General features: G+C 65.8%; 58 protein-coding genes (1 of these 58 only partly in view). 33 read left to right on the top strand and 25 right to left on the bottom strand.

Annotation, left to right across the window (positions count from 1 at the left end; all coding sequences use genetic code 11):
- From prpD to HWX32_RS08585, 4 genes are all read left to right on the top strand, one after another.
- On the top strand, positions 1 to 412 hold the 3' portion of the coding sequence (gene prpD / locus HWX32_RS08600; protein WP_175935546.1) for a 2-methylcitrate dehydratase PrpD. The gene continues 1100 nt to the left of window position 1, outside the view; 412 of the gene's 1512 nt are visible here — the last part of the coding sequence; its start codon lies beyond the left edge, outside the window; its stop codon occupies positions 410 to 412.
- Positions 412 to 1359, top strand: coding sequence for a methylisocitrate lyase (gene prpB, locus HWX32_RS08595; protein WP_075468211.1), 948 nt, complete (start codon positions 412 to 414; stop codon positions 1357 to 1359). Before prpD ends, prpB begins: the two co-directional genes overlap by 1 nt.
- Positions 1360 to 1398: 39 nt before the next feature.
- The gene (locus tag HWX32_RS08590) at positions 1399 to 2544 is read left to right on the top strand and encodes a bifunctional 2-methylcitrate synthase/citrate synthase (protein WP_075468222.1); all 1146 of its coding nucleotides are present in this window, start codon (positions 1399 to 1401) and stop codon (positions 2542 to 2544) included.
- Positions 2545 to 2690: 146 nt separating this feature from the next.
- Positions 2691 to 6119 (top strand): pyruvate carboxylase, encoded by a 3429-nt coding sequence (locus HWX32_RS08585; protein WP_175935545.1) that lies wholly within the window; start codon positions 2691 to 2693, stop codon positions 6117 to 6119.
- Here the strand turns inward: HWX32_RS08585 and HWX32_RS08580 are convergent, their stop codons facing one another.
- Complete coding sequence (locus HWX32_RS08580; protein ID WP_175935544.1) at positions 6120 to 6617, bottom strand: GNAT family N-acetyltransferase; 498 nt, start codon at positions 6615 to 6617, stop codon at positions 6120 to 6122. It lies immediately after the preceding gene.
- A 24-nt stretch (positions 6618 to 6641) separates the two neighbouring features.
- Here HWX32_RS08580 and HWX32_RS08575 point away from each other — a divergent pair, with 24 nt between their 5' ends.
- On the top strand, positions 6642 to 7565 hold the full coding sequence (locus HWX32_RS08575; RefSeq protein ID WP_075468228.1) for a hypothetical protein: 924 nt from the start codon (positions 6642 to 6644) through the stop codon (positions 7563 to 7565).
- Here HWX32_RS08575 and HWX32_RS08570 read toward each other — a convergent pair.
- Entirely contained in the window at positions 7549 to 9387 is a 1839-nt protein-coding gene (locus tag HWX32_RS08570) for an acetyl/propionyl/methylcrotonyl-CoA carboxylase subunit alpha (protein WP_303049147.1), read from the bottom strand. The genes HWX32_RS08575 and HWX32_RS08570 overlap by 17 nt on opposite strands.
- 133 nt (positions 9388 to 9520) lie before the next feature.
- Complete coding sequence (locus tag HWX32_RS08565) at positions 9521 to 10399, bottom strand: sulfurtransferase (protein ID WP_075468234.1); 879 nt, start codon at positions 10397 to 10399, stop codon at positions 9521 to 9523.
- Between the two features lie 279 nt (positions 10400 to 10678).
- On the opposite strand from HWX32_RS08565, the gene HWX32_RS08560 reads away from it, so the two are divergent.
- Positions 10679 to 11740, top strand: a complete 1062-nt coding sequence (locus tag HWX32_RS08560) for a Cj0069 family protein (RefSeq protein WP_175935543.1) — start codon at positions 10679 to 10681, stop codon at positions 11738 to 11740.
- A gap of 63 nt (positions 11741 to 11803) precedes the next feature.
- On the opposite strand, the gene HWX32_RS08555 is transcribed toward HWX32_RS08560, so the two are convergent.
- The 6 genes from HWX32_RS08555 to HWX32_RS08530 form a co-directional block, all read right to left on the bottom strand.
- Positions 11804 to 12562, bottom strand: a complete 759-nt coding sequence (locus HWX32_RS08555; RefSeq protein ID WP_175935542.1) for a hypothetical protein — start codon at positions 12560 to 12562, stop codon at positions 11804 to 11806.
- 80 nt (positions 12563 to 12642) lie between these two features.
- Entirely contained in the window at positions 12643 to 13503 is an 861-nt protein-coding gene (locus tag HWX32_RS08550) for a hypothetical protein (protein WP_175935541.1), read from the bottom strand.
- 69 nt (positions 13504 to 13572) lie between these two features.
- Positions 13573 to 14169 carry a nucleoside triphosphate pyrophosphatase gene (locus HWX32_RS08545; protein ID WP_175935540.1) on the bottom strand — a complete coding sequence of 199 codons (597 nt, stop codon included), beginning with the start codon at positions 14167 to 14169 and terminating at the stop codon, positions 13573 to 13575.
- The gene (locus HWX32_RS08540) at positions 14169 to 14387 is read right to left on the bottom strand and encodes an acyl-CoA carboxylase subunit epsilon (RefSeq protein ID WP_175935539.1); all 219 of its coding nucleotides are present in this window, start codon (positions 14385 to 14387) and stop codon (positions 14169 to 14171) included. The genes HWX32_RS08545 and HWX32_RS08540 overlap by 1 nt, the downstream gene beginning before the upstream one ends.
- Positions 14388 to 14400: 13 nt before the next feature.
- Positions 14401 to 15963 (bottom strand): acyl-CoA carboxylase subunit beta, encoded by a 1563-nt coding sequence (locus HWX32_RS08535; protein ID WP_175935538.1) that lies wholly within the window; start codon positions 15961 to 15963, stop codon positions 14401 to 14403.
- Positions 15964 to 16040: 77 nt separating this feature from the next.
- Positions 16041 to 16601 carry a CAP domain-containing protein gene (locus tag HWX32_RS08530; protein WP_175935537.1) on the bottom strand — a complete coding sequence of 187 codons (561 nt, stop codon included), beginning with the start codon at positions 16599 to 16601 and terminating at the stop codon, positions 16041 to 16043.
- Positions 16602 to 16744: 143 nt separating this feature from the next.
- Between HWX32_RS08530 and HWX32_RS08525 the strand changes: the two genes are divergently transcribed.
- Both HWX32_RS08525 and HWX32_RS08520 read left to right on the top strand, forming a co-directional pair.
- Complete coding sequence (locus HWX32_RS08525) at positions 16745 to 17473, top strand: biotin--[acetyl-CoA-carboxylase] ligase (protein WP_075468252.1); 729 nt, start codon at positions 16745 to 16747, stop codon at positions 17471 to 17473.
- Positions 17474 to 17525: 52 nt separating this feature from the next.
- The gene (locus HWX32_RS08520; RefSeq protein WP_175935536.1) at positions 17526 to 17978 is read left to right on the top strand and encodes a hypothetical protein; all 453 of its coding nucleotides are present in this window, start codon (positions 17526 to 17528) and stop codon (positions 17976 to 17978) included.
- Positions 17979 to 17987: 9 nt separating this feature from the next.
- Here HWX32_RS08520 and budA read toward each other — a convergent pair whose 3' ends face one another.
- On the bottom strand, positions 17988 to 18716 hold the full coding sequence (gene budA, locus HWX32_RS08515) for an acetolactate decarboxylase (RefSeq protein ID WP_075468257.1): 729 nt from the start codon (positions 18714 to 18716) through the stop codon (positions 17988 to 17990).
- A gap of 32 nt (positions 18717 to 18748) precedes the next feature.
- Between budA and HWX32_RS08510 the strand changes: the two genes are divergently transcribed.
- From HWX32_RS08510 to HWX32_RS08500, 3 genes are read left to right on the top strand one after another with little or no spacing between them, the layout of a single operon-like run.
- A complete protein-coding gene (locus HWX32_RS08510) occupies positions 18749 to 19930 on the top strand; it encodes a 5-(carboxyamino)imidazole ribonucleotide synthase (RefSeq protein ID WP_303049146.1) in 1182 nt (393 codons plus the stop codon).
- Between the two features lie 4 nt (positions 19931 to 19934).
- The gene (purE, locus tag HWX32_RS08505; protein ID WP_075468263.1) at positions 19935 to 20435 is read left to right on the top strand and encodes a 5-(carboxyamino)imidazole ribonucleotide mutase; all 501 of its coding nucleotides are present in this window, start codon (positions 19935 to 19937) and stop codon (positions 20433 to 20435) included.
- On the top strand, positions 20428 to 20895 hold the full coding sequence (locus HWX32_RS08500) for a YdcF family protein (protein WP_075468266.1): 468 nt from the start codon (positions 20428 to 20430) through the stop codon (positions 20893 to 20895). Before purE ends, HWX32_RS08500 begins: the two co-directional genes overlap by 8 nt.
- Here HWX32_RS08500 and HWX32_RS08495 read toward each other — a convergent pair.
- Genes HWX32_RS08495 through HWX32_RS08485 form a run of 3 tightly spaced genes read right to left on the bottom strand, consistent with a single transcriptional unit; the run spans position 20842 to position 22357 of the window.
- Entirely contained in the window at positions 20842 to 21891 is a 1050-nt protein-coding gene (locus HWX32_RS08495; RefSeq protein WP_175935535.1) for a DUF418 domain-containing protein, read from the bottom strand. The two genes, HWX32_RS08500 and HWX32_RS08495, sit on opposite strands and share 54 nt — an antisense overlap.
- Positions 21892 to 21908: 17 nt before the next feature.
- Positions 21909 to 22103 (bottom strand): hypothetical protein, encoded by a 195-nt coding sequence (locus HWX32_RS08490; RefSeq protein ID WP_175935534.1) that lies wholly within the window; start codon positions 22101 to 22103, stop codon positions 21909 to 21911.
- Positions 22103 to 22357 (bottom strand): hypothetical protein, encoded by a 255-nt coding sequence (locus tag HWX32_RS08485; RefSeq protein ID WP_175935533.1) that lies wholly within the window; start codon positions 22355 to 22357, stop codon positions 22103 to 22105. The genes HWX32_RS08490 and HWX32_RS08485 overlap by 1 nt, the downstream gene beginning before the upstream one ends.
- Positions 22358 to 22530: 173 nt before the next feature.
- On the opposite strand from HWX32_RS08485, the gene HWX32_RS08480 reads away from it, so the two are divergent.
- Complete coding sequence (locus HWX32_RS08480) at positions 22531 to 23604, top strand: HNH endonuclease signature motif containing protein (RefSeq protein ID WP_075468278.1); 1074 nt, start codon at positions 22531 to 22533, stop codon at positions 23602 to 23604.
- On the opposite strand, the gene HWX32_RS08475 is transcribed toward HWX32_RS08480, so the two are convergent.
- From HWX32_RS08475 to HWX32_RS08455, 5 genes are all read right to left on the bottom strand, one after another.
- On the bottom strand, positions 23601 to 24422 hold the full coding sequence (locus tag HWX32_RS08475) for a carbohydrate ABC transporter permease (RefSeq protein WP_075468281.1): 822 nt from the start codon (positions 24420 to 24422) through the stop codon (positions 23601 to 23603). The two genes, HWX32_RS08480 and HWX32_RS08475, sit on opposite strands and share 4 nt — an antisense overlap.
- On the bottom strand, positions 24419 to 25399 hold the full coding sequence (locus HWX32_RS08470; protein WP_175935532.1) for a carbohydrate ABC transporter permease: 981 nt from the start codon (positions 25397 to 25399) through the stop codon (positions 24419 to 24421). The genes HWX32_RS08475 and HWX32_RS08470 overlap by 4 nt, the downstream gene beginning before the upstream one ends.
- A 69-nt stretch (positions 25400 to 25468) precedes the next feature.
- A complete protein-coding gene (locus HWX32_RS08465) occupies positions 25469 to 26767 on the bottom strand; it encodes an ABC transporter substrate-binding protein (RefSeq protein ID WP_175935856.1) in 1299 nt (432 codons plus the stop codon).
- A 100-nt stretch (positions 26768 to 26867) separates the two neighbouring features.
- Positions 26868 to 27566, bottom strand: coding sequence for a TIGR03089 family protein (locus HWX32_RS08460; protein ID WP_175935531.1), 699 nt, complete (start codon positions 27564 to 27566; stop codon positions 26868 to 26870).
- 10 nt (positions 27567 to 27576) lie between these two features.
- The gene (locus HWX32_RS08455) at positions 27577 to 29172 is read right to left on the bottom strand and encodes an AbgT family transporter (protein WP_082259825.1); all 1596 of its coding nucleotides are present in this window, start codon (positions 29170 to 29172) and stop codon (positions 27577 to 27579) included.
- Between the two features lie 172 nt (positions 29173 to 29344).
- On the opposite strand from HWX32_RS08455, the gene HWX32_RS08450 reads away from it, so the two are divergent.
- Positions 29345 to 30679, top strand: coding sequence for a M20 family metallopeptidase (locus tag HWX32_RS08450; protein WP_254868363.1), 1335 nt, complete (start codon positions 29345 to 29347; stop codon positions 30677 to 30679).
- Here the strand turns inward: HWX32_RS08450 and HWX32_RS08445 are convergent.
- Positions 30676 to 32250, bottom strand: a complete 1575-nt coding sequence (locus HWX32_RS08445; RefSeq protein WP_175935530.1) for an LCP family protein — start codon at positions 32248 to 32250, stop codon at positions 30676 to 30678. The genes HWX32_RS08450 and HWX32_RS08445 overlap by 4 nt on opposite strands.
- 83 nt (positions 32251 to 32333) lie before the next feature.
- Between HWX32_RS08445 and HWX32_RS08440 the strand changes: the two genes are divergently transcribed.
- From HWX32_RS08440 to HWX32_RS08430, 3 genes are all read left to right on the top strand, one after another.
- On the top strand, positions 32334 to 33239 hold the full coding sequence (locus HWX32_RS08440; RefSeq protein ID WP_175935529.1) for a glycosyltransferase family 2 protein: 906 nt from the start codon (positions 32334 to 32336) through the stop codon (positions 33237 to 33239).
- A gap of 22 nt (positions 33240 to 33261) precedes the next feature.
- Positions 33262 to 34359, top strand: a complete 1098-nt coding sequence (locus HWX32_RS08435; protein WP_075469024.1) for a sugar phosphate nucleotidyltransferase — start codon at positions 33262 to 33264, stop codon at positions 34357 to 34359.
- Between the two features lie 324 nt (positions 34360 to 34683).
- On the top strand, positions 34684 to 34932 hold the full coding sequence (locus tag HWX32_RS08430; RefSeq protein ID WP_171194374.1) for a WhiB family transcriptional regulator: 249 nt from the start codon (positions 34684 to 34686) through the stop codon (positions 34930 to 34932).
- Between the two features lies 1 nt (position 34933).
- Here the strand turns inward: HWX32_RS08430 and HWX32_RS08425 are convergent, their stop codons facing one another.
- On the bottom strand, positions 34934 to 35416 hold the full coding sequence (locus HWX32_RS08425; RefSeq protein ID WP_075469022.1) for a metallopeptidase family protein: 483 nt from the start codon (positions 35414 to 35416) through the stop codon (positions 34934 to 34936).
- 93 nt (positions 35417 to 35509) lie between these two features.
- On the opposite strand from HWX32_RS08425, the gene HWX32_RS08420 reads away from it, so the two are divergent.
- The 4 genes from HWX32_RS08420 to manA are packed head-to-tail and all read left to right on the top strand — an operon-like array spanning position 35510 to position 39665.
- Positions 35510 to 36010 (top strand): DUF3499 domain-containing protein, encoded by a 501-nt coding sequence (locus tag HWX32_RS08420; protein ID WP_082259916.1) that lies wholly within the window; start codon positions 35510 to 35512, stop codon positions 36008 to 36010.
- Between the two features lie 49 nt (positions 36011 to 36059).
- Positions 36060 to 37427, top strand: coding sequence for a phosphomannomutase/phosphoglucomutase (locus HWX32_RS08415; RefSeq protein ID WP_175935528.1), 1368 nt, complete (start codon positions 36060 to 36062; stop codon positions 37425 to 37427).
- A gap of 11 nt (positions 37428 to 37438) precedes the next feature.
- Positions 37439 to 38449, top strand: a complete 1011-nt coding sequence (locus HWX32_RS08410; protein WP_175935527.1) for a hypothetical protein — start codon at positions 37439 to 37441, stop codon at positions 38447 to 38449.
- A 31-nt stretch (positions 38450 to 38480) separates the two neighbouring features.
- On the top strand, positions 38481 to 39665 hold the full coding sequence (manA, locus tag HWX32_RS08405) for a mannose-6-phosphate isomerase, class I (RefSeq protein WP_175935526.1): 1185 nt from the start codon (positions 38481 to 38483) through the stop codon (positions 39663 to 39665).
- Here the strand turns inward: manA and HWX32_RS08400 are convergent.
- A complete protein-coding gene (locus HWX32_RS08400) occupies positions 39655 to 40509 on the bottom strand; it encodes a hypothetical protein (RefSeq protein WP_075469018.1) in 855 nt (284 codons plus the stop codon). The genes manA and HWX32_RS08400 overlap by 11 nt on opposite strands.
- Before the next feature lie 212 nt (positions 40510 to 40721).
- Here HWX32_RS08400 and HWX32_RS08395 point away from each other — a divergent pair, with 212 nt between their 5' ends.
- The 8 genes from HWX32_RS08395 (at position 40722) to secA (ending at position 49836) form a co-directional block, all read left to right on the top strand.
- On the top strand, positions 40722 to 41075 hold the full coding sequence (locus HWX32_RS08395) for a hypothetical protein (protein WP_075469017.1): 354 nt from the start codon (positions 40722 to 40724) through the stop codon (positions 41073 to 41075).
- Positions 41076 to 41080: 5 nt separating this feature from the next.
- Positions 41081 to 41704, top strand: coding sequence for a dTMP kinase (locus HWX32_RS08390; protein WP_075469016.1), 624 nt, complete (start codon positions 41081 to 41083; stop codon positions 41702 to 41704).
- A gap of 22 nt (positions 41705 to 41726) precedes the next feature.
- Entirely contained in the window at positions 41727 to 42413 is a 687-nt protein-coding gene (gene mtrA / locus HWX32_RS08385; protein ID WP_175935525.1) for an MtrAB system response regulator MtrA, read from the top strand.
- Positions 42414 to 42417: 4 nt separating this feature from the next.
- Entirely contained in the window at positions 42418 to 44019 is a 1602-nt protein-coding gene (mtrB, locus tag HWX32_RS08380; RefSeq protein WP_303049155.1) for an MtrAB system histidine kinase MtrB, read from the top strand.
- Positions 44006 to 45706, top strand: coding sequence for an MtrAB system accessory lipoprotein LpqB (lpqB, locus tag HWX32_RS08375; RefSeq protein WP_175935524.1), 1701 nt, complete (start codon positions 44006 to 44008; stop codon positions 45704 to 45706). Before mtrB ends, lpqB begins: the two co-directional genes overlap by 14 nt.
- Before the next feature lie 7 nt (positions 45707 to 45713).
- A complete protein-coding gene (locus HWX32_RS08370) occupies positions 45714 to 46340 on the top strand; it encodes a ComF family protein (protein WP_217702903.1) in 627 nt (208 codons plus the stop codon).
- Positions 46341 to 46441: 101 nt separating this feature from the next.
- Complete coding sequence (gene raiA / locus HWX32_RS08365; RefSeq protein WP_175935523.1) at positions 46442 to 47143, top strand: ribosome-associated translation inhibitor RaiA; 702 nt, start codon at positions 46442 to 46444, stop codon at positions 47141 to 47143.
- 122 nt (positions 47144 to 47265) lie between these two features.
- Positions 47266 to 49836 (top strand): preprotein translocase subunit SecA, encoded by a 2571-nt coding sequence (secA, locus tag HWX32_RS08360; protein WP_075469011.1) that lies wholly within the window; start codon positions 47266 to 47268, stop codon positions 49834 to 49836.
- On the opposite strand, the gene HWX32_RS08355 is transcribed toward secA, so the two are convergent.
- Positions 49833 to 50105, bottom strand: coding sequence for a hypothetical protein (locus HWX32_RS08355; protein ID WP_175935522.1), 273 nt, complete (start codon positions 50103 to 50105; stop codon positions 49833 to 49835). The genes secA and HWX32_RS08355 overlap by 4 nt on opposite strands.
- 264 nt (positions 50106 to 50369) lie before the next feature.
- On the opposite strand from HWX32_RS08355, the gene HWX32_RS08350 reads away from it, so the two are divergent.
- Positions 50370 to 50783: an HAD family hydrolase gene (locus tag HWX32_RS08350; RefSeq protein ID WP_175935521.1), complete on the top strand. Its 414-nt coding sequence runs from the start codon at positions 50370 to 50372 to the stop codon at positions 50781 to 50783.
- Entirely contained in the window at positions 50783 to 51277 is a 495-nt protein-coding gene (locus HWX32_RS08345) for a hypothetical protein (protein WP_175935520.1), read from the top strand. Before HWX32_RS08350 ends, HWX32_RS08345 begins: the two co-directional genes overlap by 1 nt.
- Here the strand turns inward: HWX32_RS08345 and rsgA are convergent.
- Both rsgA and aroA read right to left on the bottom strand, forming a co-directional pair.
- Complete coding sequence (rsgA, locus tag HWX32_RS08340; protein ID WP_175935519.1) at positions 51251 to 52273, bottom strand: ribosome small subunit-dependent GTPase A; 1023 nt, start codon at positions 52271 to 52273, stop codon at positions 51251 to 51253. The two genes, HWX32_RS08345 and rsgA, sit on opposite strands and share 27 nt — an antisense overlap.
- Positions 52273 to 53541 carry a 3-phosphoshikimate 1-carboxyvinyltransferase gene (aroA, locus tag HWX32_RS11265; protein ID WP_175935518.1) on the bottom strand — a complete coding sequence of 423 codons (1269 nt, stop codon included), beginning with the start codon at positions 53539 to 53541 and terminating at the stop codon, positions 52273 to 52275. The genes rsgA and aroA overlap by 1 nt, the downstream gene beginning before the upstream one ends.
- 18 nt (positions 53542 to 53559) lie before the next feature.
- On the opposite strand from aroA, the gene HWX32_RS08330 reads away from it, so the two are divergent.
- Positions 53560 to 54225 carry an SOS response-associated peptidase gene (locus HWX32_RS08330; protein WP_175935517.1) on the top strand — a complete coding sequence of 222 codons (666 nt, stop codon included), beginning with the start codon at positions 53560 to 53562 and terminating at the stop codon, positions 54223 to 54225.
- Here HWX32_RS08330 and ybaK read toward each other — a convergent pair.
- On the bottom strand, positions 54212 to 54676 hold the full coding sequence (gene ybaK, locus HWX32_RS08325) for a Cys-tRNA(Pro) deacylase (RefSeq protein ID WP_175935516.1): 465 nt from the start codon (positions 54674 to 54676) through the stop codon (positions 54212 to 54214). The two genes, HWX32_RS08330 and ybaK, sit on opposite strands and share 14 nt — an antisense overlap.
- A gap of 34 nt (positions 54677 to 54710) precedes the next feature.
- Here ybaK and HWX32_RS08320 point away from each other — a divergent pair, with 34 nt between their 5' ends.
- On the top strand, positions 54711 to 55307 hold the full coding sequence (locus HWX32_RS08320; protein ID WP_121509101.1) for a sigma-70 family RNA polymerase sigma factor: 597 nt from the start codon (positions 54711 to 54713) through the stop codon (positions 55305 to 55307).
- Positions 55307 to 55585 (top strand): hypothetical protein, encoded by a 279-nt coding sequence (locus tag HWX32_RS08315; protein ID WP_075469002.1) that lies wholly within the window; start codon positions 55307 to 55309, stop codon positions 55583 to 55585. The genes HWX32_RS08320 and HWX32_RS08315 overlap by 1 nt, the downstream gene beginning before the upstream one ends.
- Positions 55586 to 56271: the final 686 nt, after the last annotated feature.

The raw sequence follows: 56271 nt of genomic DNA, 5'->3' as shown, positions 1-56271 counted from the left end.
CCACATCGACTCCTACGCGCCGGAGCGCGCGAACCGCCCGGAGACCGTGGAGCTGTGGCACAAGATCTCCACGGTTGAGGACGAGGAGTGGACCCGCCGCTACCACTCGCCCGATCCGAAGGAAAAGGCGTTCGGCGCCAAGGCCGTCATCACCTTCACCGATGGCACCGTGATCGAGGACGAAATGGCAGTTGCCGACGCAAACCCGCTGGGTGCGCGCCCGTTCGAGCGCGACAACTACATCCAAAAGTTCCGCACCCTGGCCGAGGGCATTGTTGACCAGGAGGAGCAGGACCGCTTCCTCGCGGCTGTACAGGACCTGGAGAACCTCACCGACCTGTCCGAGTTGAACGTCCGCGTCAACGCGCAGACCGTTGAGAACGCTCCGGAAATCCCGGGAGGCATCTTCTAATGTTCGCACCCGACAAAACCCCGAACGAACGCCGCAGGGCACTGCGCGAATCGCTGACCAGCGACACCATCACCAAGCTGCCCGGCGCGTTTAACCCGCTCACCGCGCGCCTGATCGAGGACATCAGCCGTGAATCGGCTGATGGGTTTGAGGGAGTGTACGTCTCCGGCGCGGTGCTGGCCAACGATTTGGGCCTGCCGGACATCGGCCTGACCACACTGACCGAGGTCGCGGCGCGCGGCGGCCAGATTGCCCGCGCGACGAATTTGCCAGTGCTTATCGACGCTGACACGGGCTTTGGCGAACCCATGTCCGCAGCCCGCACCGTAGCCGAGTTTGAGGCCGCCGGTCTCGCCGCGCTGCACTTGGAGGACCAGGTGAACCCGAAGCGCTGCGGCCACCTGGACGGTAAGGAAGTCGTGCCGCGCGATCTGATGGTCCGCCGCATCACCGCCGCGGTGCGCGAGCGCCACGACGACGACTTCGTCATCTGCGCCCGCACCGACGCCGCCGGCATCGAGGGCATCGACGAGGCCATCGAGCGCGCGAAGGCGTACGCCGACGCGGGTGCGGACCTCATCTTCACCGAGGCGCTCTACTCCGAGGCGGACTTTGAGAAGTTCCGCGCCGCCGTCGATACGCCGCTGCTCGCGAACATGACCGAGTTCGGCAAGACAGACCTCATCCCGGCCCCGCGCCTGGAGGAGCTCGGCTACAACGCCGTCATCTGGCCGGTGACTACCTTCCGCCTCGCCATGGGCCAGACCGAGGAGATGCTGCGCGATATCGCGAAAACCGGCACGCAGGAGCCGTGGCTGGACAAGATGCAGCACCGCTCCCGCCTCTACGAGCTCGTCCGCTACGACGAGTACAACCAGTTCGACCAGTCGGTGTTCACCTACTCCAAGGACACCTACTCCCAGACCTTCCAAACCGATTCACAGTAGACGCATCGCGTCTACCCGCAGAAACTCAAAGGAGACATCATGTCTGACCAGGAAATCCGCAAGGGCCTTAACGGCGTTGTCGCCGACTACACCGCAGTTTCCAAGGTGAACCCGGAGACCAACTCGCTGCTCTACCGCGGCTACCCGGTGCAGGAGCTCGCCGAGAACTGCACGTTCGAAGAAGTCGCGTACCTGCTGTGGAACGGCGAGCTGCCGAACGAGGAGCAGCTCGCGGAGTTCCGCGGCGGCTGCATGGCCAACCGCGACATCGACGAGGAACTCATCCAGATCATCAACTTCATGCCGAAGGACTGCCACCCGATGGACGTGCTGCGCACCGCAGTGTCCTACCTGGGCACGGAAGACCCGGAGAAGTTCACCCCGGATTCGGACCACCTGCGCGGCATCGGCCGCAAGCTGCTGGCAAAGCTGCCCACCATCGTGGCCACCGACATCCGCCGCCGCCAGGGTAAGGAGTACATCGCGCCGAGCAAGGAGAAGGGCTTTAGCGAGAACTTCCTCTGGATGGTCTTCGGCGACGACGAGAAGTCCCCGGCGAACATCCCGTCCGACATCGAGGCGTTCGAGAAGACCATGATCCTCTACGCCGAGCACTCCTTTAACGCCTCCACCTTCACCGCCCGCACCATCGCGTCCACGATGTCCGACGGCTGGTCCGCCATCACCGGCGCCATCGGCGCGCTGAAGGGCCCGCTGCACGGCGGCGCGAACGAGTTCGTGATGCACCACATGGAGGAGATCGGCGACCCGGCGAAGGCCGAGGAGTGGTGCCTGAACAAGCTGAAGAACAAGGAGCTCGTGATGGGCTTCGGCCACCGCGTGTACAAGAAGGGCGATTCGCGCGTGCCGACGATGGAGGCCGCCTTCAAGAAGCTCGCCGCCGAGCACCCGGAGAAGGACGCCCAGAAGTGGGTCGAAATGTACGACATCATGGCGAAGACCATGCACGACAACACCTCGATCAACATCCGCCCGAACCTGGACTTCCCGTCCGGCCCGGCCTACTACATCCTGGGTTTCGACATCGAGTTCTTCACCCCGCTGTTCGTCATGAGCCGCATCACCGGCTGGACCGCACACATCATCGAGCAGTTTGAGAACAACTCGCTGATCCGCCCGCTGTCCGCCTACAACGGCCCGGACGAGCGCCACGTGGAGAAGTAAGGTCTGCTGCTTCGCGGGCGTCGAGAGCACATTGCTTATCGACGCCCGCCTTTTCTGTTGTATTACCAAATCGCAAAAAACTCACCTGCGATGGCATAAAATACTGTCTGTTGATTTTTGCCCTTTTTCCGGAAAGGAACCCCCGCATGAACCCGGATAACCTCCCGCTCAACGACCTCCCCGCCTTCAAGAAAATCCTTGTGGCGAACCGCGGCGAGATCGCCGTCCGCGCGTTCCGCGCCGCGTTCGAAACTGGCGCGAAAACCGTCGCCGTGTACCCGCGCGAGGACCGCAACTCCTTCCACCGCCCGTTCGCGGACGAGGCGGTGCAGATCGGTGTGGAAGGTCAGCCTGTGAAGGCCTACCTGGACATCGACGAGATCATCCGCGCCGCCAAAAAGACCGGCGCCGACGCGATTTACCCAGGCTACGGCTTCCTCTCCGAGCGCGCCGATCTCGCCCGCGCCTGCCGCGACAACGGCATCAAGTTCATCGGCCCGTCCCCGGAGACGCTGGAACTCACCGGCGACAAGTCCGCCGCTGTCCAGGCCGCCGAGCGCGCCGGGCTGCCGGTGCTGAAGGACTCGGAGCCGTCGGCTGACCCGAAGGAACTTGCGGAGTTTGCGAAGGACTTCGAGTTCCCCGTCTTCGTCAAGGCTGTCGCCGGTGGTGGCGGTCGCGGCATGCGATTTATTGAGAAGCAAGAGGACGTCGAAAAGCTTGCTGCTGAAGCTTCCCGCGAGGCGGAAGCCGCCTTCGGCGACCCCCATGTCTACATCGAGCGCGCGGTGATCAAGCCGCAGCACATCGAGGTGCAGATCATGGCCGATTCCCACGGCAACGTGGTGCACCTGTTTGAGCGCGACTGCTCCGTGCAGCGCCGCCACCAGAAGGTCGTCGAGATCGCGCCCGCGCAGCACATCACCGAGGAGCAGCGCCAGCGCATCTGCCAGGACGCGGTGAATTTCTGCAAGGAGATCAACTACGAGGGTGCGGGCACCGTCGAGTTCCTCGTCGACGAGCAGGGCAACCACGTGTTCATCGAGATGAACCCGCGCGTGCAGGTGGAGCACACGGTGACCGAGGAGGTCACCGGCATCGACATCGTGAAGAACCAGATGTACATCGCCGCCGGCGCCAAGCTTGCCGACGTGCACCTGGAGCAGGACCTCATCGAGGTCAACGGCGCTGCGCTGCAATGCCGCATCACCACCGAGGACCCGGCGAACGGCTTCAGGCCCGACTCCGGCGTGGTCACCGGCTACCGCTCCCCGGGCGGCGCCGGAGTGCGCCTCGACGGCTCCGTGGCCGTGGGCACCATCATCACCCCGAACTTCGACTCGCTGCTGGTGAAGATGACCTGCCGCGGCCGCAACTTCCAGGTGGCCGTGGACCGTGCGCTGCGTGCCCTCAACGAGTTCTCCGTCACCGGCCTGTCCACCAACATCGGCTTCCTGCGCGCACTGCTTTCTGAGCCGGAGTTCCGCAACGAGCGCATCAACACCGGCTTCATCGCGGATCACCCGCACCTGCTCGAGGCGCCGGCTGCCGCGGACGACGCGGGCAAGATCCTCGAGTACCTCGCTTCCGTGACGGTGAACAAGCCGAACGGCGAGCGCCCGACGAACATCCAGCCGTCGAAGAAGCTGCCGAAGAACGACTACGGCGAGCTGCCGCGCGGCTCCCGCGACGAGCTGTTGGAACTCGGCCCGAAGAAGTGGGCCGAGAAGCTGCGCAACCAGACCGCGCTTGGTGTTACCGAGACGACGTTCCGCGACGCGCACCAGTCGCTTCTGGCCACCCGCGTCCGCACCAACACCCTGGTTGCGGCCGCGAAGCACGTCGGCCACCTCACCCCGGAGCTGACTTCGGTGGAGGCGTGGGGCGGCGCGACTTACGACGTGGGCATGCGCTTCCTCCACGAGTCGCCGTGGATGCGCCTGGACGAGCTGCGCGAGGCGATGCCGAACGTGAACATCCAGATGCTGCTGCGCGGCCGCAACACCGTGGGCTACACCCCGTACCCGGACTCGGTGACGAAGGCGTTCGTGCGTGAGGCCGCGACCTCCGGCATCGACATCTTCCGTATCTTCGACGCGCTTAACGACGTCTCCCAGATGCGCCCGGCCATCGACGCGGTGCTGGAAACCGGCACCACTGTCGCCGAGGTCGCCATGGCGTACTCCGGCAACCTGCTGGACCCGAACGAGGACCTCTACACGCTGGACTACTACCTAAACCTCGCCGATGAGATCGTCGAGGCGGGCGCCCACGTGCTGGCCATTAAAGACATGGCCGGTTTGATGCGCCCGGCGGCGGCGGCGAAGCTGGTCAGCGCGCTGCGTGAGCGCTTCGACCTGCCGGTGCACGTGCACACCCACGACACCGCAGGTGGCCAGCTGGCCACCTACCTGGCGGCCGCGAACGCGGGCGCGGACGTGGTCGACGTGGCCTCCGCGCCGCTGGCTGGCACCACCTCCCAGCCGTCCATGTCGGCGCTGGTGGCAGCGTTCGCGAACACGGAGCGTGACACCGGCATCGACCTGCAGGCCGTCTTCGACATGGAGCCGTACTGGGAGGCCGTGCGCCAGGTCTACGCCCCGTTCGAGTCCGGTATTCCGGGCCCGACCGGCCGCGTGTACAAGCACGAGATCCCCGGCGGCCAGCTGTCTAACCTGCGCACCCAGGCGAAGGCGCTGGGCCTGGAGGACCGCTTCGAGCTCATCGAGGACTACTACGCCGGTGTGAACGAAATCCTCGGCCGCCCGACGAAGGTCACCCCGTCGTCGAAGGTGGTCGGCGACCTGGCCCTGCAGCTCGTGGGGCAGGGCGTGAGCCCGGAGGAGTTCGCGGAGAACCCGCGCAAATACGACATCCCCGAGTCCGTCATCGGCTTCCTGCAGGGCGAGCTGGGCACCCCTCCGGGCGGCTGGCCGCTGCTGCGCGACAAGGCGCTGGAGGACCGCTCCGAGGTCGACCACACCGTGCAGGTGCCTGAGGAGCTTGCACCGGATCTGGAAAGCGATGAGCACACCGCCCGTCGCGCGGCGCTGGATCAGCTGCTGTTCCCGAAGCAGTACGCCGAGTACCAGGAGCACCTGCGCGCCTACGGTGTGACCGACCAGCTGGGCGACAAGGCGTTCTTCTACGGTCTGGAAGAGGGCGAGGAGACGATGATTTGGTACGGCGAGATCGACGAGAACCGCCCGCCGCTGGTGGTCAGCCTCGACGCCGTGGGCGAGCCGGACGAGAAGGGCATGCGCCAAGTTATCCTCACCGTCAACGGCCAGGTGCGCCCGATGGTGGTGCGCGACGAGTCCGCCGAGTCCTCCGTCGCCGAGGTGGAGAAGGCCGATTCTTCCAACCCGGGCCACGTCGCCGCACCGTTCGCGGGCGCCGTGACCGTCACGGTGAAGGAGGGCGACGAGGTCAAGGCTGGCGACCCGGTCGCGTCCATCGAGGCGATGAAGATGGAGGCCGCCATTTCCGCGACGAAGGACGGCGTGATCGAGCGCGTCGCCTTCACCCAGCCCACCAAGGTTGAAGGCGGCGACCTGGTGGTTGTGATCAGCTAGTTAGCCGCGCGCGAGATCGAGGGCCATGACGTTGTCGTGGCCCTCGACGTCTGTGAAGCCGAAGGTTTCGTAGCGGTGGCGCGCCCGCGGATTGTCCGGGTCGACCCACAGGGCGAGCTTCGGCGCGCCTTGGCGGCGGGCGAGGTCGGCGGCCGCGTCGAGCAGTTGCACCGCGAGCTGGTGGCCCGCGTACCGGTTCTCCACCGCGATGGCCAGCTCAGGGATGCCGGGCCCGAGGTTCGCGTTGCCCTCCTCAGGCGTGGCCCAGTAGCGCAGCCACACACCGCCTGCTGGGGTGCGGAACTGGTCGAAGGCGATCACGCCGCTTTCGCGCTCGGGGTCCCACTCGCCGACGTAGATGTCGGAGCCGTCGCGTTCCTTTTCCCCGATGGTGCCTTCCTCGTCGCCGAAGACCTCCGTGAGGTAGTTCAGGCGCCGCAGGTACGTGCGGTCTGATTCGGTCGCTTCGCGCAGGGTGAACGCAATCGGGGTATTCATGCGCACCACGGTACGCTTACCCGCATGGCAATTTCGCGTTCGCTTCCCGCCGTCGCAGCTGCCGTGGTGCTCGCGTCGGCTGTGGTCCCGGTTGTGGCCCCGGCCGCGTCGGCCGCCGCGGAGGTGGCTCAGGGTGCGGCGCTTCGCGTGGACGGGCGCTACACCTGCACGATTGGCTACAACGACGCGAAGCAGGGGTTGAGCTACACGGCGGGGCATTGCGGCAAAGCAGGAGCACGCGTATCGACGCCTGACGGTTCCGCAACCGGCACCTTCAGCCCGTCTTTGCTCTTCGGTTCCAGCGACACGGGCAACGACTGGGGCCTGGTGACATGGGACCCCGGTGTGCGTTTGGGCCCGAATCGCTTTAGCGGCGACGCGGTGGTGGACCCGGCGGACGTGTCGAAAGGGGACCGGGTGTGCTTCTACGGTTCCGCATCCGGCCGGATGCACTGCGGCGCGTACGTCGGCAGCCTGGCGAACAACGTCTACTTCGATGCCGGGGACGGCGACAAGGGCGATTCCGGCGGGCCGGTGTGGGTGCAAAACCGCGGGTTCATCGGCGTGTTCTCGGGCGCGAGCAAGATCTGGGATGACGGCGGGCTCGAGGTGAGCCTGTCGCGCGCGTCCCAGCCGATTAACGGCGACGCTGTGCGCGGGGAGCAGGAAATTGAGCTGCTCTCGGCCTACGGGCGGGTGCACACGCCGAAAGCGCACGCCGCCTACGTGCCGGGGGAAGGTGCTGCTGGCGCTGCGGCGAAGCTCACCCAGCGGGCGCAGCAGCGTTCCTCGGAGTCGTCGTCCTCAGCGATTGTGGGTAGCTCCGAAAACGCGGCGCTGCCGGTCATTGTGGCGATCGTGGTCGGGGTCGCGGTCGCGTCGATCCCGGTGCTGCTGAAGATGGCAGAGGAGTTGGCCCCGCTGTATCTGCCTACTTCAGCTCCATAAGCACAGCCGCCTTATTCACCTGGGCACCGGTCTCCACGGCAAGGCCGGTAACGGTGCCAGCCTTGTGAGCCTTGACCGGGTTTTCCATCTTCATCGCTTCCAGCACGACGAGCACGTCGCCCTCGGCCACCTCGTCGCCCTCAGCGACGTTGACCTTCACCACGGAGCCCTGCATCGGCGCCGCGACCGCGTCGCCGGAGGCGGCCACCTTGCCGGCCGCGCGACGCTTCTTCGGCTTGCGGCGAGCCGCGCCGCCTGCGACGAGTTCCTCCGGCAGCGCCACCTCGAAACGGCGGCCGTTAACTTCCACGGCGAAGATGCGGCGCTGAGGTGCGGTGGTGTCTTCTGAGTCTGCAGCGTCTGTAGCATCTGGGGCATCTGGGGCGTCTGCGACGGCCCCCTCAGGCAGGCCCGCCCACTCTTCCTCGATCCAGCGCGTGTACACGTCGAAGCCAGCTTCATGGCCCATACCGTTGCCCACGAAAGCCGGGTCGTCCAACACGGCGCGGTGGAACGGGATGACCGTCGGAATGCCGGACACCGCGTACTCGTCCAGTGCGCGGCGGGCGCGCTGGATCGCCTCCTCGCGGGTCTCGCCGTAGACGATCAGCTTCGCCAACATCGAGTCGAACTGCCCGCCGATCACCGAACCAGCCTCCACGCCGGAATCCACGCGCACACCCGGGCCCGCGGGCTCCGAGTACGCCGTGATCGTGCCCGGCGCCGGCATAAAGTTGGCGGAAGCGTCCTCGCCGTTGATGCGAAACTCGATGGCGTGGCCGCGCGGGGCCGGGTCTTCGTCGATAAGCAATTGCTCCCCGCGCGCGATGCGGAACTGCTGGCGCACCAAATCCACACCAGCGGTCACTTCGGTGACCGGGTGCTCAACCTGCAGGCGGGTATTGACCTCCAGGAAAGAAATCAGCCCGTCGGAACCCACCAAGTACTCCACCGTGCCCGCGCCGAAGTAACCCGCCTCGCGGCAAATCGCCTTCGCGGAGGCGTGGATGCGCTCGCGCTGCTCGTCGGTGAGGAAGGGGGCCGGGGCTTCCTCCACAAGCTTCTGAAAACGGCGCTGCAGCGAGCAGTCACGCGTGCCCATCACCACCACGTTGCCGTGCATGTCGGCTAGCACCTGCGCCTCGACGTGGCGCGCGCGGTCCAAGTAACGCTCCACGAAGCACTCGCCGCGGCCGAACGCAGCGGTCGCCTCGCGCGTGGCAGACTCGTACAGCTCCGGGATCTCCTCACGCGAATACGCGACCTTCATGCCGCGGCCGCCGCCGCCGAACGCAGCCTTGATCGCCACCGGCAGCCCGTGCTCGTCCGCGAACGCGAGCACCTCCTCGGCGTCCGCGACCGGATCCTTTGTGCCCGGCGCCATCGGCGCGTCCGCGGCTTCAGCGATGTGGCGGGCAGTGACCTTGTCGCCCAGCGCAGCGATCGCCTCCGGCGACGGCCCGATCCACGTTAGGCCAGCGTCAATAACCTTCTGGGCGAACTCCGCGTTCTCGGACAGGAAGCCATAGCCGGGGTGGATCGCATCCGCCCCCGACGCCTCGGCCGCCGCGATCACCTTGTCCATGTCCAAGTAGCTCTCAGCCGCAGTTGTGCCGCCGAGGGCGAACGCCTCGTCCGCCAAACGCACAAACGGCGCATCCGCGTCCGGCTCGGCGTACACCGCAACGGAGGCAATACCTTCATCCTTCGCCGCGCGGATCACGCGCACCGCGATCTCGCCACGGTTAGCCACCAAAACCTTGGTCAGGGAAGTGGGCAGGCTCGAAGCGGTTGTAGCAGTTGCCGGCTGGGTGGAAGCCACGAAGCAATCCCGTCCTTTACGTACTCGCGAACACGTCTGGTGGTATCTACCGAAGAAACATCGGATAAACGTCGCACCATGTTACCGCGCGTCCGCGCCTCACGCGTCGAACCGTCCCGTAAAACCGGCGAGGTTATTCGCCCTTCTCCACGGGTACGCGCACTAAGTTGCCCCACTCGGCCCAGGAACCGTCGTAAAGCGAAATGTCCTCAAAACCCAAAATGTGGTTCAGCACGAACCACGTGTGCGAGGAGCTCTCGCCGAGCTGGCAGTAGACCACCGTGCGCGCCGACGGGTCGAAATCGGCGTAAATCGCCTTGATGTCCTCCAGCGGGCGGAACCGCGAATTCGGAAAGACCGAACGGCCCCACGTCACGTTCACCGCGCCAGGGATGTGGCCGTAGCGCAGCGTGCGCACCCCGGGCTCGTCCGGCTCCGGCTCGATGCCGGCGAACTGGTCGGACGGGCGAGCGTCGATAAGCTGCGCAGGCTTTTCCTCCAACAACTCCGAAGCAAACGTGCGGAAGGGCGAATCCTTGCGCTCAACCACCGGATAATCCGACGCCGGGTACTCCGGCACCATAAACGACGTGTCGCGCTCCTCACCCATCCACGCGTCGCGGCCCCCGTCAAGCAGACGCACATCCGGATGCCCGAACAACTCAAACACCCACGCCGTGTACGCCGCCCACCAATTGGAACGATCGCCGTACACCACCACCGTGTCCTCGCGCGAAATGCCGCGCGAACGCATCAACTCCGCAAACGCCTCCCCGTCGATGAAGTCGCGCACCAGCGGATCATTCAAATCCGTGCGCCAATCGATGCGCACCGCCCCCGGGATGTGGCCGATGTCGTAGAGGAACGCGTCCTCGTCGCTTTCAACCACCTTCAACCCCGGCATACCGAGCCGCGCCGACAGCCACGCCGCCGACACAAACTTCTCCGGGTGCGCGTACTGCTGAAACTGCGGGTTGTCGTCGAACTCGATGCCCACCTTCGCTACCTCCATCACGCGGGAACGTCACGGTACCCTGCGCCCGCCAACGTTACCCACAATCAGCCCCTCCACGCGCGGAAACCACGGAAAAATAGCCCGTCCGGGGCTGCTAAAAGCGCGTGTGTGAGGTTCGGCACTGTCCCCGCGCTCGCCCCGCATAACTCACGTGCAACGTTTAGAGTCGAGTGAGGAACACACAGGTTACGGCCAACGTCGTTCCCGAATTTTAACCGTCGTGCGGCGCCACAATTTCCGCTGTGCCGCACGAGCGCACCTAGGAAAGGGATTGCAGTGAAAAAGGCGATTGTTGTCTTCGAGGTTGAAGGCGGCTCCGACAAGTACATCGACGGCCACCGCAAGGACACCATGCCCATCGTGAACGCGATCAAGGAGAAGGACTGGAACTCCGAGGTCGTCTACTACCGCCCCGAGTGGACCGAGGACCTGTTCAACTACGTCTCCGAGAACTTCGACGCCTACATCTCCCGCGTGAACCCGGGCAACATCCCGGGCGGCGAGAAGGGCTACTTCGACCTGCTCACCCGCCTTTCCGAGGCTGGCCTGGTCGGCATGTCCACCCCGGAGGAGATGGTCTCCTACGGCGCGAAGGACGCCCTGGTCAAGCTCAACCAGACCGACCTGGTTCCGGCAGACACCGCCGCGTACTACGACGTGGAGTCCTTCCACGAGACCTTCCCGACGTCGCTGTCTTACGGCGAGCGTGTGCTGAAGCAGAACCGCGGCTCCACCGGCTCCGGTATCTGGCGCGTGCGCCTCGCCGACGAGTCCCTGGCCGAGTCCGTCGAGCCGGGCACCGCCCTGCCGCTGGACACCAAACTGAAGTGCACCGAGGCTGTGGACAACCACACCGAAGAGCGCGAGCTCGGCGAGTTCATGGACTTCTGCGACCAGTACATCATCGGTGACAACGGCATGCTGGTGGACATGCGCTTCATGCCGCGCATCACCGAGGGTGAGATCCGCATTCTGCTGGTCGGCCCGCACCCGGTGTTCGTCGTGCACAAGAAGCCGGCCGAGGGCGGCGACGCGTTCTCCGCAACCCTGTTCTCCGGCGCGAAGTACACCTACCAGAAGCCGGAGGAGTGGCAGGAGCTCGTCGACATGTTCGCCGAGGCCCGCCCGGTCATCGCTGAGAACCTCGGCGGCGACAACATCCCGCTGATCTGGACGGCCGACTTCATGCTCGCCGACGACGACGAGACCGGCGAGGACACCTACGTCCTCGGCGAGATCAACTGCTCCTGCGTCGGCTTCACCTCCGAGCTGGACATGGGCATCCAGGAGCTCGTGGCCGAGGAGGCCATCAAGCGCGTCGAGGAGAAGCACGCGTAAGCCTTCACCCCTAGCGCTATGCCCCGGTTTGCGCCGGGGCATTTTGCTTATCGACGGCTACCGCTAGTCATACGTGCCCAACATGTACGCACTGGTACCGTCGTCCCACCTGTCGTAGAACGCGCCCTGGTCGCCTGAGACTGCGGTGACGCGGCCGCCCTCAGCTTCGAGCGTGACGTCGTAGTTGCCGGTGAACCCCTCCGCGGTGGAGCGGGTACGCTCGCTGAACCTGAAGCGCAAGGTGTCGTCGCCGTCGAGGTAGACGTCGTCAATGCGGCCAAAGATGCGCATTTCCCCGTCAGGCACGCCGTCAACGTAGATCGCGATGCCATCAGTGATGGAACCTGCTGTACCGGCCACGCCGTTGACGTCGCCAAGCTGCCCGCGAAATACGATCCAGCTGATAGGGGCGCACGGATCGTAGGCGTTCTCGATGTCGTCGATCCAGAAGTTGTAATCGCCGTTACTCACCGCCGGCATGCGCCCCGGGGCGGAGCCGTCCGGGTACATGTCGCGCGGATCCTTCGGCAGGGAGGCGCAGTCGCGCGGCCGCGGCGCCTTCGAGCTGGTCCGTTCCGGGCTCGTGGCATCCTTATCCTCGCCGAACTTGGCCTTGCCGTCGGCGTCCTCCTTGTTGCCATCCTTGCTGTCTGTGTCCTGGCCGTCTGTCTCGCTGTCGCCGGGGGCAGCGATGCTGGTGAACACCTCGGGGGCGGCGGCGGTGTCATTCCCGCCGGAGCCCGGGAGGTCGCAGGCGGCGGTGGCGAACACGAGTGGCAGGGCAAGCAGAGCGCGGGCGGCGCGGCGGCGATTGCGGAGCATGCCGGTAAGCATAGCGCCCATGCGCAGCAAAAACCCGGTTCCGCGCATCTGGTGCGGAACCGGGTGAATGGGAACGGACTTTACGCGTTCGGGGTGGAGTCCGGCTTGTCAGTCGGGTTGGAATTCTGCGGTGCGTCGAAATTCACCGCGGTCGAGCCGCCGGTGTTCTGCTGCGGTTGGCCCCACTGGCCCTGCTGTGGCTGGCCCTGCTGTGGCTGGCCCTGCTGTGGCTGGCCCCACTGCGGCTGCTGGTGCGGCTGCTGCTGGTGCTGCGGTGCCTGCGGCTGGCCCCACTGGCCCTGCTGTGGCTGGCCCCATTGCGGCTGCTGGTGCTGGTGCTGCGGTGCCTGCGGCTGCTGAAGCGGCGGCTGGTAGCCCATGTTGAACTGCGTGTTCGCGGTGGCTCCGAAACCCTGCGGCGGCGCGAACTGCTGCGGGTTGTGCATCGCCTCATCCCAGGAGGTGCCAGCGGTGGTGGCGGAGTAGATGTACTCGTTCGCCTTGTCCTTGAACTTCTCCAGAGCCGACTTGTCCAGGATGGACACGGTTGCGCTGGAGACGCCACCACCGTTGTTGGTGATGTCCAGGCTCGCAAGGATGGCGTTCAGTGCCAAAGCGGTGAACAGCAGGAAGAACAGGAAGAACACCCAGCTTTCCTGCATGCCGAAGAGGCTGAGGATGGCAAGGATGCCGAAGAGGATGAGACGGCCGGCCTTCACGGTCACGGACGCGTTGACACCGGCGACGGAACCCATGGGGATCGAGCGCTCCTCGAAGCCCAGCGGGATGATGCCGAGGATGGTGTTCGGGGTCTTCACCGCGATACGGCGGTTGGTGACAAGGAAGGTGGAGCGCAGCCAGAACAGGACGAGGTTAGGGCGGAAGGAGATGGAGTACAGGCCCTTCTCGCCGGGAGTGAGATTGATGTCGGTTTGAGCCATGCACGGGATATTAACAGCTGTCGAGCTTAAATATCTTGTTAAGGGGACCGATCCCCGCTTGGGCGCGGTCTACGCACGCCAGAACGCGGACGCTTCAAGCCCAAACGAGTAGAGCGCCTTGCGTAAAAACGGCATCGAAAGGCCAATTACGCTGGTCGGATCGCCATCAACGGAATCGATGAACCAACTGCCTAGCGCCTCGAGCGTGAACGCGCCGGCGCACTCGAGCGGCTCGCCGGAAGCCGCATAAGCATCGATGTCCGCGTCGGAGACGTCCCCGAAACGAATCGCGGTTTCGACCGGCCCGGTCACCCACGTGCCGTGGTACACGGCCGCGTGGCCGGTGACCAAGTGGGCCGTTTGGCCGCGTTGCGACTTCCACCGGCGAACCGTTTCTTCGGCGGTGTGGGGTTTGCCAAGCAGGTGCCCGTCGAGAAGCAGCATTGAATCGCAGCCCACCACCACGTCATCCGGGTAGCGCGGGGCAACCGCCTCCGCCTTCGCGCGGGCCAGGGCAGTTACGCGCTCGGAGGGGGAGACGTGGGAAAGCGAAGCGAGCAGCGCGTCCTCGTCAACGTCCGCCGGGTGGCAGACGGGATCCACGCCGCCCTGTTCAAGCAGCATGCGTCGCGACGGGGACTGCGACGCGAGCACCAGCCGCGGCATTAGAAGTACGCCGCCGAATCGAACGCGTGCGGATTGAACAGCGCCTGCGGGTGCAACGGGGATGCCTCATCGCCCCACAAGTTTCGGTCCGCCGGGACCGCCGCCTCCGCGCGCTGGCGCAGCATATCATTGAGGGCGCTGGCTAATGCGTCGAGTTCCTCGGCCGTGGGGTTGCCCTTCACCACTGAGATCTGGCTGGCTTCAATGCTTTTCATCATGGAAAAGGCCTCCTTACAGCGGAATGTTGCCGTGCTTCTTCTGCGGCGGGTAGGCCACCTTGCGCTCGAGCAGACGCAGGCCCTCCAGCACCTGTGCACGGGTGGCGCTCGGTTCGATCACCGCGTCGACCAGGCCGCGCTCCGTGGCCACGTACGGGTTCAAGTTGTCTTCGGCGTAGGCGGCTTCGTCGGTGCCGATGGCTTCGGCGGCGGTGGCGGCGTCGGCAAGCGCGATCTGCGCCGTCGGCCACGCAAAGACCAAGTCCGCGCCCAAGCCCTTCGAACCGAGCAACGTGTACGCCGGGCCGAGCGCCTTGCGGGTAACCACGGTGATCGTGCCCACCTGCGCCTCGGCAAACGCGTACGCCAGCGCGCTGGCGGCTACGACAGCACCGGCATGCTCTTCCTCCACTGCGGGCAGGAAACCGGGGCAGTCCACGAACTGCACCACCGGTAGGTTGAACGCGTCGCAGGTGCGGATGAAGCGCGCGGCCTTGCGGGCGCCGTCGCGGGTGAGACAGCCCGCGAGCACGCTCGGCTGGGTGGCCAGCACGCCCACTGCGCGGCCGCCGATGTGCGCAAAACCGGTGAGCACGCTGCCAGCGAACGTGGCGCCGAGCTCGAAGAAGTCCCCGTCGGTCACCGCGTTGATGATGTCGGCGGCGTCGTAGGGCTGGTTGTCGTCGTCCGGCATGAACGTGTCCAGGTCCGCGGTGGCGTCGGCGCCCGCGCTAGCTTCGGAGGCACCGAGCGGGGAGGCGGCGCGGTTGTTCAGCGGGAGGTAGCCCACGAGGGTACGGGCGAGATCGACGGCCTCAAGATCCGTCGCCGCCGTGAGCTGGGCCAGGCCCGTGCGGGTGGCGTGGACCTCGCGCCCACCGAGTGCCACTGCGTCCACTGCGTCCACTGTGTCCACAGCGTCCACAGCACCGTCAGCGTTCCCGTTCACCTTCGCCACAATGTCCGGGGTGGCCATGTGCAGGGCCGCGCCCTCGGCCATCACGGTCACGTCCGCGAGCGGCACCGGGGTGGCGGCCAGCGACGCCACGTCGCCAGCAACAACTGCGATCTGGGGCACCATGCCGGACGCGCGCGTAGCAGCCGCAAGGATCTGCGCCTGCATGTGCGCGGTGACGATGCCCTCCTGCCAGCGCGCGCCGACGGAATCATAGATGCCGATCAGCGGCACGCCGGTCTTGGTGGCCAGGTCGTAGATCTTCAGGATCTTCTCCGCGTATGCCTCGCCCATCCGGCCGTCGAAGATCGTCGGGTCTTGGGAGAAGACGCAGACCCTGCGGCCGTCGATAAGCCCATAGCCCGTGACCACACCGTCCGTGGAGGGCTTCGTGCGGTCCATCTTGAACGCCTCGACGCGGTGCTTAGCCAGGGCGTCCGTCTCTACGAACGAGCCTTCGTCGAGAAGCTTCTCCACGCGCTCCCGGGCGGTGGCGGCGCCCGTTGCGTGTACTGCGTCGATCGCGTCCTGACCAGCCGGCGCCTGCGCGTCGGCGAGACGGTTGCGCAGATCCTCAATGCGCCCCGCCGTGGTGGTCATGTCGGGTTTCGATGAAGTCATAGGGGGCAAGTGTAATCATTAGCCGCGGCGACGCGCACGCCGCACGCCCGCGGACACGCCCGAAGTATGGAGCGCAGTTAGTAGCGGGCGAAGTTCTGCACCGCGATCTGGCGGCCGTCGCGCGTCATGGCCACGCCGACGCCGAAGTGGGTCGCGTGCGGATCCATCATGTTCGCGCGATGCCCCGGCGACTTCGCCCAGGTGCGGATGATGTCGTCCGCGGTGGCATCCGCCCCGACACCCGCAATGTTCTCAGAGGCGCCCTTCCAGCCGCGCGGGTAGGAATCCGCGAACTTCGGACGGTGGTAGAACGCCCCATTCGCCGACAGCGTGTTCGCCCAATCCTGCGCGAGGTTGTTCAGGCGCGGCTCCACCTTCAAGGTGCTCAGGCCGTGCGCACGGCGGTAGCGGTTGGTCGCCGCCTGCAGCTCCTGCTGCGAGACGGCCCTGCGCGCCACGGGTTTCGGCGCGGGTTTCGGCGCGGGTTTCGGCGCGGGTTTGGGTGTGGCGACCACACGGGTTTGGGCCGGCTTGAGCGCGGGCTGAGGTTGCGCGACTTGGTTGCCGGCGCCGGCACCGCCGAGCGCGGCAAGAATAGTGAACACGATGGCGAGCAAGAATCCGATGAGCTGTTCCATGGGGGACACGAACCTTTCTTGGTTTCGGCCGCGGTGACGGCCGGGGGAAACTGACACTTCAGACGCTAAAACCGGAGGTTGGCGTGTGGTGGTGGGGAGGGGAGTGGTCCCCTTTAGCGTCGATAAGCAATAAGCTTTTCCCCATGACTGTGCGCGACATCCAAGCCATCCAGGACCGTGTGGCCGAGTACTGGCCCGAGGTGCGGTGGGTCGAATCCACCGGCTCCACCAACGCCGACCTGCTGCGCGACGGCGCGCCCGGCACCGTGCTCATCGCCGACGAGCAAACCAGCGGCAAAGGTCGGCTCGGACGCACCTGGGTGTCGCCGAAGGGGTCGCAGCTGGCCATGAGCATGGTCGTCGAGGTGCCCGACCCGCCGCAGCCGTTCGGCCTGTTGTCCATCGCGCCGGGCGTTGCGGTCACCGACGTTGTGCCGCAGGCGCAGCTGAAGTGGCCCAACGACGTGCAAATCGGCGGCAAGAAGATCGCGGGCATCCTCTCCGCGCTGGACCTGCCGCGGGTGGTGGTGGGCATCGGCATCAACGTGGCAATGCGTGAGGAAGACCTGCCGGTGCCCACAGCGACGGCGCTCAACCTCGAAGGCATCGACGTGGACTTCGACGATTTCGCCGCCGACATCCTGCGCGCCATGGGCATCCGCCTGCGCCAATGGGCCGAAGGCGACCCGCAACTGCTCGAGGACTACCGCGCCGTGTGCTCCACCATCGGCCGCACGGTGCGCCTCGAGCTGCGCGAGGGCGAAGAGACGGTCACCGGCACGGTTACGGGCATCAACGATGAGGGCGAAGTGCTTATCGACGGCTCCGCGTACGCCGTCGGCGATGTCCACCACCTGCGCCCGACGACGTAAGCGCACTGATTCAAACGCACCGATTCAAACGCAGCAGGTAACGTAACGGGGCATGTCGAAGGCGACGTTTCGGGTGCGCGAGGACGAAGTGGTCCTCGCTGACGTCACCGCGCCGCTTTCCGCGCTGACGTTTCCGCTGGCGGAGCTCATCGTGATCACCGGTGTGGCGTGGATGGCCGTCGGGTGGATGGACGTCACCCCGCACGTGGATCCGGCGGTGCGCAACCTCGTGGTGGCGGTGTGGGCGGTGCTTGCGCTGTGGCGTTTCATCGGGCCGCTTATCGCCGCGCGCCGCCGGCGCTTCATCGTGACGGACAAGCGCATCCTCGCCCGCGGGCGGCGCGGCGCGGTGGATTCCATCCCGCACCGCCAGATTCACTCGGCGCGCCGGGAACGCGGCGGGATTACGGTGGCGGTGTACGGCTACGAGCGGCCCATCCATTTCGAGCAGGTAGGCAAGGCGCGAGCGGTGGAGAAGGTGATCGCGGCGCAGCTCGGCCGCTAAAATTTTCGTCTAGCCCTTCACTTCTGTGGTGTGCAGCTGCTCGTCGAGGTCCTCGGGCGAAAGGCGGCCGGCCTGGAACTCGGCGGTGACCGGCAGGTGCAGCTCCATATCCGTGCCGGGGCACAGTTCGATGACGGCTTCGTCGACGGTGTAGTCGAGTACGTGGCCGCCGGAGGTGCGCGCGTCGTCGACGAAGTGCACGTGGCAGCCCGGAACACCGATGCCCTTCGCGTAGGCCGGGGTGCGGAACCCGCCGATGACGCCCTCGACGTCAGTGAAGCGGTGCTCGGCGTCCTCGTCCACGGCTTCGCTCATCGGCGGGTACGGCTTTTCCTGCTTCGTCACGGTGCGTACGACCACTTCGGAGAAGCGGCCGGTGATGCGCACGGCGTGGAAGTAGTTCGCGCTGGGTTCCATCTCGTCGATGAACTTGGACAGGTCGGCGCGCACCATGCCGCGTGGAGCGTCGGCGCTAAGCCGGGGCACGAAGTTGGTCACGACGGTAAATGGGGTGCGCTGCTCTAAGTCCGCCACGCGTGCTTTGCCGTCGGAGGTGAGTTGGTGGCACACGCCGTCGAGGATGAGCATCTCGCCGTCGAGCGCGTCGAAGGTGCCGAGGCCGAAGTTGCCTTTGGCCAGGATGTCGCCGATGGTCAGCTCGCCGTCGTAGATGCCGTCGAGGAGCGCTGTCATCAGCGAGTTTTGAAAGATCGTGTGCCGTTGGATGCCGTCAGCCATGACCGCGATGGTAGCGGGCTAGAGTGAAGGCCGTGAGTAACGCGTATGGAATGCCCGTTGTCGCCGTGATCGGCGATGGCCAGCTGGCACGAATGATGCAGACGGAAGCGATTGAGCTCGGGGTGGAAACGCACCTGCTGGCGGGTAGCAACGAGGCCTCGGCGGCGCAGGTGTTCGGCGCGGTGCGCCTCGGCGACTACACCTCGCTGGAGGATTTGCGCGCGGCGGTCGAGGGCGCCGATGCGGTCACCTTCGACCATGAGCATGTGCCGAACGAGCATGTGCAATTGCTTATCGACGAAGGCTTCCGTGCCGAACCCCGCCCCGAAGCCTTGATCTACGCCCAGGACAAGCTCAAGCAGCGTGTCCGCCTCGCCGAAGCTGGGCTGCCGGTGCCGGAGTTCGCTGCGATTGAGTCGCCGGCGGACGCGGAAGGTTTCTGGGACGAAGTGGATGGCCAGGTGTGTCTGAAGGCTACCCGCGGCGGTTATGACGGTCACGGGGTGTGGTTCCCGGCGTCGAGAAGCGAATGCTCCGAGCTGGCAGCCGACCTGCTGGAGAAGGACGTGCCGCTGATGGCCGAGCGCAAAGTCGCGTTCGACCGCGAGCTGAGCGCCATGGTGGCGCGCAACCGCTCCGGCGAGGTGCGCGCGTGGCCGGTGGTGGAGTCGCGCCAGGACGGCGGTATCTGCCGCGTCGCCATCGCGCCCGCCCCGCGCATGCCGCGCGCCATGTCCACCGAGTGCCAGGAGCTTGCCGTACGCGTCGCCGAGGGCCTCGGTGTCACCGGCGTGCTCGCCGTGGAGCTCTTCGAAGCCGACGGCGAGGTCTTCGTCAACGAGCTGGCCATGCGCCCCCACAACACCGGCCACTGGACCCAAAACGGCTGCGTGACCAGCCAGTTCGAGCAGCACGTGCGCGCCGTGCTCGATTGGCCGCTCGGCGCGACCACCATGACCGCGCCGGTGACGGTGATGGTGAACACCCTCGGCGGCGACGAGGACCCCCGGATGCCGATGCGCGAGCGCGTCGCAGCCGTGATGGAAAAGTACCCTTCCGCCAAGGTGCACCTCTACGGCAAAGACTGGCGCCCCGGCCGCAAGATGGGCCACGTCAACGTCTCCGCCGACAACCTTGAAACCGCGCTCGCCACAGCTGAAGACGCCGCGCACTACATCATCAATGCCCGCTGGCTCGGGCAGGAAGAGGGATAACTAAATGCAACCAGCAGTTGGCATCATCATGGGCTCCGACTCGGACTGGGACACCGTCGCCCCCGCAGCCGAAGTGCTCGCCGAATTCGGCATCGCCTTCGAGGTTGGCGTGGTGTCTGCGCACCGCACCCCGGACAAAATGCTCGCCTACGCCAAGGAAGCGCACACCCGCGACATCCAGGTGATCATCGCCTGCGCGGGCGGCGCCGCGCACCTGCCGGGCATGGTGGCTGCCGCGACCCCGCTGCCGGTCATCGGCATCCCGCGCGCGCTGGACACCCTCGACGGGCTGGATTCGCTGCTGTCCATCGTGCAGATGCCCGGCGGCGTGCCCGTCGCCACCGTGTCCATCGGCGGCGCGAAAAACGCTGGCCTCCTGGCGGCACGCATCCTCGGCGCGGCCGACCCGTCCGTGCAGCGCAAAATGGTGGACTACCAGGCGCGCATGGCCGACGAAGTTGAGCGCAAGGACGCCGCGCTACGCAAGCGCCTGCTGGGTGACTAACCCGATCGTGGTGCTGGGCGCCCGCATTATCGACGGGCAACCCTCCCGCATGCTCGCCGCCCGCCTCACCACCGCATTTGAGCTGTGGCAGCGTGACCCGCGCACAATCGTGGTCAGCGGATACGAAGAAGCCGGGGTGATGGCCGCGTGGTTGGTGGGGCGTGGGGTACCGGAGGCGTCGATAAGCATTGAGCCCCAAGCCCGCTCCACCAACGAAAACCTTGAACGTGCCTGGGCGCTGTGCCCCGACGCCGAGCGCCTGACGGTGGTGACCAACCGCTTCCACATCCCACGCACCCGAATCTGGGCCTGGCACCTGGGCATTCCCGTGGACACGGTTGCCGCGCCCACGCCAAGGCGCTCCTTGCTAAAAAACTACGCGCGCGAAGTGTTCGCGCTGCCGCACTCAGCCGCGCGCGTGGCCTGGCGCCGCCTGAGCAGGCGCCTCCTTCGGCGCTAATGGCTTCGGGCCGCCAAACGCCTCCCACGTGAGGTAGCGCCAGGCCTTCTCCAGTGGGCCTTGGCCGAAGCGGCTCAGCCACCACGTGCTCAGTACTACCTGCGCCGCGAGCATGACCGCCATCACCGCGAACCCGGTAGCGAAGTCCGCGTTCGTGGCGTTCGGATTGGGCACTGCAATCCCCAGCGCCATGCGCGCACCGTGGATGACGAACGTGGCGACGATGTAGTTCGTCAGCGCCATCCGCCCCAACGGCGCGAACACAGCACCTAGAGCGCCCCGCAGCGGGGTGCGCAGCAACGTGTAAGTCAGCGCGACGACCATTGCACTGAACACCAGCCCCGTGTAGTTCGCAACGAAGAAGTAGCTCGTGGTGCCCAACATCTTCAGCTGCACCACCGACAAGGCGACGGTGAGAGGGATAAGAAGAGCGAGGGATTTTGTGGCGGGGGAGGGGGAGACGTCGAGAAGCTTTGGCAAACCCCACTCCGCAAACGCAAACCCCAACATCAGCAAGCCCGGGATGACAAAAACGCCGCCGAAGAAGCCGCCGACCACGGTGAGGACTATGCCGCCCCAGGTGGCGATCGTGCGGCGCCTGCGGTGATCCTGCACATACGCCAGCGGGAACAACACCCCGAACGCGATCGACGCGTACGGAAACAGCGCCTCGCCCGGGTGGAGGAACTGGTGCGCGACACCGAGAAGGAGCAGCGGGATGAGGCGGCGCACCATCACCGACGCTTCGCTGAGGCCGCGGCGCCGAGCACCCGCCATGATCATCGCGAACCCGATGCCGAACAAAAACGTGAACACCGGGAAGAACCGGCGGTGCGCCAAAATCTCAAGCGTGCGGTAAAGCTCGGTGTCGCCGTGCTCGCCCGGGTACATGCCCCACTGCTGCTGCACGTTAACGAACGCGATACCGCACAGTGCGATGCCACGTATCACGTCGAGCGAAAGCATCCGCTCGTTGGTGCTCTGCCGGACTGCCATGAGGCTACTCCTTGCGCTCAGCTGCTACGCCAGGCAATCCACCCGCGTACGAGCAACCATTCTGCCAGCACAAGCGCGCCAGCGAGAAGCCCCGGCCAGATCTCGGGCGCGGGGCTGAACAGGTTCACTACCGCCTGGACAAGCGCGAGAAACGCGAAGAAGCCGACAAACCCGATCGCGGTCTGCCAGATGAGGTCCTGGCGGCTGCGCACTAGCGGGGCAGCTGCGGCAGATTCAGGCCGAGGTGCGGGCCTGCGAAGTGCACGATGCCCACGCCCACCGTGGTCAGAAGTGCGCCAACGCCCACCAGCAGACCGAAGAAACGCCACGCATTGTCGACCTCAGCCTGCGTGAACTCGGAAGAAAACGGGCCAGTAGCCATCGGCTCATCGGCCGACGCAGCCGGGGCAAGCGCCGACGCGGCAACGGCCACGGCAACGACGGGTGCGAGTCTACGAGCTGGCATTACGGTCACGTCCTCGAGTATCAGTCACGGTTTGCGAACAGCTTAGCCGAAACCCTCATCATTACCACGTTTCGTGCGGATACGATTTTGCCCCTGTGGATAACGCAGAGTTATCCACAGATTCGCGAAGTGGGGGTTTACGTGCGGCGCGGGGCCGTTTAGCGTGCCGAGCTATGACACCATTCGAAACATTTCTTGCGACGCAACCATCGGTCGACGCACTCGTCGGCTTCAACAAACGCGCAGCAATCGCGGCCGGGGTGATGCCCAACCTCGCCACGAAATGGGGCGCGATCCACGACACCTACTACGGGCCCACCCGCTGGACGAAACAACAACGAAAAGCACTCGAAGAGGCCCGGAAGTTCCCGCTGGCGCAGCTCGTGTACATGGAAGACCGGCTGAAAACCATCCCCAACCCGGCCGAGCGCTGGCGGGTGCGCCGCAAACTGCTCGAGCAGTGCTCCACACACGACGCGCTGAAGAAGCGAGCCGACCAGCTCATCATCGCGCCAGCGAAGGCTCCTCCGAAGGCACAGGTGACCGTGTCGCCGTCGAAAAGCGGCATGCGCACACTGCGAGTCACCGCCGACGAGCACGACATCGCCGACCTCGAACACTACCTCCGCCGCGACCTCGACCCCGACCTGCCCGCCGGGCCGCAGATGCTCAGACGCTTCCTCGACCTCATGCGCGGCGACGGCAAAAAAGGCGTGCCCTACGGCGTGCCCAGACCCATCGTGGTCGTCGGCATGGACCAGCACGAGAAAATCCTCCGCGGCGACGGCGACGACGTCATCCTCGGACTCACCGACGGCACCACCATCACCGGCGCCGAATACCTCGCGCTGCGGCCGCAACTGGCCGAAGTGGCGCTGTTCCACCCGCAACACGGCGCCGTGAACCTGTACCGGGCGGCGCGCTACGCCAACGACAAGCAACGCGACCTCGCACGCGCAACACTTACCACCTGCACATGGCCGGACTGCCGCCACGGCTCCGACAACTGCGAAATTCACCACATCAAGGCATGGTCCCAAGGAGGCGAAACGAACATGGACAACCTCGCGCCGCTGTGCAGCTATCACAACAGGGTCAACCGCGATAACCCCACCTTCGCCAACACGCGCGGCGGCGTCGAGCGAAGAGGCGGGGTGCCGATGTGGGTCTCGCCCGGCGGTTTCCCGAAGCCGAACGACACCCACCCCTACGGTGCGATGCGGGTGCTGTTCGGCGCCGGCGTCTAGCCCTTCACGCCGCCCGCGGTCAGGCCGGAGACGATACGCCGCTGGAACACCAGCACCATGATGATCAGCGGCACCGTAACCAGGGAGCCTGCGGCCATGATGGCGGCGTACGGGAACTCGAAGGCGCTCGGCCCGCTGAAGCGCGCGATCGCCACGGTGACTGGCTCGGTGGCGGTGGTGGACAGCTGGCGGGCGAGCATGAACTCGTTCCAGGTGGTGATGAACGCGATGATGGCGGTGGTGAAGATCGCGGGCGCGGCGAGCGGCAGCAGGATCAGGCGGAAAGCCTGGCCGCGGGTGGCTCCGTCGACGCGCGCGGCTTCCTCGAGCTCCCACGGCAGCTGCTGGAAGAAGGAGATCAGCGTGTACACCGTCAGCGGCAGCGCGAACGAGATGTTGGGGATGATCATCGCGCGGTAGGTGCCAATCCAGCCGAGGTCGCCGAACAGCTGGAACAGCGGTGTCACGAGCGCGATGCCGGGGAACATCGAGGCGGCGAGGATGATGCCGGTGACGATGCCTTTGCCCGGGAAATCCAGCCGTGCGAGCGCGTAGGCGGTGAACACGCCGACGGCGACAGCGATGGCGGTGGTGGCCAGCGAGATGAGCAGCGAGTTGCCGATCGCACCGAGGAAGTCGTTGCCCTTGTCCGTTGCCATGGCATCGCGGAAGTTCTCCAGCGTGACGTGGGTGGGCCAGGGTGTGGTGTCGAAGGTGTGCGCTTTGTCGCGCAGCGCTGTGATGAGCATCCAGTAGAACGGCGCGAGGCCCCAGAACATGATGAAGATGACGCCGAGGTAGTGGCTGATGCGTTTCATCGTGCGGCCTCCTCAGGAGCTTTTGCTTGACGACGTTTACCTCGCCGCGTTCGACTCCCCCCAACATCGGCACCGAGGAATCGGATCATGATGAACGCGACGGTGAAGATGAGCAGGAAGATCAGCGTGGATAGCGCGGACGCGGAGTTGAAGTTGCCCTGGCGCATGTCCTCGACCACCAGCTGCGAGATGGTGGCGGTGGGGGAGTTGGACGAGCCGGAGATCATGATGACGGGCAGGTCGTACATGCGCAGCGCGTCGAGGGTGCGGAAGAGCACCGCCACCATGAGCGCGGGACGTACGAGTGGCAGCGTGATGCGGGTGAACGTCTGCCAGCTGGAGGCGCCGTCGACGCGGGCGGCCTCGTAGACGTCCTTGGGGATCATCTGCAGCCCGGCGAGGATGAGCAGCGCCATGAACGGGGTGGTTTTCCACACGTCCGCGATGATCACGGCGAAGCGCGCGGCCCACGGGTCGGTGGTCCAGGAGATGTTCGCCCCGAGTAGCGCGTTGACGATGCCGTTCGGTGCGAACATGAACTGCCACAGCTTCGCCGTGACTGCCGTCGGGATGGCCCAGGGGATGAGCACGGCCGCGCGGATGAGCGCGCGCACCCGGGAGGGGTGGTTCATGATCAGCGCCATGCCCATGCCAAGGATCGTCTCCAGGGACACGGTCACCACGGTGAAAAACAGGGTGATGCCCACGGCTGGCCAGAAGTCGGTGGCCAAGACGCCGGGTGGGCAGGTGCCCACCGTGCCGGACGGGCTCATGCACTGGTTGGCAATCCAATACATGTAGTTGTCCAAGCCTGCGAACCCGCCTTCGACGAACACGCCGGTTGACGCGTCAAGGTGGCGGTTGGCCTGGAACGACAGCCAAACGGCGCGGACGATGGGGTAGCCGATGACGATCGCCAGCACGATCATCGCGGGCGCGACCAGCAGTGCGGCCTTACCCGAGTCGCGTTGCTTCATGTGGTTTACCTTTTCACAACCGCGAAACGCCCGCACCAAAATGCAGGATGCGGGCGTTGCGGTGGGTGCTTACTGCGCCTGGCGGATTGCCTCAGCCATGTCGGCGGTGGCGTCGTCGACGCTCTTGCCTGCGATTAGGATGGCGTAAACGTTGTCCTGGACAGCCTTCGAAATCGCCGGGTAGAACGGGGAAACTGGGCGCGGCTTCGCGTTCTCCAGGGACTCCTTCAGCGCCGGCAGGTACGGGTACTCGTCGATGAGCGCCTCGTCGTCGTAAATCTTCGCCAGCACCGGCGGGAAGGACTCCTTCGCGAACGACATCTGGTTTTCTTCGTTCACGATGAACTCGATGAAGTCCTTCGCCGTCTGCTTGCGCTCAGAGTTGACGTTGATGCCGTTGTTATAGCCGCCGAGCGTGGATACGCCGACGCCGTCCTTGCCCACCAGCGGCAGGACCTCGAACTCGATGCCCTCTTCCACCGCGTTGGTGTACATGTACGGCCAGTTGATGGCGAAGGCAGTGTCGCCACCGGTGAACGCGAGGTTGGTCTCCTCCTCGGTCGCGGCGGTGGAGCCCTTGGCGATGGTGCCGTCCTCGTAAGCGTCGGCAAGCGCCTGCAAGCCCTCCTTCGCCTCGGCGGACTCGACAGTCGGCTCGCCGACATCGTCGATGACGCCGCCGCCCCAGCCGTTGATGAAGCCCAGCGAGTTCACCGTCAGGCCCTCGTACTGCTTCAGCTGCGTGGTCAGGCAGTCAACGTCCGCCTCCATCGCGTCGCAGGCCGACTTGATGTCGGCGAAGGTGTCCGGCGCATCCGGCGCGAACTCGGTGTTGCGGAACAGCAGCTGACCGTTCGTGTTCTGCGGCATGGCGTAAAGCGTGCCGTTGTAGGTCGCGGAATCCACCGTGGACTGCAGCAGGCCGGAGGTGTCCACCGCGTAGTCGCCCTCGAGCGGCTCGAGCCACTGGTTGGCGGCGAAATCGGCGGTCCACACCACGTCGAGCGCCATCACGTCGTAGTCGGCGTTGCCGGCCTGGAGCGACTGCACGAGGGTGTCGCGCTGGTCGTCGGCCTCACCGGCGAGCTCGGAGAGCGTGACCTGCTCGTCCGGGTGCTCCTCGTTCCACTTCTCAATGATCGGGACGAGCTTGTCCGTGTCATTGCGGCCCATCGCGAAGGTGATCGGGCCGCGGCCCTCGCCAGCGTCGGCGTTGTCGGCGGCAGTCGTGGCGTCGTTGGCTGCGGTGTTGCCGGTGTTATCGGCGGCCGTGTCGTCGGCGGTCTCGCCGCCGCAGGCAACTAGGGCGGTGCTGGACAGTGCGAGGGCGCACAGCGCGGCACCGGTTTTGCGGGTAGCGTGCTTGATCATTCGGAACCCTTTCTCGTGAGCTAGTGCCTATAAACTAATATCCGCCCCCAAGGCCACAGGCAGGGTTCGGGCGTTTACCCGCTATCGGGGGTGGGATTTAGGTGCGACTGACGATGTGATCGACCTTCTCAGCTGCGGCGATCTCCGCCAGCCGGTCCGCGCTCACCAGCCCCGCAACCACCACCACGGACCCGCCCGCGGCGATCGGCGCGACCACGGTGGAGAAGAACTCCTCCCCGGAGGTCCAGCCGGGCACCAGCACCCGCTGCGCGCCCGCAGCCCCCGCAGCCCCGGCAGCGCCGGCAGCGCCGGTAGCGACGGCGAACTGCGAAAGCTCCGGGCTCTCACCGAAGTAGGCGTCGCCGTAGAAACGCACCGTCGGGCCGAAATCCACGGTTCCCTCCCGCAGTTCGCCGCCGGCTTCCACTACGCCGCGGCCGAACGGGTCGTCGGAGACCACCGCGCAGTCCGGCACGTCTGCGTAGCGTTCTGCCCGCTCAACCGTGGTGAAGACGATGTTGGGGCGCGGTGCCAAGGAACCGTCGAAAAGCGGTGTGCGCCCCGAGTTCAACGTGCCCAGCGCAATCACCGCCGACTGCCACGACACAGGCAGGTCGATGAGCGGCGATTCCCCCTCATCCGCCTCGAACTCCTCGTCAAGCATGTTGGCCACCTTGTTGGCCCAGTTGTCCAACGTCTGCGCGGAGAAATCCATGCGAAAGCCGCGCCCGTCGTCGTACAACGTCAGGCGCGGCGAAGCTGGGTCAGTGTGAAGCAGGGGTTGGAGCAAGCTCATGGCCGCCCATTTAACCACCAAGCATGATGGAGGCGCCCGGGCCGAGCTGCAGGTCGAAGATGTACCAGATGAACAGCAGCACCGCCCACGCGACCCAGAAGAACGGCACGAACACGATCAGGCGCGACATCAAGGTGCCCAAGCCAGCCTTCGGCTCGTAGCGGCGCAGCAGCGTGAGGATCACAATGATGTACGGGTTCAGCGGCGTAATGATCTGGGTTGCGGAGTCACCCACGCGGAACGCGGCCTGGGTGAACGCCGGCTCGAAGCCGAGGAGCGCGAACATCGGCACGAACACCGAAGCCATGAGCGTCCACATCGCGGAGCCGGAGATGACAAGCAGGTTCAGGCACGACGCGAGGACGATGAACGCGAGGATCGCCGCGAAGCCGGTAATACCCAGCGATTCAAGCGCCGCGGCGCCCTTCACCGCTGAGTAGGTGCCGATGCCGGTCCAGCTGAACAGGGCGATGAACTGGCCGAGGATGAAGGCGAGCACGAGGAAGCCGAGCATGTCGCCCATGGCCTGGGTCATCATCTCCACGATGTCCTTCATGCCCTTGATGGTTCCGGAGGCTTTGCCGTGCACAATGCCGATGACCATGAAGTAGGCGAACACGATGAACACAATCGACGACAGCAGCGGGGACTTCGGCAGGAAGCCGCCTTCTTCGTTGCGCCACGGGGAGTTCGGGATCATGAACGCCACGAGGAAAATCGCGGTGAGGATGAGGAATGCCCACATCGAGGCCTTCAGGCCGCGGTTTTCTTCGCGGGTGAGGGTGACGGTGACTTCGTTGCCGTCGGCGTCGGTGTTGGCGTTGAGGCCGTCGTCGCCTTCGACCATGTCTTCGGGCACGTCGAGTTTGCGCATGCGGGGCTCGAGGATGCGGTCGGTGATGAAGCCGGCGAGCAGGCCGAGGACGATGGAGGAGGCGATGTTGAAGTAGTAGTTGGAGATCGGGTTGACTTCGGTGGCGCCCAGGTTGGGCAGGGTTTCCATGACGGCGTTGGTGATGCCGGCGAATAGCGCGTCGAGTGAGGAGGGCACAAGCGAGGTGGAGTAGCCGGCGCCGACGGCGGCGAATCCGCCGAGGAGGCCGGCGACGGGGTGGCGCCCTGCGGCTTTGAACACCATGGCGGCGAGCGGCGGGATGACCACGAAGGCGGCGTCGGCCATGATGGAGGCGGTCACGCCGATCAGGCCCACGGCGTAGGGGAGTACGGAGCGGTTCGCGGAGCCGAAGAGTTTGCGGATTAGGGCGGAGAGCATGCCGGAGCGCTCTGCCACGCCGACGGCGAGCATGATGGGCAGCACTGTGGCCAGGGGCGGGAAGCCGAGGTAGTTCTCGCCCATGGTGGTGGTGAACCAGGTCAGGCCTTCGCCGGTGAAGAAGCCTTTGATGGCTACGGTTTCTTCGTCGCCGGGTACTTGCACCTCTGCGCCTGCCCACGCCATGAGGGTGGATACCACTGCGGTGAACAGGAACAGGATGAGGAACAGGGTGAATGGTTCGGGCAGTTTGTTGCCCACGTATTCCACGCCGCCGAGGACGCGGTCGATGGCCGTCTTTTTTTGCTGCGGCGCTTCTTTGGTCGCATTCATGGATAAGTTTGTACAAGGTTATGCGTATATGCGCAGGGTTTTGGGCATTTGCTTATCGACGCTCCCTTGTCCCACCTTCCTTCTTTACAGCCCTGAGCTGCGCGGAGTTGGTAGTGTGGCGGGTGTTTAGGGCCGTGAATTTCTTTCATTGACTAGGTAGGTGGATCTTTTTATGGCTGAGCAGCCGACACGTCCTTCTCCGGCGTTTTTGCGCCACATGGATGATGTGGTGCGCGAGTCCGTCGCGGCAGCGGCGCCGGATTTCACGGTGGATGCGACGTATCAGGGCCGCGACGAGGTGTGGCAGGCCGTGGCGCGCCGGGTGGACGAGGCGCGCGGTGACCTGGAGTTTGTGGTGCGTGACCTGCACGCCAACCCTGAGGAGGCGTTCCAGGAGCACCACGCGCAGCAGGTGCTCGCCGAGTTGTTGGAGAAACGCGTCTTCGACGTGGAGCGCGGCGCGCACGGTGTGGAAACGGCGCTGCGGGCGGAGTGGGCGAGCGACGACTACGACGTGGCGAGGCACCCGACGGTGGCGGTGCTGGCTGAGTACGACGCGTTGCCGGGCATCGGCCACGCGTGCGGCCACAACGTCATCGCGGCGTCCGGTCTGGGCGGCTTTTTGGGCGCGGTGGGTTCCGGTTCGGGGCGTGTGGTGTTCTTGGGCACTCCGGCGGAGGAGGGGCACTCCGGTAAGGAGTACATGATCCGCGGCGGCATGCTCGACGGCGTGGACTGTGCCGTGATGATCCACCCGTTCTCTTACGACCTGGTCTCCCACGCGTGGACGGGCCGCCGCACGCTGACCGGGACGTTTACGGGTGTGGCGGCGCACGCGTCGATGCAGCCGTACATGGGGCGCAATGCTCTCGACGCGGCGACGCTTGCGTACCAGGCGATGGGGCTGTTGCGCCAGCAAATGCCGCCGTCGGACCGCCTCCACGCCATTATTTCTGAAGGCGGTGCGCGCGCGTCCATCATCCCGGAGCAGGCCACGCTGCAGATTTACGTGCGCTCGCTGTACACGGACACGCTCATGGACCTTTCGCAGCGGGTGGAAGACATCTTGCGGGGTGCCGCCATGATGACGGGCACCGCCGTCGACATCGCCTGGGACACCCACCCGATGTCGCTGCCCGTGCGCAATAACGAGGCGCTCGCCACCCGCTTCGGCGCCACCCAGCAGGCGCTCGGCCGGGACGTGCTGCCGGGCGGGATCCTGCCGGATTCGCAGGCGGCGTCGACGGACTTCGGCAACGTCTCCCACCTCGTGCCTGGCATCCACCCGATGGTGAAGATCGCGCCCGAGGGCACCGCACTGCACACCACGTCGTTCGCCGACGCCGCGATCACCGACGCGGCGTTGAAGGGCGCCTACGACTCCGCGGTGGGGCTGGGCCAGGTCGTGGCCGACATTCTCAACGACGCTGACCTGCTTGCCGCCGCGCGTGAAGAGTTTGAGGCGGCGGGTGGGGCGGTAGCCGTCGATAAGCTGCTTGAAAGCTAGTTCACGCAGCGCGGACCGTCGCCGCCAGCGTTGATTTCGGGGGCGGCTTCCGCGGCGCCGAAGTCCTCGCCCGGGGTGCCCACCGGCGCCTCCTGCTCCGCCTCCTGGGCGGACATGGCAGCCGGGCCCGCGTAATCCTCCGCCACCACGGCAATCAGGCTGCCCGGCTCGAGCGTCTCGTTCACGGTCACCGGCACCCCGCCGAGCAGCTGCGCCAACGCCAGCGCCGCAGGGTCGTTGGCGTCCGCCGCGACCACCTGGCTCTCCCAGTACATGCCTTCCATCGCGTTCGACACGCCCGCGACTTCCAGGCCCTCGCCGCGCAACGCTTCACCGACGCGACCCGCCTGACCTGCCACGCCACCGGCGTTGAGCACCGTGACGTCGTAGTTCGCGAACTCGCTGGTGGGGGCTTCAGTGTTCTCGGCGGTGTCGTCGGCGTTTTCATCCTGCTCGGGCTCCACCACAGATTCCATGAACGCGTGCACCTGCGGCACATCCACGGTGACGATGGATTCGCCGTAATCACCCACACCATTGACCGATGTCACCGGAATCGTGGTGAACGTGACGTTTCCGCCAGCCAACCCCGACAGCTGCTGGGCGAACGACACCACGTCCCAGCCCTTGTCCAGGGTGACGGAGCGCCCCGCCGCGTTCGACAGCTCGCGCAACTTCGCCGGATTCGTCAGCGTGCCCGCGGAAAGCGTCTTCTGCACAAGCGAAGCCATAAACGCCTGCTGGCGCACGATCCGGTCCAAGTCGCCGCGCGGCAGGTCGTGGCGCTGGCGCACGAACGACAGCGCCTGCGCGCCGTCCAACGTCTGCTCGCCGGCGGGGAACTTCGCGCCCGAAAGCGGCTCGTCCACAGCCTCGTTCAAGCACACGTCCACACCACCGACCGCGTCGGTGAGCAGCACGAAACCGAGCAACCCAACTTGGGCGTAGTGATCGACTTCGACGCCGGTGAGCTCCGCGACGGCGTCGATAAGCCCCTCCTGCCCCGCGCGCGCCACCTGCTGCTCGAGTGCCGGGCCCTCCGACATCCCCTGCTCCTCAACAAGCTCCTCGCGCTTGTCCGCGGCGTGCGCGCCGTAGACGCCGTTGATCTTCAGATTTCCGTACTCCTCGGTGTGCACGTACGTATCGCGTGGGATCGACACAGCGGTTGCGCGCGAACCGTCCTCCGGGATGCGCACCACCATGATCGTGTCCGTATTCACCTCGCCGTCGGCGATACCCGCGTTAAGACGAGCGAGCTCCTGCTCAGAAAGAGGATTGCCCTGCGCATCCGTGCGTGAATCGGAGCCAACCAGCAAGATGTCCACAGCGCCGTCAAGCGCTTGCTCGTCCTTCTTTTTCTTCCCCCCGCCGCCGACGTTGAGCTCGGAGGCGCTCAACTGACCGCCGATGCGCCCCACCGCGAAATACCCCACACCCGAGACCACCAGCACAATCGCAGCGAGCACAGCAAGCAGGGCGCGTACCGCGGGATGGCCGGACTGCGACACATCCCTCACACGCGAGGGGGCTGCTTGGATATCGCGGGCACGCCGCGTGGGCTGAGTCACGGGCGGAATTATACGACATCGCCAGCCACGCCGAAGCGCCGTGCGCGGAAAACGCCTCCGCAGTGGGTAAGCTTCCCAGCATTGTGGAACACGTAACGCAACCCCCGCGGCCCAGGGCGCCGCTCGCCGCGATCACGGTGACGTATTCGCCGGGAAAGCACCTGGCGGCCCTTCTGGCGTCCCTCGAGGACGCGAGCAAGGATGAGGTATTGCTGGTGTGCGCCGACAACGGTTCCACCGACGGTGTGCCCCAGCGGGCGGCGCGCGAGCGTGACGACGTTGAGTTCCTGCCCACTGGCGGCAACATCGGCTACGGCCCGGCGATCAACGCGGCTGCCCGCGCATTGGCCCCGCGGCGCGAAGCCGGGGAGATTGACGGCGAGTACCTCCTTATTGTGAACCCGGACGTGGAGTTCACCCCCGGCAGCATCGATGCGCTGCGCGCCTGCCTCGACGCGCTGCCGCGCGCGGGCGCGGCGGGCCCGCGGATCCAGGAAGCCGACGGCTCCGCTTACCCGAGCGCGCGCGAAGTGCCCACGCTGCGCACCGGCATTGGACACGCGCTGCTGTTTCGCGTGTGGCCTAAGAACCCGTTCTCGCGCGCCTACCGGGCAGGGGAACGAATGGACACGCAGCGCACCGCCGGTTGGCTGTCCGGGGCGTGTCTCATGGTGCGCTGGGATGTCTTCGAAGCTCTCGGCGGTTTCGACGAGCGCTACTTCATGTACATGGAGGACATCGATTTCGGCGACCGGCTCACTCGCGCAGGCTGGGAGAACGTGTACTGCCCGTCGTCGGTGATCCTGCACGACCAGGGGCACGTGGCCGGCAAGCACCGCGGCGTGACTGTGGCCGCGCACCACGCCTCGGCGTACCGGTTCCAGCGCGACCGGCACCCGCATTGGTGGCAGGCGCCCATCCGGCTGGTGCTGCGAGTAGGGCTTTCGCTGCGGGCGAGGTTCGAGCGGTTGTTGGCGGGCGAGAAGTAAGCAAGAAGTAAAGGAAAAAGTCATGGCTGATGCATCCCACGCTGAAACGATGGCGTCGACGGACGCGGTCATCCTGGTCGGCGGACGCGGTACGCGCCTGCGCCCCCTGACGCTGTCCACCCCGAAGCCGATGTTGCCCACAGCGGGGTATCCGTTCCTCGCGCATTTGTTGGCGCGGATTCAGGCGGCGGGGATGCGCCATGTGGTGCTGGGCACCTCGTACAAGGCGGAGGTGTTCGAGGAGTACTTCGGAGACGGCTCGGAGTTCGGCCTCGAGATCGAGTACGTCGTGGAGGAGGAGGCGCTGGGCACCGGCGGCGGGATCCGCAACGTGTACGAAAAGCTGCGCCACGACAATGTGATGGTGTTCAACGGCGACGTGCTCTCGGGCGCGGATTTGGGTGCGATCGTGGATACGCATGTGCAGAAGGACGCGGATGTCACATTGCACCTGGTGCGGGTGCCGGATCCGCGTGCGTTTGGTTCTGTGCCCACCGACGCAGACGGCAACGTTGAGGCGTTTCTGGAGAAGACGGAGGATCCGCCGACCGATCAGATCAACGCGGGTTGCTACGTGTTCAAGCGCAGCGTGATCGGCCAGATCCCGGAGGGGCGCGTGGTGTCGGTGGAGCGCGAGACGTTCCCGGGCCTGCTTGAGTCTGGTGCGAAGGTAGTCGGGCACGTGGATTCGTCGTACTGGCGCGACATGGGTCGCCCGAGCGACTTCGTGCAGGGTTCCTCGGATGTGGTGCGCGGTATTGCGTACTCGCCGTTGTTGGAGGGCCGCACGGGCGAGTCGCTTGTCGACGGCTCCGCGGGCGTCGCGGCCGGCGTCATCTTAATGGGTGGCACCGCGGTGGGGCGCGGCTGCGAGATCGGGGCCGGTTCGCGCGTGGACGATTCGGTGATCTTCGACGGCGTGACCATCGAGCCGGGCGCGATGGTGCGTAATTCCATCATCGCTGCCGGGGCGACGATCGGCGCGAACGCGCGGGTGACTGACTGCGTGATCGGTGAAGGCGCGGTAGTCGGTGCGCGCTGTGAACTGCAGGGTGGCCTGCGTTTGTGGCCGGGTGTGGTGTTGCCGGATTCGGGAGTGCGTTTCTCTCCGGACGCGTAACCGACACGCCAAATCGGCTAAATAGTTGCCTCTCGCGACACACCTACTATATCTAGTACCCCCGAAGATTGCCCCCTCTGCACGCTAGTTGTGGCTGGTGTGACTCGTGTGGCGAGCGACGTGGGAAACGCCTGAGAAATATGCATCCGGGCCGGTTTTTTGTTGCACCTATTTAGGGCCCCGGTGTGTAATCACAACAGTGTGATGCGCACGGCCCGATGCCGTCGCGAAACCACTCGCACAACGACCAACGTAAGCAACCAGGAAGGCTATGGCGTGGAAAATAAAGCGGACGCCATCCTCCGCGGCGCGGCCGCGGGAGGAATGACCCTCGACGAGTTGTTTGGCGCTGTCGAGCAGGAGTGGCAGGACCAAGCGCTCTGCGCCCAGACGGACCCGGAGGCGTTCTTTCCCGAGAAGGGCGGCTCCACCCGCGAGGCGAAGCGCATTTGCAAGGCGTGCGCGGTGCGTGACGAATGTCTCGAGTACGCCTTAGAGCACGACGAGCGTTTTGGCATTTGGGGCGGGCTTTCGGACCGTGAGCGTCGCCGTCTGAAGAAGCAGATCGGCTAGCTCACCACGGAAAATCCGCGTCTATGCTGCGCGGGTCGATGTTGAGGTAGTTTGCCGTCAGTGCGGTCAGAACCCATGTGATGAGTTCTGACCGTTCTTTCGTGCTTACGGTGCGCTGCTCAATTGGCATGCGAAACACCACAAAGCGGGTCCGGGTCGGGTTGCCGTGACGGTCTACACCGGCGGCCAGTATGCGGCCCAAGGGGACTGGCCCGTCGGCGACGATATCGTCGGGAAGCACTGTCATGTCTGCCCGCAGCCGCATCCGCGGGACGGTGTCCACGGCCAGATCCACGCCCGCCAGGTGCTCGAAGTAGGAGTTGTGCAGCGGCGCGTAGGCCTCGAGCACGAGCTGGTCGAATGCGGCGGCGCGGTTGCGATACCGCGGCACGCCGACCGGTAGGAGGGGGCCGCGCGCCCCGCGCCCGTGCCGGTCACGTGCGGGGCGCAGGTGGGATGCGGGCGGTTGGGGTGTGCGGCTCATGGCCCTGATGCTACGTCGCGCGTCGTCGTGGTCCGGCTGGGCGCGCCGCGTTGCTCTTCTCAAATCTTAAACGTTGGGTTTAGACTTGGCGCCGTGAATGTTTACCGTCGTTGCTGCCGCCCGGGCTGCGGCCGGCCCGCAGTGGCCACGCTGATCTACGCGTATGCAGACTCGACGGCCGTGGTGGGCCCGCTCGCCCCGGTCGCGGAGCCGCACGCGTGGGATTTGTGCGAGCGTCACTCGGCGCACATCACCGCACCGGTGGGGTGGGACATGGTGCGCGTGGAGCAGGTGGAGCTGGATCGCGACGAGGACGATCCGGAGTTTGACCCGGACGGCGCCGACATCACCGCGCTGGCAGAGGCGGTGCGCGAAACCGGGCTTGATGCGGGACGTGTGACCACGGGGCTTGTCGACGCGTCGAAGGACCCCATCGAGTACGAAGCATCACGCGACTTCAACGACCCGGAAACGTCGAACCACCCGGTGCACCGCACTAAGCGGGTGGAGGAGCAGATCGCGGCGCACAAGGCCGCCCGCCGTTCGCACCTGCGCGTGGTGCCTGAGCCGGGGCGGGACCACTCAGCGGAGTAAGCGTCAGTAAACATCAGGAAACATCGGCGCCGGGGATATGATGACCGGCATGGCAATTCAGCACACGTCCGAGACGCTCAAGCACGTCATTAAGGCCTACGACATCCGTGGTGTTGTCGGCGAGCACATCGACGAGGATTTCGTCCGCACAGCGGGCGCCGCGTACGCCAGCATTCTGCGCGGGGAGGGGGAGGAGCGCATTGCGGTGGGCCACGACATGCGCCCGTCCTCACCGTCGCTTGCGGCGGCTTTCGCGGAGGGTGCGGCGTCGCAGGGGCTCAATGTGCTCGATTTGGGGTTGACCTCCACGGATGAGCTCTACTTCGTTGCCGGCACGGAGGATTGTGCGGGCGCGATGTTCACCGCTTCGCACAACCCGGCGCAGTACAACGGCATCAAGCTTTGCCGCGCGGGCGCGAAGCCGGTGTCTACGGATACTGGGTTGGCGCAGATTGGGCAGATGCTTATCGACGGGGTCCCGGAGTACCGCGGTGATCAAGGAAACGTCGATAAGCGCGATGCCCTTGAAAGCTATGCGGAGTTCTTGCGCGGGCTTGTGCAGCTGCCCACCGAGCGTCGTCTGACGGTGGCGGTGGATGCGGCGAACGGCATGGCGGGGCTGACTGTGCCGGCGGTGCTGGGGGACCTGGACATCCGGCCGCTGTACTTCGAGTTGGACGGCACGTTCCCGAACCACGAGGCGAACCCGCTCGACCCGAAGAACCTGGAGGACTTGCGCGAGTTCGTGGTGGCGGAGGGCGCTGACATCGGGCTTGCCTTCGACGGGGACGCGGACCGCTGCTTTGCGGTGGACGAGCAGGGCAACGCCGTCTCACCGTCGGCGATTACCGCGCTGATCGCGTCTCGCACGTTGGCGGAGCACCCGGGGGCGACGATCATCCACAACCTGATCACCTCGCAGGCTGTGCCAGAAATTGTCGCTGAGCTGGGCGGCGAGGCGGTGCGCACGCGCGTGGGGCACTCCTACATCAAGGCGGAGATGGCCAAGCGCGGCGCGATGTTCGGCGGTGAGCACTCCGCGCACTACTACTTCCGGGAATTCTTCAACGCGGACTCCGGCTTGCTCGCTGCGCTGCACGTACTCGCGGCGCTGGCCGAGCAGGACGGGCCGCTCAGCGAGCTCATGGCGCGCTACGACCGCTACGCAGCATCCGGCGAGATCAACTCCGAGGTCGCCGACCAGCAAGCTGCGACGCAGCGCGTCGTCGACGCGTTCGCGGACCGCGCCGAGTCGGTGGACGAACTCGACGGGGTAACCGTCACGCTGCCCGGCAAGGTGTGGTTCAACGTGCGCGCCTCGAACACGGAGCCGCTGCTGCGCCTCAACGCTGAGGCACCCACGCGCGAAGAGGTGGACGCGGTTGTGCAGGAGGTTCTGGGGCTCATCCGGGCGTAGAATCGCGCGGTATGGATGGCAGTTATACGCACGGCGCGGGGCACGACCCGGATGCCGTGCGCTTTTTCGATGTCGCGCACGAGGGCGCTCAGCTTCGTGCCGTGGCTTCGGCGGCGGGGCACCTCGCGCCGCTGCAGGGTGCGGACGTGCGAAGCGTGGTGGTGCTCGCCACCGACCATATCTCCCTTGCTGCGGTCCAAGCTGCAGTCTCGGCGCTCGCGCCGTTGGAGGTGCCGGTTATGGTGGCGCGGACACTGCCCGGTTTCGTCGGGCCGCTCGACGTCGTGGTCGTGCTGGGCGCCGAGGCGGGCCGCGACGAGGACTCGCGCGCGCTCATCAACGCAGCGCAGCGCGGGGCCTCCACGGTGCTTGCGGGGCCGCGGGAGGGGCCACTGCTTGACGACGCTCCGTCGGCAACCATCACAATCCCCGCCCTACCCACCGCCATGGGGGCCTCACCAGCGCGCGCAGCGGCGGTGGCCGCGGCGGTGTTGCGCGTGCTGGCGCGCCCCGTCGAGGTGGTCGCGGAGCGCCTTGAACTGCTCGCCGACGAGGTGGATGCGGAGGTCGAGTCTCTCGCCCCGGACCGCGATGAGACCGTCAACGCGGCCCGCCAGCTGCGCCTGTACGCCCAGGGCGCGCGGGTGGTGCACGCGGGAGCCGGCGCATTCGGAGACTCGGTGGCGCAGGTCGCAGCGGCGCTGTGGACATCGCGCGGGCTCGCCTCCGGCTACCTTCCCGCGGACGAGTTGGCAGGCGCGCTGCAGGCGGCGCGTGAGGCCGCGCCGGCGGCTGCGGCGGCCGACGACATCTTCCGCGACCCGTACCTCGACGGCCCACCTCAGCTGGTAGGTTTGAAACCCATTGTGTGGGCCTGCGGCGACGCGTACGGTCTCCTCGCGCCCGATGCGCGGGTGGAGACAGTGGGCGAAGGCGTGGGGTCCTCTGACGCGGCAGCCCAGGCGCTGCGCCTGACCACCCGCGCCTACGCGGCGGCCGCACTTACCGAGCCCGGCGAATAGCCGCTCGTTGAAAAACGTGTAAGGAGAATCAATGGAGCACCTCGAAGGAGCTCTGCGCCCCTACCCGTGGGGGTCGCGTACGCTGCTCGCGCAGCTGCGCGGCACACCCGCGCCAAGTGCCCGGCCGGAGGCCGAGCTGTGGTTCGGTGCGCACCCGGGTTCTCCGGCGACGATCGAGGGTCGCGGGTTAGACGAGATCATTGCCGCCGACCCGCAGGCGACTCTCGGCGAGCGTGTGGTGTCTCAGTACGGGGATCAGTTGCCGTTTTTAGTGAAGCTCCTCGCCGCAGACGCGCCGTTGAGCATCCAGGCACACCCTTCGCGCGAACAGGCGGAGGAAGGCTTCGCGCGCGAGAACGCCCAGGGCATTCCGATCGAGCACCCGAAGCGCAACTACAAGGACCCGCACCCGAAGCCGGAGCTGATCGTCGCGCTCACCGAGTTCCGGGCGTTGGCCGGGTTCCGTCCGCCGGAGCAAACCGCTGAGCTGTTCCAGGCGCTGCAGGTACCCGAGCTGGACCGCTTCGCTACGCTGCTGCCCACCGGCGGCGAGGGGGACATGCGTGCGCTGTTCACCACGCTCATCTCGCTGCCCGGCGAAACCCGCGCCACGTTGCTCAGCGCGATCGCCGAATCAGCTGCCGAGCTCACTGAGCAGACTGATGCGCCGGAGTGGATCATCGACGCCGCCAACGTGTTTCTCCAGCTCAACCAGCGCTACCCGGGCGACGTTGGTGCGTTGGCTGCGCTTTTGCTCAACGTGGTCACGCTTGCCCCGGGTGAGGGCGCGTTTCTGGGCGCGGGCCAGCTGCACGCCTACCTGTCAGGCTTGGGCGTGGAGGTCATGGCGAACTCCGACAACGTCCTGCGCGGCGGCTTGACCACAAAGCACGTGGACGTGCCCGAGCTGGTGCGCGTGGTGGATTTCTCCTCGCTCGCGTCGCCCTTGGCGGACCGAGAAGAGACCCCGGAGGCAACCGTGTTCCACCTACCGGAGGACAGCTTCCGCGTCACCGCGCACACGGTGCGCGGCGACACGCCCGTTGCTATCGACTTTGACGGGCCCACCATCGCCCTGTGCACCGAAGGAACGGTGGCTTGCGACGACTTTGTGCTGCGCCCGGGCCAGGCGGCGTGGATCGCAGCGTCGGAGCCAGCGGTGCGTTTCTCGGCGGAGGGCGGTCAGCCCGCCCAGTTGTTCACGGTTACTTCGTAACCCGGTTTACGAAGCGGTCCACGATCTCACGGGCCGCCGCGTCCGGTGCCTGTTCCTTCGGGTAACCGGCGACGTTTTCCTTGCCCGGCACATGGTGCGAGCGCGCCTCAGACGGGGCTGGCTCAGTCGGCTCCGCGGGAGCTGGCTGGCGGTCCTGGCCCTTCTCGGTGGTGTCTGTTTCCACATTTTGCGTGCCCTTCGGGTCCGCGTTGTCCGGCTGCTCGGAGCGCGGGGTCTCGGACGCCTTGGGGCTCTCAGCGGGCTGCGTGTCGCCGGCGCCGGTTGTCTCCCGTGGGGAGGTGCCCGCGGATTCGCTCGTGGCGGACTGGTTTGCAGAGGTCTCTTCGTTGCCAGCCTGCTTCGCGCTGGAGGCAACCGAAGGCTCTGAACCCGCAGCGGGCTGCGGCACCACGTTGGTGGGGCGGTAGACGTTGGTCGCCTGCTGCTCGGTCTTCTGCTTGCCGATTACAGCGTGGGGAGGCAGGTACGGGTCGTCCTCAACCGTGTAATTGGCGGCGGCGTTACCGCCTGCGGCCGCGGGCATGTCTGTCGCGTTGGCTTCTTGCGATGCCTCGGTGTTTGCGGATTGCCCCGCGTTGGCGTCGGCGCTGCGCGAACGGTCTTCGCGTTCGCGAGTCGCCGAGGCGCTGGTGGTTTCCGACGTGGGCTCTTGAGCGGATGTGCTCGCGACGGTCGCGCCGTTTCCGCCGGCCGCCTGGGCGGTGAATCCGGCGCGGTTGCTCTGTCCGGTGCTCGATCCTGCCCAGACAGCCACCCCTACAGCGGCTGCAAGCAGCAGGCCTGCGGCGAAGTAGACCGCGACGCGGCGGGTGGTCGGCTTCACGGGTGCTCCCTTTCGTCGTTCGTCACAACTTGATAACGGTTTGTGCGTTCAGGAACGTTTATAGCACGCCGGGGGTAGTTGGCAGAACCCCCTTTCATCTTCGGCGCGCCGTGAATTTTCCCGTGCACGGTCGCATGCGTCGCGCGCGTGACGTATATAAAGACAGTAGAAAAGCCTTTCAACGGGTACCTGCGAATGTAAGGAGTGCCGCTTTGAGCACCTGGGATCAGGAGATCTTCACGGTTGAGGTCAACGCCGATTTTCTCGATGAGTTGGCTGAGCTGGAGTCCGACGAAGTGATGGACGCTGTGCGCGACGCGGTGCTTCTGGGCGCGAACCAGGGCGCGGCGTCGGAGGACGAGGTACTCAACGGCCAGGCGGCTGCAACGATCGCGGCTATTTGGGCAGGCGCGCCGTTCTCCGCAGGCGAGGTGGTGGAGCGCTACCCGTTCATCCGGATGCGCCCGGATGAGCTGGACGAGAAGCTCACCGAGACCGCGGCGGAGATCTTGGAGGCGGCGGACACGGAGTTGGACCTCGAGCAGTTCATCGAGGCGCTCTCTTAGTCGCAATGATTATCGCAGTTGAGGGCATTGACGGGGCGGGCAAGCACACACTCGTCACCGCTATTCAGGATGAACTCGGCGCGCAGACGTTGTCGTTTCCGCGCTACGAGGATTCGATCCACGCGCAGCTCGCCCACGACGCGCTGCATGGGCGGATGGGGGATGTGACGGATTCGGCGTTCGCTATGGCGACGCTGTTCGCGCTGGATAGGCATGGGGCGAAGGAGCTTCTCGACGAGTACGTGGACACCGACGACCGCATCCTCATCCTCGACCGTTATGTTGCGTCGAACGCTGCGTACACTTCGGCACGCACGGGGGACGAGGCGGCCGCGGGGTGGGTGGCGGAGCTGGAGTTCGGCAGGCTGGGGCTGCCGAAGCCGGACCTGCAGGTGCTTGTCGATACTGCGCCCGAGGTGGCTCGCGAGCGCGCCGTGAGGCGCGAGGCGACCGACGAGTCGAGGGCCCGCGACCGCTACGAGCGCGACCGTGCGTTGCAGGCGGCGACGTTCCAGGCTTACGTGGATCTTGCGGAAGCGTCCTGGGCGAGCCGCTGGGTGAGAAGCGTCGACGCGGCGGTTATCATGCAGGAAGTGCAGGCGCAGCGTCAGCGTGCGCCCGAGAACTAAAGCGCAGGAGGAGGAACACGCCATGGCGCCGAAGATCCTCGTCGTGGACGACGACCCGGCGATCAACGAGATGCTGACCATTGTGTTGGAGGCGGAGGGCTTCCACACGCGGTCTGTCACCGACGGTGCCGAGGCGGTGGGGGCGTTTAAGGAATACGACCCGGATTTGATCCTGCTCGATCTCATGCTGCCGGGCATGAACGGCATTGATATCTGCCGCGAGATCCGTAAGGAGTCCGCGGTGCCGATCGTCATGCTCACCGCCCGCACCGACACGGTGGACGTGGTGTTGGGCCTCGAGTCGGGGGCGGACGATTACATCACCAAGCCGTTCAAGCCGAAGGAGCTTGTGGCGCGTATCCGCGCGCGGCTGCGTCGCACCGAGGCAGAGGCCGATACTGAGGTGTTCCACGTCGGGGACTTGGTCATCGACGTGCCGCAGCACACGGTGACCCGCGGCGGCGAGGAAATCCAGCTCACCCCGCTGGAGTTCGACTTGCTTTTGGAGATGGCGCGCAAGCCAAACCAGGTGCACACCCGCGAGGAGCTGCTTGAGTCGGTGTGGGGCTACCGCAACGCCTCTGATACCCGCCTGGTGAACGCGCACGTGCAGCGACTGCGCTCGAAGATCGAGCACGATCCGGAGAACCCGGAGATTATCTTGACGGTGCGCGGCGTGGGTTACAAGACCGGCAAGGCGGAGGCGTAAGGCCCTGAGTGCCCTAAAACGCGCGCGGGAACACGTCGCGCACGCCTGGTCCACCTCGCTACAGGTGCGGTTTGTGGGCACGGTGCTCATCGTGTCCACCGTTGTGATGTTTGTGCTGGGTTTTGCCCTGGCTTCGGTGGTCACCGACCGCATCACGGCGGCGAAAATTGAGACGGCGAGTGTGGAAATCGACCGCGCCCGCGTGAACGTGGAGTACCAGCTTGCAAACGCGGGTACGACGGGTTCGCTGCAGGCGCGCCTGAACTCTGCGCGCGCCGGGTTGACGCAGCGCGCGCAGGAGAGCGCGGACGCGTCGAGCTTCTACGAGCCGGTGCTCCTCGTTGAAGGGGTGAGTGGGCAGGTGACGTCTTCGCCGGAGGCGTACCAGATCCCGGAGCGGCTCGAGAGCTACGTCGACGACGGCAACGTGGCCTACCAGTTCGCGACGGTGGAGCGCTCGGACGGTTCGGCCTACGACGCGCTGATTGTGGGCACGCCGACGAACGCGGAAATCCCGAATCTGCAGCTCTACCTTGTGATGAACATGGAGTCGGAGGCCTCCACGGTGGCGTTGATGCGCGGCATTTTGGCCTCTGCGGCCGTGATTGTGGTGGTGCTTTTGGTGGGCATCGCGTGGCTGGCCTCCCAGCAGATTGTGGCACCGGTGCGTTCCGCCTCACGCACCGCGCAGCGCTTCGCCTCCGGCCACTTGCGTGAGCGCATGCCCGTGGAAGGCGAGGACGAGATGGCGGTGCTGGCCATCTCGTTCAACGACATGGCGGACACGTTGTCGAAGCAGATCCAGAACTTGGAGGAGTACGGCGACCTGCAGCGCCAGTTCACCTCCGATGTTTCGCACGAGCTGCGTACCCCGCTGACTACTGTGCGCATGGCGGCGGACATGATCGCCGGCAACGAAGACGAACTGGACCCGATGACGAAGCGCGCCTCCCAGCTCATGACAGAGGAGCTGGACCGCTTCGAGGCCCTGCTCAACGACCTGCTCGAGATCTCGCGCCACGACGCAGGCGTGGCCGATCTGTCCGCCACGACGATGGACGCGCGTACGCCGGTGGAATCCGCCTGGGAGCAAACCCGGCACCTGGCAGACGAGCTCGACGTGGAGGTCACCTTCGACCTGCCGGACGAGCCGCAGACCATCGAGGGAGATTCGCGTCGCATTGAGCGGGTGGTGCGAAACCTTATCGCCAATGCCATCGACCACTCGGAGGGCAACCCAGTGGCGGTGGTGATGCGCTCTAACGAAGAGGCGGTGGCGGTCACGGTGACCGACTCCGGCGTGGGGCTTAAGCCCGGACAGGACGAGATGGTGTTTAACCGCTTCTGGCGCGCCGATAAGTCGCGCAAGCGCCACTCGGGCGGCACTGGCCTTGGCCTGGCCATTGCGCGCGAGGACGCGTTGTTGCACAACGGCACCCTCGACGCCGCCGGAGAGTTCGGGGTGGGCTCGCAGTTCCGCCTGGTCATCCCGCGTCACCCGGAGGTTGGCTTCGAAAACGCCCCGCTTGAGTTGCAAGCGCCGGGCCAGGGTGACGTCGATAAGCAATTGCCCCTCACTCAGGAGGTGCCCGATGAAGCGCGCTAAACCCACTGTCGCTGTCGCGTCGACGCTGGTGTTGCTTACCGGGTGCGCGTCGCTGCCTACGAATTCGGCGCCGCACGTGATCCGCACGTTTACCCCGCAGGAGACTGAGATGCCCGCGGTGGGGCCGCAGGAGGGGCGCGAGCCGGACCTGCTCATACGCGATTTCTACGCCGCCGCGGCGATTCCGGATACGGATTACGAGACGGCGCGTTCCTTCCTCACGGAAGCCGCTGCCGGCGCCTGGGACCCGAGCGGGGACGTGCTGGTGGTGGACAGCATCGGCGTGACCACCACTCCGGGTGCGGCGGTGGGTGAGCGCACGTTTGCGGTGCACGGCTCGGTGGTGGGCAAGTTGCAGCCGGGCGGGTCCTACGCTCCGGAGCGCGGCACCTACGAGGCGAACATCGAGCTTGAGCTTGTCGACGGCGAATGGCGCATCGCCTCCCTTCCCGCCGGTGTGGTGATTGAGCGCACGGAGCTGCGCAACCAGTACCAGCCGTACAACCTGTATTTCTTTGACGCGGAGGATAAGGAGCTGGTCACCGACCGCCGTTGGGTGCATTCGAAGCGCGACACGCTCGGTTCGAGCCTGATTACGCTGCTTATGGAGGGCCCGTCGGAGCGCCTGCGCCCGGCCCTGACTGGGGCGCTGCCGTCGAGCGCGGCGTTCACCGGCTTTAACGACGGTGCTTACACCTTCACCGGCTTCGGCGGGGTGGACGAGCACGCGCGCACGCGTTTCGCGGCGCAAGTGGTGTGGACGTTGGCGTCGGCGGGCATCACCGGGCCCTACAACTTGCAGGTAGATGGGCAGCAGCTTATCGACGGAGCCACCGCCCTGGACACCGACGATTTCGCCGACGTGAGCCCTCTTGTTGAGGTGGTCGGGGAAACCACGCTGTACGCCCTTTCTGACGGCAAGATCAGGCGGCTCGAGGGCGGCGAATCCACGGCGGTGGACGGCATCCTTGGCGGCGAGGACGACATCGCCTCCGCTGACGTCACCGGCGGCGGCGAGTGGGCGGCGGTGCGCTCAGGCGACGGCGCCGACACGCTGTGGGTGGGTAAATTCGGCGTCCGCGGAACTGAGGTGCTTTCCGCCGATACCCTCACGCGGCCCACGTTCGAGCAGGGCGCGGGCGCGGTGTGGACGGTTGCGGACGGGCAGCGCATCATGCGAACCGTGCAGTCCGCGGCCACCGGCGACATCACCACCGGGCAGGTCACGGCGGAGCTGCCCGAGGGCGTGGAGGGCAACATTTCGGTGTTGCGGCTCTCGCGCACTGGCACGCGGGCGGTGATGGTGATTGACGGAAGTTTGTACACCGGCATCGTGAAGCGCTCGGCGTCCGGTGAGCGCTCGATTGTCAACGTGCTCGAGTACGCGCAGGAGCTCGGCGGCAGCGTGGTTGCGGCGGATTGGCGGGCGGACGGGTCGCTCATCGTGGGTACGTCGACAAGCAATCTGCCCGTCATGCGCGTGGAGCAGGACGGCTCCTCGATGGCTGCGCTGTCCACGGGCAATATTACGGCGCCGGTGGTGGCGGTGGCCGCGTCGCCAAGCACTGTGTATGTCACCGACGCGAACGCGGTGCTGCAGGTGCCCGCTTCCGGCGAAGACAACCCGATCTGGCGCGAGGTGCCCGGCCTGGAAGGCGTGCGCGCGCTGCCTATCGTGGCGCGGTGATCGGAAGGTGACGGGGTGGAGCGCGGCGGTATCCGAGCTGGTGCTGCCGAAGCGCTGCGCCGGCTGCGGCGCGGCGGGCGAGATGCTGTGCGCCGCGTGTAAGCGAGAGCTCGCCGTGCCGCCGCGCCGGGTCTTTCCGAACACCCCGGCGCACGCGCCGGTGTTTGCGCTCGGGCCGTACGCGGGCGCGCACCGGGGCGTGGTGTTGGCGATGAAAGAACGTCGCCATTTGGCGGTGCGGCCGCACGTGGGGGCGGTGCTCGACGCAGCGCTCGCGTACCTGGAGGCGCGCGGCGAGATCCCGGCCGACGCGGTGCTCGTGCCCGCGCCGACGCGGGAGCGCTCGGCGCGCGAGCGCGGGGGAGACCCGGTCGAGCAACTCTGCCGCGCCACCGGGCGAAAAGTGGCCCCGGTGCTTCGCCTCGAAGCCGGCACGGCGGATCAGTCGGGCCTCGACGAAGCCGGACGCAGGGCGAACCTCTCTGGCGCGGTGCGGCTGCGCGGGGTGCCGGCGGGCAGGCTCGTGCTTGTCGACGATGTCGTGACCACCGGCGCAACCCTCCAGGCGAGCGCGGCGCTACTCATCGCTTCCGGCGCTGACGTCGCCGCGTGCGTGGCGATCTGTGTGGCGTGACCGGCAACTCACAGCAGGCCCACAGGGGTCTTCGTCACATTGGTCATAACCAGTTGTATAGTGGTTGGTGACACAGTTCCTACGACCTAGGGAGGTTGCAGATGACTTCTGCAGAGCAAAACAGCGCAGCAAACGAGGCGCTCAGCCCGGACGCCCAGGTGACCATCACCGGTCGCAACGTTGAGGTTCCGGAGCACTTCCAGGAACGCGTATACGGCAAGCTCGCCAAGATTGAGAAGCTTGACCCGTCGCTCAACCACTTCACCGTGGAGCTCAAGCACGAGCCGAACCCGCGCCGTGAGGCGCAGGCCAACCGCATCCAGATCACTGCCACCGGCTCCGGCCACCTGGCTCGCGCCGAGGCGAAGGAGGACAGCTTCTACGCGGCGCTGGAATCGGCGGTGGGCAAGCTGGAGCGCTCCCTGCGCAAGGTGAAGGCGCGCCGCGAGATTTCGCTTTCCGGCCACCGCGCTCCGAAGTCCACCGGCGTAATGGCCGCGGAGCTGGAGCGCGAGGCAGCTGCGAAGGCGGCGGAGGAGAAGCCGGGCAAGTACGACGTTGACCCGTACGAAGATCAGGTCGACGACCTCGCCCCGGGCCAGATCGTGCGCACCAAGCTGCACCCGAACACCCCGATCAGTGTGGACGAGGCGTTGTCAGAGATGGAGCTGGTGGGCCACGACTTCTACCTGTTCATCGACGAGGAGACCCAGCGTCCCGCCGTGGTGTACCGCCGCCACGCGTTCGACTACGGCCTCATCGAGCTGGCAAGCGAAGAAGAGATTCGAGCCGAAGAGGACTAAGGCTTAAGGTCACACGGCGCCGCCTGTTTGGGCGGCGCCGTTTCGCACCCTTTGGGCGTCGATAAGCTGCGTGCGTACAATGACGGGTTGATACCGCACAAATCGTTGTAAAGGATCCCACATTGAGGTTTGGACTGTCTAAGCTGCTGCGCGCCGGAGAGGGGCGCACCGTCAAGCGCCTTTCCAAGATCGCGGACCAGGTGATGGCGCTCGACGAGGAGTACTCGGCGCTCACCGACGAGGAGCTCAAAGCCAAAACCGACCAGTTCAAGCAGCAGCTGGCGGACGGCGCTTCCCTCGACGACATCCTGCTCGACGCATTCGCCACCGCCCGCGAGGCGTCCTGGCGCGTGCTCGGCCAGAAGCACTTCAAGGTGCAGATCATGGGTGGTGCGGCCCTGCACTTCGGCAACGTCGCGGAGATGAAGACCGGTGAAGGCAAGACCCTGACCTCGGTGCTGCCCGCATACCTCAACGCGCTCGAGGGCAAGGGCGTGCACATCGTCACCGTGAACGATTACCTGGCCAAGCGTGACGCCGAGATGATGGGCCGTGTGCACCACTTCCTTGGCCTGGAGGTCGGTGTGATCCTCTCCGACATGCGCCCCGCCGAGCGAAAGAAGGCCTACGACGCGGACATCACCTACGGCACGAACAACGAGCTGGGCTTCGACTACCTGCGCGACAACATGACACGCTCCACGAACGACATCGTGCAGCGCGGCCACAACTTCGCCATCGTGGACGAGGTTGACTCGATTCTTATCGACGAAGCGCGTACCCCGCTCATCATCTCCGGCCCCGTCGACGGCTCCAGCCAGTTCTACAACGTCTTCGCGCAGCTCGCGCCGCGCATGCGCGAGGGCATCCACTACGAGGTGGACCAGCGCAAGCGCACCGTGGGTATCTCCGAGGAAGGTGTGGAGTTCGTCGAGGACCAGTTGGGCATCGACAACCTGTACGCCCCGGAGCATTCGCAGCTGGTGAGCTACCTCAACAACGCCATCAAGGCGAAGGAGCTCTTCGAGCGCGACAAGGATTACATCATCCGCCAGGGTGAAGTGATGATCGTGGACGGCTTCACCGGCCGCGTGCTGCCGGGCCGCCGCTACAACGAGGGCATGCACCAGGCCATTGAGGCCAAGGAGCAGGTGGAGATCAAAAACGAGAACCAGACGCTGGCCACCGTTACCCTGCAGAACTACTTCCGCCTCTACGACAAGCTGTCCGGCATGACCGGTACCGCAGAAACGGAAGCGGCGGAGCTGAACCAGATTTACAAGATGGACGTCGTGCAGATTCCGCCGAACCGTCCAAACCAGCGCACCGACCGCGACGACTTGATTTACAAGACGCAGGAAGCGAAGTTCGCCGCTGTGGCTGAGGACATCGCGGAGCACGCCGCCGCGGGGCAGCCGGTGCTGGTGGGCACCACCTCGGTGGAGCGCTCCGAGTACCTTTCGCAGCTGCTTACCCGTAAGGGTGTGGAGCACAACGTGCTCAACGCGAAGCACCACGAGGAGGAGGGCCGCATCATCGCCGAGGCTGGCCTGCCCGGCAAGGTGACGGTGTCCACCAACATGGCCGGCCGCGGTACCGACATCGTGCTCGGCGGCAACCCGGAGGTGTTGCTGGACGCGAAGCTGCAGGAGATGGGCTTAGACCCGTTCGAGGACGAGGAGCGCTACCAGGAGGAGTGGGACGCGCGCCTGCCGAAGGCGAAGGAGAAGTCGCAGCAGCTTGGCGACGAGGTGCGCGAGGCCGGCGGCCTGTACGTCATCGGCACCGAGCGTCACGAGTCGCGCCGCATCGACAACCAGCTGCGCGGCCGTTCCGGCCGTCAGGGTGACCCGGGCGAGACCCGTTTCTACCTGTCCATGCGCGACGAGCTCATGGTGCGCTTCGTGGGCCAGTCCATGGAGAACATGATGAACCGCCTCAACGTGCCGGACGATGTGCCGATTGAGGCGAAGATGGTCTCCAACGCCATCAAGGGCGCGCAGTCGCAGGTGGAGAACCAGAACTTCGAGATGCGCAAGAACGTGCTGAAGTACGACGAGGTGCTCAACGAGCAGCGCAAGGTGGTCTACGGCGAGCGTCAGGAGATCCTCGGCTCGAAGGACATCGCGGGCCAGGTGCGCCGCATGATCGATGAGACGGTTGGCGCCTACGTCGACGGCGCAACGGCTGAGGGCTACGTCGAGGACTGGGACTTGGACGGCCTGTGGAACGCGCTGGATTCGCTGTACGGCCCGAACGTTTCCGCGCAGGAGCTTATCGACGGCGACGCGTACGGCCGCCCCGGCGAGATCACTTCCGAGCAGCTCCGCAGCGCGCTTATCGACGATGCTCACGCCCAGTACGACCAGCTCGAAGAAAACGTCTCGGCGATCGGCGGCGAGGAGCAGATGCGCAACATCGAGCGCATGGTGATCCTGCCGATCATCGACACGAAGTGGCGCGAGCACCTCTACGAGATGGACTACCTCAAGGAGGGCATCGGCCTGCGCGCCATGGCGCAGCGCGACCCGCTGGTTGAGTACCAGAAGGAGGGCGGCGACATGTTCAACGCGATGAACGAGGCGGTGCAGGAGGAGACCGTGCGTCAGCTGTTCACGATGCGCAAGCAGTTCGAGGCGCCGGAAGAAGAGGCCGCGGGCGCGGCTGAGGAGGGCGGCTCGACCGTCATCTAGAGCACCCGGAACGACACCAGTTTGCCGCCTTCGACGCGGGCGACGTAGGCGTGGCGCCGACCGGCCGCGTCCACGGTGCCGAAGTACTCTCCGCCCTCGCGGGCATGGCAGGTGACCACTTTCACCTGGCCCGCGGGGGCGTTTGCGCGTTTGCGTTGCTGCGCACGGATGTGTGCGCGGACTGCGGGCACGAAGCTTTTGGTCATCTGGGCGGCGGGGTTGCGTCCGCCGAGCGCGGCGTCGATGGCTTGGTGGATGAGCGGCTCCATGCCCCGCGGCTTTGGCGGGAGCGCCGGCGTGGGTCTTGGCGTGGTTGCGGCGGCCGATGGTGTGGGTGTGCGCGGCACGAGCAGCTCGATGTGTTGGTGTCCCGGTGCGGTGTAGCGCATGGCAGGTGTGAAAGCCCTTTCTGCGTGCAGTGGTAGCAGGGGGCGGGCGCGCGGCGGGGTAGGTATCATTGTCCACGTTTACGCCACCCCAGCACAAGGGGGTGTTCACTACAGTGCGCAATCATTGCGAAAGGAAGGTTTCAGGTGGAGGGACTGATCATCGATTACGCGGGCGTCCTTGACATGGGCACCGAAGACCAGCAGCGCTGGCAGGCTCTCATCGAGGCGGTCAAGGCTAACGACGTTTCGGTGGCCATCCTGTCCAACGAGAAGGCAGAAGGCGAGACGGCCGACGCCATCCGCGAGTGGGAGTTCCGCGGCGTGGTGGATGCAGTGGTGCTTTCAGGCGAGATCGGGGCGGAGAAGCCGGAGCTCGCCGCGTTCCAAGCAGCCGCGGATGCGGTGGGCCAGGAACTCGGGGACTGCGTGATGATCGATGACGACATCATGAACGTCCGCGCGGCCGTGGAGTACAGCATGATCGGCATCCTGCACACCGCGTTCGAACGCACCGCCGTGGAGATCCAGTCCCTGTTCGACATCGAGGGCGAGTTCTAGTGCGCGTTTACATCCCCGCCACCTTCGGCATGCTCGCCGCGCTGCACGAAAACGAAATCATCCACGCCCGCAGCGGCTGGGGCTTCGCGGCGACGAAGGCGCTGCACGAGTTCTTCACCTCGGGCGACGAGGAAGAGATTGAGGCCGTCGCGTTCGATGACGCCGCTTTGGCCTCGATCCGTCTTCTGGCCATCGGGGACGAGGAACGTTTCCCGCACCGCCGCGTGGTGGTCTCTGCGGACGTGGAGGCGACCGAAGAACCGGACATGGGCGAATCGGTCGTGCGTCTGGCTGGCCCGGTGGCACTTGAGCAGGTCGCGGCGATCCACGTGGATATCGCAGAAGCTGAGGAAGCCACAGCCAAAGCGATCGAAGTTGTGGACGCCGCCGATCTCGGCGACGAGGACGCAGAGCTTATCGTCGGCGACGCCCAGGACAACTACATGGCCTTTTACGACCCGTCGGAGCTACCGTTTATCATCGAGCTGCTTTAGCTCCCACTCGTTGTTCGCGTGCAGCGCCTCTAAAAGGCCGCGCACCGCGCCAGCGCGCCGCCCGGTGGGGGATCCCGGGTCGAGCTCATCCCACGCGCATTCCGGGTCCGCTGGCGGTCCGAGGTGGGTGCAGCCCCGCGGGCAGTTCTGAGCCGCTTCCTCTAGGTCGGGGAAGACCTGCACGATCTCCTCGGGCGAGACATGCGCCAGGCCGAAGGAGCGAATGCCGGGGGTGTCGATGATCCAACCGCCGCCAGGCAACGCGAACGCCACCGACTGCGTAGAGGTGTGGCGTCCCTTGCCCACACCAGAGACTTCGCCTGTCTCGCGCTGCGCTTCGGGCACGATGCGGTTGACCAGCGTCGACTTGCCCACACCGGAGTGCCCGATGAGCGCGCTGACACGTCCGGCGATCAGCTCGCGCAGCGTCTCCACGCCATCTTCGACGCCGGTGCGCAATACCTCCACGCCCATGGCGGCGAGCTCTCGCTCGAACTCGGACGGGTCGGCCAAGTCAGACTTGGTCACGCACACCACCGGCGTGACCCCACCGACGAACGCGGCGATGAGCGCGCGTTCGACGAACCCGGTGCGCGGCGGCGGATCCGCAGCGGCAACAACAATGAGCAAAAGCTCCGCGTTGGCCACAATGATGCGCTCGTAGGGGTCCGTGTCGTCCGCTGTACGGCGCAGCACCGAAGTGCGGTCCTCGCGCTTGACGATGCGCGCAAGCGTGTCCTTCGCCCCTGAGGTATCGCCCACCACGCCGACACGGTCGCCGACCTCAATGGAGACCCGCTTGAGATCGCGGGCGCGGGTGCACTGTACGCGTGTGCCGGAATCCAACACCACTCCCCAGCGCCCGCGGTCCTTCGCCACGACCATGCCGAACTGCGCGTCGTCGTGGGTGGGGCGGTTCTTCGAGCGAGGGCGTTTGCTCTTGCCGGGGCGCACCCGCACATCGGATTCGTCGTAATCGGAAAAGCTGCGCCCCACTAACGCACCATCTCCTGCCACATGTCGGCAAACCCTGGGAGCGTCTTCGACGTTGTGTCGATGTTCTCCACCTCCACGCCGTCGGTGACCAGGCCTATGATCGCGCCAGCGGTGGCCATCCGGTGGTCGTCGTAGCTGTGCCACAGCCCGCCGCGGAGGGTGGCGGGTTGGATGCGGAGCCCGTCGGAAAGCTCCTCGCATGCCCCGCCGAGGTTGTTGATCTCGCGCGTGAGCGCCGCCAGCCTATCCGTCTCGTGCCCGCGCAGGTGCGCGATGCCGGTGAGCTCGCTGGGCGTGCTGGCCAGCGCCGCGACCGCCGCGACGGTGGGGGTGAGCTCGCCGATGTCACCCATGTCGATGCGGATGCCCTCCAGCCTGCCCGGCTGCGGCCCACGCACCCGCAACTGGTGCTCCGCGCCATCGGCGACCAACTCAGCTTCGCAGCCCATGCGCTCCAAGATGCTCATTATCGCTGCGCCCGGCTGTGTGGTGCGCGTGGGCCAGCCAGGGATGCGCACCTCTCCGCCCGTGACTGCTGCTGCGGCGAGGAACGGCGCGGCGTTGGAAAGGTCCGGCTCGATCGCCCAGTGGCGCCCGCGGATCGGCTGGGGTGCCACGGCCCAGCTGTCGCGGCCTGCGTCCACCTCCACGCCGGCATCCGCGAGCATGGCTACCGTCATCTCGATGTGCGGTGTAGACGGCAGCGTGCGACCGGTGTGGCGGATGCGCACCCCGCGCGTGAACCGCGGCGCGGATAGCAGCAACCCGGAGACGAATTGGGAGGAACCGGACGCGTCGATGTCCACTTCGCCGCCCTCGGCCTCGCCGGTGCCGTGCACGGTAAACGGCAGCGCGTCGCCGGCAACGCTCACGCCGAGGCCCCGCAGTGCCTCGAGGATGGTGCCCATGGGGCGGGTGCGGGCGTGCGTGTCACCGTCGAAAAGCGTCTGCCCCTGCGCGAACGCCGCAACCGGCGGCACGAACCGCATGACCGTGCCAGCCAACCCGCAGTCAACCTCCGCGCCGCGCAGCTCGCCCGGGGTGACGGTGATGGTGTCGCCCTCGTGCGCGAAGCCCACGCCCATGGCCTCCAGTGCGCCCTCCATAAGGTCCGTGTCGCGCGAGCGCAGCGCGCCGGTAATGGTCGACGGCCCGTCCGCGAGCGCCGCGAGCACGTACGCGCGGTTGGTCATCGACTTCGAACCCGGCACCGATTGCGTGTGGGTGATCGGGGTGGGGCAGTAGGGGGCGGGCCACGCTTGCGTCATGCGGATAATAATAGAGGTATGTGCGGACGCTTTGTTCTCTTCACCACCGGCCAAGACCTCTACGACGAGGTGGCCGCGCTCCCCGGTGTCGAATCGGTCGACGCACCCGACGGCACCCCGCCGCCGCGCTACAACATCGCGCCGACCCAGCAGGTGCCGCTGATTAGGTTCGAGGGCGTGCAGGCGCGTATCGACGCCGCCCGGTGGGGCCTTATCCCCGCATGGAAAAAAGACGAACAAGGCCCGCCGCTGTTCAACGCACGCGGCGAGACGGTGGCGGAGAAGCCCTCGTTCCGCTCCGCCTTCAAGTTGCGCCGCGGGCTGATGGTCCTCGACGGCTACTACGAGTGGAAGCAGGAAGAAGGCCGCAAGCAGCCGTACTACGTCCGCCCGCAGGAAGGTTTGCTATACGCGGCTGCATTGTGGGGCACAGGGCTTGAACGCTTATCGACGACAATGGTGACCACCGAAGCCACCGAAAACATGGCGTGGCTGCACCACCGTCTGCCGCTTTTCCTGCGGCGCGACGAGATCCGCACCTGGGTGGAAGGCACCCCTGATGAAGCGCTCGCGCTCGTGCACCCGTCGCGGGTCGCCGGCGAGTTTGTGTGGAACGAAGCCGCGCAGGAAGTAGGCAACGTGCGAAACGATTACGCGGAGTTGACTGGGCTTATGGGGCGCTGATGTCGGCGAACTCGCCGCCCGTGAGCTCTGCCAGGTCGGCCGGTGCAAGCTGCACTGAAAGGCCGCGTTGGCCGGCTGAGACGGTGATGGTGGGAAGGTCGCGCACGGAAGCGTCGATAAGCACCTGCAATTTTTGCAACATGCCGAGCGGCGAAATGCCGCCCACCACATACCCCGTGGCGCGCTGCGCCTTCGCAGGCTCCGCCATCTCCGCGCGCTTCCAACCCAGCGCCTTCGCCGCGTGCTTGAGCGACAAGTGACCGGAGACCGGCACGCAACACACCGCGAGTTCCCGCTCGTGCGCGACAACCAGCGTCTTTAACACCCCGTCTTCGTTCAAACCCAGCTCAATCGCCGCATGCTGGCCGAAATTGTCCTGCGACGGCTCATACGTGAGCACCTCGTGTCGCACATCCTTCACGGCGCTTAACGCCCGAGTCTTAGCTGCCATGGGGCAAGCGTAGCCGTGACCTACAATGGCGGGCATGCCGGATACCGACCTCAAGTCGCGCTTTACCGAGGAAGCAATGCCCCTCCTCGACCAGCTCTACGGCGGCGCGCTGCGCATGACGCGCAACCCCCAAGACGCGGAGGATCTGGTGCAGGAAACTTATCTCAAGGCCTACAACGCCTTCGACAGCTTCAAGCCTGGGACCAACCTGAAGGCCTGGCTGTACCGCATCATGACCAACACCTACATCAACTCCTACCGCAAAAAGCAGCGCCGCCCGCTGGTCACCTCCGCCGACGACGTGACAGACAACCAGCTCTACACCTCCTCATCCCACGACTCGACAGGGCTCGAGTCCGCGGAAGTCGAAGCGCTGAAGCTCATGCCGAACTCGCGCATCTCCGACGCCCTCAACGCACTCAACGAGGACTACCGCATGGTGGTTTACTACGCCGACGTCGAAGGGCTGGCCTACAAAGAGATCGCCGAAGTAATGGACATCCCCATCGGCACTGTGATGAGCCGGCTGCACCGGGGAAGAAAACAACTACGCGGCATGTTGAAAGACGTGGCACAAGAACGAGGCATCGGCCTCGACCACGCAGACATGCAGGATGCGAAGGAGCAGTAATGGCCACCGGACACAACCACGCAGACCCGCGCGGAAGCGAAGTAACCCACCTGCTGCTGTGCGAACTCTTCGACCCGGACACCACCGAAGAGCGACGCGAAACCATCCGCAACACCGTGGCGAACTGCCCGGAATGCGCGCAGCGGGCCGAGTCCGAGCTCGAAGTACGAGCTATGGTGCGCGATTGTTGTGGACACGCCCGCGCACCCGAGCCGCTGCGTGAACGCATCATCACCTCTATTACCCGTATCTCCTACACGGAGATCCGGTACAGGTAGGCGGCTGAATCGCTTGCTTTTGTTGGGCCCCTGGTGGGGCCCTTTTTTCGTGCCGGGGCCTTGTTTTGGGGTGTTGTTGGTGTTGTGTGAGCCGACCCTCACCCCGGCGGGGGTAAATAGCGGGGGTAGTAGGGTGTGGGGAAGCGTTGAACAATCCCACGATGTTTCAACAATCCCGCGCCACCGCCTTAAGGCAACGCCTATAGGTCACCACGCCACGGCAGGTGAGTTGTACACACTTCGAAGAACACGCAGGTCGCGGGGTTTCAGGGTGCGGCCGGTGTAAGGGTTGTAAATGGGTGCATACTATGCAGTTTTGGGGATTGTTGAACCATCCACACCCGACTGCGGATTGATCGTTCAACACTTCCCCGCACACCGCGCGGCACCGGGGCGGATGGTTGAACAATCCGCACGTCAAAATACCTAACCATGTTGAACAATCGGGAAGAAGTGTTCAACGATCACGCCGTTTTCTTGTGCGCGGGGCAAGCGTTTTACCTGCGCATACCTGGTGCATAAACTTGGGGTCAACAACGAAACACACCTTGTCCACACCTCAAGGGTTCACACCTCAAGGAGAGCTACCATCATGTCGCTGCGCACCACGATCGCCACCGTGCTGGCCGCAACACTTGCCCTCACCGGCATGCAAGCCACCCCGGCAAGCGCAGCAGCCGCTGCAC

It is taken from the genome of Corynebacterium sp. Marseille-P4321, from assembly GCF_903645305.1.
Classification (GTDB): domain Bacteria; phylum Actinomycetota; class Actinomycetes; order Mycobacteriales; family Mycobacteriaceae; genus Corynebacterium.
This window is presented reverse-complemented; position numbering and strand designations above follow the sequence as displayed.

Bases quoted from the DNA above. Each gene is read 5' to 3' on its own strand.
- HWX32_RS08495 (WP_175935535.1), bottom strand. From the start codon at position 21,891: ATGGCAGTCCGGCAGAGCACCAACGAGCGGATGCTTTCGCTCGACGTG.
- HWX32_RS08315 (WP_075469002.1), top strand. From the start codon at position 55,307: ATGGCCACCGGACACAACCACGCAGACCCGCGCGGAAGCGAAGTAACC.
- HWX32_RS08415 (WP_175935528.1), top strand. From the start codon at position 36,060: ATGGCAATTCAGCACACGTCCGAGACGCTCAAGCACGTCATTAAGGCC.
- HWX32_RS08320 (WP_121509101.1), top strand. From the start codon at position 54,711: ATGCCGGATACCGACCTCAAGTCGCGCTTTACCGAGGAAGCAATGCCC.
- manA (WP_175935526.1), top strand. From the start codon at position 38,481: ATGGAGCACCTCGAAGGAGCTCTGCGCCCCTACCCGTGGGGGTCGCGT.
- HWX32_RS08565 (WP_075468234.1), bottom strand. From the start codon at position 10,399: ATGGAGGTAGCGAAGGTGGGCATCGAGTTCGACGACAACCCGCAGTTT.
- HWX32_RS08530 (WP_175935537.1), bottom strand. From the start codon at position 16,601: ATGGAACAGCTCATCGGATTCTTGCTCGCCATCGTGTTCACTATTCTT.
- HWX32_RS08460 (WP_175935531.1), bottom strand. From the start codon at position 27,566: ATGAGCTTGCTCCAACCCCTGCTTCACACTGACCCAGCTTCGCCGCGC.
- HWX32_RS08535 (WP_175935538.1), bottom strand. From the start codon at position 15,963: ATGACTTCATCGAAACCCGACATGACCACCACGGCGGGGCGCATTGAG.
- HWX32_RS08540 (WP_175935539.1), bottom strand. From the start codon at position 14,387: ATGATGAAAAGCATTGAAGCCAGCCAGATCTCAGTGGTGAAGGGCAAC.
- budA (WP_075468257.1), bottom strand. From the start codon at position 18,716: ATGGCTGACGGCATCCAACGGCACACGATCTTTCAAAACTCGCTGATG.
- HWX32_RS08355 (WP_175935522.1), bottom strand. From the start codon at position 50,105: ATGGAGCCGCTCATCCACCAAGCCATCGACGCCGCGCTCGGCGGACGC.
- ybaK (WP_175935516.1), bottom strand. From the start codon at position 54,676: ATGGCAGCTAAGACTCGGGCGTTAAGCGCCGTGAAGGATGTGCGACAC.
- HWX32_RS08455 (WP_082259825.1), bottom strand. From the start codon at position 29,172: ATGAATGCGACCAAAGAAGCGCCGCAGCAAAAAAAGACGGCCATCGAC.
- lpqB (WP_175935524.1), top strand. From the start codon at position 44,006: ATGAAGCGCGCTAAACCCACTGTCGCTGTCGCGTCGACGCTGGTGTTG.
- HWX32_RS08485 (WP_175935533.1), bottom strand. From the start codon at position 22,357: ATGCCAGCTCGTAGACTCGCACCCGTCGTTGCCGTGGCCGTTGCCGCG.
- HWX32_RS08480 (WP_075468278.1), top strand. From the start codon at position 22,531: ATGACACCATTCGAAACATTTCTTGCGACGCAACCATCGGTCGACGCA.
- HWX32_RS08425 (WP_075469022.1), bottom strand. From the start codon at position 35,416: ATGAGCCGCACACCCCAACCGCCCGCATCCCACCTGCGCCCCGCACGT.
- HWX32_RS08475 (WP_075468281.1), bottom strand. From the start codon at position 24,422: ATGAAACGCATCAGCCACTACCTCGGCGTCATCTTCATCATGTTCTGG.
- HWX32_RS08585 (WP_175935545.1), top strand. From the start codon at position 2,691: ATGAACCCGGATAACCTCCCGCTCAACGACCTCCCCGCCTTCAAGAAA.
- HWX32_RS08545 (WP_175935540.1), bottom strand. From the start codon at position 14,169: ATGCCGCGGCTGGTGCTCGCGTCGCAGTCCCCGTCGCGACGCATGCTG.
- raiA (WP_175935523.1), top strand. From the start codon at position 46,442: ATGACTTCTGCAGAGCAAAACAGCGCAGCAAACGAGGCGCTCAGCCCG.
- HWX32_RS08450 (WP_254868363.1), top strand. From the start codon at position 29,345: ATGGCTGAGCAGCCGACACGTCCTTCTCCGGCGTTTTTGCGCCACATG.
- HWX32_RS08590 (WP_075468222.1), top strand. From the start codon at position 1,399: ATGTCTGACCAGGAAATCCGCAAGGGCCTTAACGGCGTTGTCGCCGAC.
- HWX32_RS08525 (WP_075468252.1), top strand. From the start codon at position 16,745: ATGACTGTGCGCGACATCCAAGCCATCCAGGACCGTGTGGCCGAGTAC.
- purE (WP_075468263.1), top strand. From the start codon at position 19,935: ATGCAACCAGCAGTTGGCATCATCATGGGCTCCGACTCGGACTGGGAC.
- mtrA (WP_175935525.1), top strand. From the start codon at position 41,727: ATGGCGCCGAAGATCCTCGTCGTGGACGACGACCCGGCGATCAACGAG.
- HWX32_RS08390 (WP_075469016.1), top strand. From the start codon at position 41,081: ATGATTATCGCAGTTGAGGGCATTGACGGGGCGGGCAAGCACACACTC.
- HWX32_RS08575 (WP_075468228.1), top strand. From the start codon at position 6,642: ATGGCAATTTCGCGTTCGCTTCCCGCCGTCGCAGCTGCCGTGGTGCTC.
- HWX32_RS08435 (WP_075469024.1), top strand. From the start codon at position 33,262: ATGGCTGATGCATCCCACGCTGAAACGATGGCGTCGACGGACGCGGTC.
- aroA (WP_175935518.1), bottom strand. From the start codon at position 53,541: ATGACGCAAGCGTGGCCCGCCCCCTACTGCCCCACCCCGATCACCCAC.
- HWX32_RS08520 (WP_175935536.1), top strand. From the start codon at position 17,526: ATGTCGAAGGCGACGTTTCGGGTGCGCGAGGACGAAGTGGTCCTCGCT.
- prpB (WP_075468211.1), top strand. From the start codon at position 412: ATGTTCGCACCCGACAAAACCCCGAACGAACGCCGCAGGGCACTGCGC.
- HWX32_RS08580 (WP_175935544.1), bottom strand. From the start codon at position 6,617: ATGAATACCCCGATTGCGTTCACCCTGCGCGAAGCGACCGAATCAGAC.
- HWX32_RS08430 (WP_171194374.1), top strand. From the start codon at position 34,684: ATGACCCTCGACGAGTTGTTTGGCGCTGTCGAGCAGGAGTGGCAGGAC.
- HWX32_RS08470 (WP_175935532.1), bottom strand. From the start codon at position 25,399: ATGAAGCAACGCGACTCGGGTAAGGCCGCACTGCTGGTCGCGCCCGCG.
- HWX32_RS08410 (WP_175935527.1), top strand. From the start codon at position 37,439: ATGGATGGCAGTTATACGCACGGCGCGGGGCACGACCCGGATGCCGTG.
- HWX32_RS08555 (WP_175935542.1), bottom strand. From the start codon at position 12,562: ATGCTCCGCAATCGCCGCCGCGCCGCCCGCGCTCTGCTTGCCCTGCCA.
- HWX32_RS08550 (WP_175935541.1), bottom strand. From the start codon at position 13,503: ATGGCTCAAACCGACATCAATCTCACTCCCGGCGAGAAGGGCCTGTAC.
- HWX32_RS08330 (WP_175935517.1), top strand. From the start codon at position 53,560: ATGTGCGGACGCTTTGTTCTCTTCACCACCGGCCAAGACCTCTACGAC.